The 57,671-nt window shown below is 48.7% G+C and carries 52 protein-coding genes (2 of these 52 cut by a window edge); 27 read left to right on the forward strand and 25 right to left on the reverse strand.

Going from position 1 to position 57,671, the window contains the following annotated elements; all coding sequences use genetic code 11:
• Positions 1 to 6: the 5' end (the start) of a co-chaperone GroES gene (gene groES, locus SU32_RS02050; RefSeq protein WP_053997664.1), read on the reverse strand. The gene continues 291 nt to the left of window position 1, outside the view; only the first 6 of its 297 coding nucleotides appear in the window; the start codon lies at positions 4 to 6; the stop codon falls past the left edge of the window.
• A 201-nt stretch (positions 7 to 207) separates the two neighbouring features.
• A complete protein-coding gene (locus SU32_RS02055) occupies positions 208 to 2,154 on the reverse strand; it encodes a TadE/TadG family type IV pilus assembly protein (protein WP_053997665.1) in 1,947 nt (648 codons plus the stop codon).
• A 154-nt stretch (positions 2,155 to 2,308) separates the two neighbouring features.
• Between SU32_RS02055 and SU32_RS02060 the strand changes: the two genes are divergently transcribed.
• The 8 genes from SU32_RS02060 to SU32_RS02095 all read left to right on the forward strand — a co-directional run bounded on the left by SU32_RS02060 (position 2,309) and on the right by SU32_RS02095 (position 10,971).
• On the forward strand, positions 2,309 to 2,803 hold the full coding sequence (locus tag SU32_RS02060) for a TadE/TadG family type IV pilus assembly protein (protein ID WP_053997666.1): 495 nt from the start codon (positions 2,309 to 2,311) through the stop codon (positions 2,801 to 2,803).
• A 1-nt stretch (position 2,804) separates the two neighbouring features.
• A complete protein-coding gene (locus tag SU32_RS02065; protein ID WP_053997667.1) occupies positions 2,805 to 3,554 on the forward strand; it encodes a TadE/TadG family type IV pilus assembly protein in 750 nt (249 codons plus the stop codon).
• A 153-nt stretch (positions 3,555 to 3,707) separates the two neighbouring features.
• Positions 3,708 to 4,562, forward strand: coding sequence for a TIGR01459 family HAD-type hydrolase (locus tag SU32_RS02070; RefSeq protein WP_053997668.1), 855 nt, complete (start codon positions 3,708 to 3,710; stop codon positions 4,560 to 4,562).
• 6 nt (positions 4,563 to 4,568) lie between these two features.
• Positions 4,569 to 5,564 carry a bifunctional riboflavin kinase/FAD synthetase gene (locus SU32_RS02075; protein WP_053997669.1) on the forward strand — a complete coding sequence of 332 codons (996 nt, stop codon included), beginning with the start codon at positions 4,569 to 4,571 and terminating at the stop codon, positions 5,562 to 5,564.
• Positions 5,564 to 6,271 carry an SDR family NAD(P)-dependent oxidoreductase gene (locus SU32_RS02080; protein ID WP_053997670.1) on the forward strand — a complete coding sequence of 236 codons (708 nt, stop codon included), beginning with the start codon at positions 5,564 to 5,566 and terminating at the stop codon, positions 6,269 to 6,271. The genes SU32_RS02075 and SU32_RS02080 overlap by 1 nt, the downstream gene beginning before the upstream one ends.
• A complete protein-coding gene (locus tag SU32_RS02085) occupies positions 6,268 to 6,960 on the forward strand; it encodes an SDR family NAD(P)-dependent oxidoreductase (protein ID WP_053997671.1) in 693 nt (230 codons plus the stop codon). Before SU32_RS02080 ends, SU32_RS02085 begins: the two co-directional genes overlap by 4 nt.
• 261 nt (positions 6,961 to 7,221) lie before the next feature.
• Positions 7,222 to 10,272: an isoleucine--tRNA ligase gene (gene ileS, locus SU32_RS02090; protein ID WP_053997672.1), complete on the forward strand. Its 3,051-nt coding sequence runs from the start codon at positions 7,222 to 7,224 to the stop codon at positions 10,270 to 10,272.
• Positions 10,273 to 10,407: 135 nt separating this feature from the next.
• Positions 10,408 to 10,971: a hypothetical protein gene (locus SU32_RS02095; protein WP_053997673.1), complete on the forward strand. Its 564-nt coding sequence runs from the start codon at positions 10,408 to 10,410 to the stop codon at positions 10,969 to 10,971.
• An 8-nt stretch (positions 10,972 to 10,979) separates the two neighbouring features.
• On the opposite strand, the gene SU32_RS02100 is transcribed toward SU32_RS02095, so the two are convergent.
• Positions 10,980 to 11,438, reverse strand: a complete 459-nt coding sequence (locus SU32_RS02100) for a nucleoside deaminase (protein WP_053997674.1) — start codon at positions 11,436 to 11,438, stop codon at positions 10,980 to 10,982.
• 68 nt (positions 11,439 to 11,506) lie between these two features.
• Between SU32_RS02100 and SU32_RS02105 the strand changes: the two genes are divergently transcribed.
• Genes SU32_RS02105 through SU32_RS02115 form a run of 3 tightly spaced genes read left to right on the forward strand, consistent with a single transcriptional unit; the run spans position 11,507 to position 14,407 of the window.
• Positions 11,507 to 12,937: a pseudouridine synthase gene (locus SU32_RS02105; protein ID WP_053997675.1), complete on the forward strand. Its 1,431-nt coding sequence runs from the start codon at positions 11,507 to 11,509 to the stop codon at positions 12,935 to 12,937.
• A 9-nt stretch (positions 12,938 to 12,946) separates the two neighbouring features.
• Positions 12,947 to 13,516 (forward strand): 16S rRNA (guanine(966)-N(2))-methyltransferase RsmD, encoded by a 570-nt coding sequence (gene rsmD, locus SU32_RS02110; RefSeq protein WP_053997676.1) that lies wholly within the window; start codon positions 12,947 to 12,949, stop codon positions 13,514 to 13,516.
• 3 nt (positions 13,517 to 13,519) lie between these two features.
• Positions 13,520 to 14,407: a patatin-like phospholipase family protein gene (locus tag SU32_RS02115; RefSeq protein ID WP_053997677.1), complete on the forward strand. Its 888-nt coding sequence runs from the start codon at positions 13,520 to 13,522 to the stop codon at positions 14,405 to 14,407.
• A 170-nt stretch (positions 14,408 to 14,577) separates the two neighbouring features.
• Here the strand turns inward: SU32_RS02115 and SU32_RS02120 are convergent, their stop codons facing one another.
• Together SU32_RS02120 and SU32_RS02125 are read right to left on the reverse strand one after the other, a co-directional pair.
• A complete protein-coding gene (locus SU32_RS02120) occupies positions 14,578 to 15,009 on the reverse strand; it encodes a VOC family protein (RefSeq protein ID WP_053997678.1) in 432 nt (143 codons plus the stop codon).
• Positions 15,006 to 16,829, reverse strand: a complete 1,824-nt coding sequence (locus SU32_RS02125) for a monovalent cation:proton antiporter-2 (CPA2) family protein (protein ID WP_053997679.1) — start codon at positions 16,827 to 16,829, stop codon at positions 15,006 to 15,008. Before SU32_RS02125 ends, SU32_RS02120 begins: the two co-directional genes overlap by 4 nt.
• Before the next feature lie 173 nt (positions 16,830 to 17,002).
• Here SU32_RS02125 and SU32_RS02130 point away from each other — a divergent pair, with 173 nt between their 5' ends.
• From SU32_RS02130 to lpxK, 5 genes are all read left to right on the forward strand, one after another.
• Positions 17,003 to 18,340 carry a TldD/PmbA family protein gene (locus SU32_RS02130; RefSeq protein ID WP_053997680.1) on the forward strand — a complete coding sequence of 446 codons (1,338 nt, stop codon included), beginning with the start codon at positions 17,003 to 17,005 and terminating at the stop codon, positions 18,338 to 18,340.
• Between the two features lie 2 nt (positions 18,341 to 18,342).
• A complete protein-coding gene (locus tag SU32_RS02135; RefSeq protein ID WP_053997681.1) occupies positions 18,343 to 19,179 on the forward strand; it encodes a 3'(2'),5'-bisphosphate nucleotidase CysQ in 837 nt (278 codons plus the stop codon).
• A gap of 34 nt (positions 19,180 to 19,213) precedes the next feature.
• Positions 19,214 to 19,453 (forward strand): DUF4170 domain-containing protein, encoded by a 240-nt coding sequence (locus SU32_RS02140; RefSeq protein WP_053997682.1) that lies wholly within the window; start codon positions 19,214 to 19,216, stop codon positions 19,451 to 19,453.
• A 187-nt stretch (positions 19,454 to 19,640) separates the two neighbouring features.
• Complete coding sequence (gene waaA / locus SU32_RS02145; protein ID WP_053997683.1) at positions 19,641 to 21,014, forward strand: lipid IV(A) 3-deoxy-D-manno-octulosonic acid transferase; 1,374 nt, start codon at positions 19,641 to 19,643, stop codon at positions 21,012 to 21,014.
• Positions 21,001 to 22,041, forward strand: a complete 1,041-nt coding sequence (gene lpxK, locus SU32_RS02150; RefSeq protein ID WP_053997684.1) for a tetraacyldisaccharide 4'-kinase — start codon at positions 21,001 to 21,003, stop codon at positions 22,039 to 22,041. The genes waaA and lpxK overlap by 14 nt, the downstream gene beginning before the upstream one ends.
• Here the strand turns inward: lpxK and SU32_RS02155 are convergent.
• Together SU32_RS02155 and mutL are read right to left on the reverse strand one after the other, a co-directional pair.
• Positions 22,034 to 22,249 carry a DUF2093 domain-containing protein gene (locus SU32_RS02155; RefSeq protein WP_053997685.1) on the reverse strand — a complete coding sequence of 72 codons (216 nt, stop codon included), beginning with the start codon at positions 22,247 to 22,249 and terminating at the stop codon, positions 22,034 to 22,036. The genes lpxK and SU32_RS02155 overlap by 8 nt on opposite strands.
• Positions 22,250 to 22,354: 105 nt before the next feature.
• Complete coding sequence (gene mutL / locus SU32_RS02160) at positions 22,355 to 24,205, reverse strand: DNA mismatch repair endonuclease MutL (protein WP_053997686.1); 1,851 nt, start codon at positions 24,203 to 24,205, stop codon at positions 22,355 to 22,357.
• A gap of 128 nt (positions 24,206 to 24,333) precedes the next feature.
• Here mutL and SU32_RS02165 point away from each other — a divergent pair, with 128 nt between their 5' ends.
• Entirely contained in the window at positions 24,334 to 24,681 is a 348-nt protein-coding gene (locus SU32_RS02165) for a protein tyrosine phosphatase family protein (protein ID WP_053997820.1), read from the forward strand.
• 28 nt (positions 24,682 to 24,709) lie between these two features.
• Here SU32_RS02165 and SU32_RS02170 read toward each other — a convergent pair whose 3' ends face one another.
• From SU32_RS02170 to msrP, 7 genes are all read right to left on the reverse strand, one after another.
• Positions 24,710 to 25,672, reverse strand: a complete 963-nt coding sequence (locus tag SU32_RS02170; protein WP_053997687.1) for a PCC domain-containing protein — start codon at positions 25,670 to 25,672, stop codon at positions 24,710 to 24,712.
• Positions 25,672 to 27,261, reverse strand: a complete 1,590-nt coding sequence (locus SU32_RS02175) for an acyl-CoA synthetase (RefSeq protein WP_053997688.1) — start codon at positions 27,259 to 27,261, stop codon at positions 25,672 to 25,674. Before SU32_RS02175 ends, SU32_RS02170 begins: the two co-directional genes overlap by 1 nt.
• Complete coding sequence (locus SU32_RS02180) at positions 27,258 to 28,427, reverse strand: acetyl-CoA acetyltransferase (RefSeq protein WP_144421006.1); 1,170 nt, start codon at positions 28,425 to 28,427, stop codon at positions 27,258 to 27,260. Before SU32_RS02180 ends, SU32_RS02175 begins: the two co-directional genes overlap by 4 nt.
• A gap of 57 nt (positions 28,428 to 28,484) precedes the next feature.
• On the reverse strand, positions 28,485 to 29,966 hold the full coding sequence (locus SU32_RS02185; RefSeq protein ID WP_053997690.1) for a protein adenylyltransferase SelO: 1,482 nt from the start codon (positions 29,964 to 29,966) through the stop codon (positions 28,485 to 28,487).
• Between the two features lie 26 nt (positions 29,967 to 29,992).
• A complete protein-coding gene (locus SU32_RS02190) occupies positions 29,993 to 30,394 on the reverse strand; it encodes a Fur family transcriptional regulator (protein WP_053997691.1) in 402 nt (133 codons plus the stop codon).
• A gap of 148 nt (positions 30,395 to 30,542) precedes the next feature.
• Positions 30,543 to 31,178: a protein-methionine-sulfoxide reductase heme-binding subunit MsrQ gene (msrQ, locus tag SU32_RS02195; protein ID WP_053997692.1), complete on the reverse strand. Its 636-nt coding sequence runs from the start codon at positions 31,176 to 31,178 to the stop codon at positions 30,543 to 30,545.
• Positions 31,179 to 31,180: 2 nt separating this feature from the next.
• A complete protein-coding gene (msrP, locus tag SU32_RS02200; protein ID WP_053997693.1) occupies positions 31,181 to 32,143 on the reverse strand; it encodes a protein-methionine-sulfoxide reductase catalytic subunit MsrP in 963 nt (320 codons plus the stop codon).
• Between the two features lie 146 nt (positions 32,144 to 32,289).
• Between msrP and SU32_RS02205 the strand changes: the two genes are divergently transcribed.
• The 3 genes from SU32_RS02205 to SU32_RS02215 are packed head-to-tail and all read left to right on the forward strand — an operon-like array spanning position 32,290 to position 33,668.
• Positions 32,290 to 32,724, forward strand: coding sequence for a YqaA family protein (locus SU32_RS02205; protein ID WP_053997694.1), 435 nt, complete (start codon positions 32,290 to 32,292; stop codon positions 32,722 to 32,724).
• A gap of 55 nt (positions 32,725 to 32,779) precedes the next feature.
• On the forward strand, positions 32,780 to 33,454 hold the full coding sequence (locus SU32_RS02210) for a DUF2161 domain-containing phosphodiesterase (protein WP_053997695.1): 675 nt from the start codon (positions 32,780 to 32,782) through the stop codon (positions 33,452 to 33,454).
• Positions 33,447 to 33,668, forward strand: a complete 222-nt coding sequence (locus tag SU32_RS02215) for a hypothetical protein (protein ID WP_053997696.1) — start codon at positions 33,447 to 33,449, stop codon at positions 33,666 to 33,668. Before SU32_RS02210 ends, SU32_RS02215 begins: the two co-directional genes overlap by 8 nt.
• Before the next feature lie 109 nt (positions 33,669 to 33,777).
• Here SU32_RS02215 and SU32_RS02220 read toward each other — a convergent pair whose 3' ends face one another.
• Entirely contained in the window at positions 33,778 to 34,275 is a 498-nt protein-coding gene (locus tag SU32_RS02220; protein ID WP_053997821.1) for a copper chaperone PCu(A)C, read from the reverse strand.
• 63 nt (positions 34,276 to 34,338) lie between these two features.
• A complete protein-coding gene (locus SU32_RS02225) occupies positions 34,339 to 34,722 on the reverse strand; it encodes a hypothetical protein (RefSeq protein WP_144421007.1) in 384 nt (127 codons plus the stop codon).
• 278 nt (positions 34,723 to 35,000) lie between these two features.
• Here SU32_RS02225 and SU32_RS02230 point away from each other — a divergent pair, with 278 nt between their 5' ends.
• Both SU32_RS02230 and gndA read left to right on the forward strand, forming a co-directional pair.
• Positions 35,001 to 36,209: an ATP-binding protein gene (locus tag SU32_RS02230; RefSeq protein ID WP_053997698.1), complete on the forward strand. Its 1,209-nt coding sequence runs from the start codon at positions 35,001 to 35,003 to the stop codon at positions 36,207 to 36,209.
• Between the two features lie 180 nt (positions 36,210 to 36,389).
• Complete coding sequence (gndA, locus tag SU32_RS02235; RefSeq protein ID WP_053997699.1) at positions 36,390 to 37,808, forward strand: NADP-dependent phosphogluconate dehydrogenase; 1,419 nt, start codon at positions 36,390 to 36,392, stop codon at positions 37,806 to 37,808.
• Between the two features lie 26 nt (positions 37,809 to 37,834).
• Here the strand turns inward: gndA and SU32_RS02240 are convergent, their stop codons facing one another.
• The 3 genes from SU32_RS02240 to SU32_RS02250 all read right to left on the reverse strand — a co-directional run bounded on the left by SU32_RS02240 (position 37,835) and on the right by SU32_RS02250 (position 42,075).
• Positions 37,835 to 38,650 carry an alpha/beta hydrolase gene (locus tag SU32_RS02240; RefSeq protein ID WP_053997700.1) on the reverse strand — a complete coding sequence of 272 codons (816 nt, stop codon included), beginning with the start codon at positions 38,648 to 38,650 and terminating at the stop codon, positions 37,835 to 37,837.
• Positions 38,651 to 38,732: 82 nt separating this feature from the next.
• Positions 38,733 to 41,153, reverse strand: a complete 2,421-nt coding sequence (locus SU32_RS02245; protein ID WP_053997701.1) for a putative bifunctional diguanylate cyclase/phosphodiesterase — start codon at positions 41,151 to 41,153, stop codon at positions 38,733 to 38,735.
• A 466-nt stretch (positions 41,154 to 41,619) separates the two neighbouring features.
• Positions 41,620 to 42,075 (reverse strand): Lrp/AsnC family transcriptional regulator, encoded by a 456-nt coding sequence (locus SU32_RS02250; protein ID WP_053997822.1) that lies wholly within the window; start codon positions 42,073 to 42,075, stop codon positions 41,620 to 41,622.
• Positions 42,076 to 42,204: 129 nt separating this feature from the next.
• Between SU32_RS02250 and putA the strand changes: the two genes are divergently transcribed.
• Positions 42,205 to 45,678 (forward strand): bifunctional proline dehydrogenase/L-glutamate gamma-semialdehyde dehydrogenase PutA, encoded by a 3,474-nt coding sequence (gene putA / locus SU32_RS02255; RefSeq protein WP_053997702.1) that lies wholly within the window; start codon positions 42,205 to 42,207, stop codon positions 45,676 to 45,678.
• A 36-nt stretch (positions 45,679 to 45,714) separates the two neighbouring features.
• Here putA and SU32_RS02260 read toward each other — a convergent pair whose 3' ends face one another.
• The 4 genes from SU32_RS02260 to SU32_RS02275 are packed head-to-tail and all read right to left on the reverse strand — an operon-like array spanning position 45,715 to position 50,512.
• Positions 45,715 to 47,163 (reverse strand): mannitol dehydrogenase family protein, encoded by a 1,449-nt coding sequence (locus SU32_RS02260; RefSeq protein WP_053997703.1) that lies wholly within the window; start codon positions 47,161 to 47,163, stop codon positions 45,715 to 45,717.
• The gene (gene uxuA, locus SU32_RS02265) at positions 47,160 to 48,389 is read right to left on the reverse strand and encodes a mannonate dehydratase (protein WP_053997704.1); all 1,230 of its coding nucleotides are present in this window, start codon (positions 48,387 to 48,389) and stop codon (positions 47,160 to 47,162) included. Before uxuA ends, SU32_RS02260 begins: the two co-directional genes overlap by 4 nt.
• Before the next feature lie 34 nt (positions 48,390 to 48,423).
• Positions 48,424 to 49,824, reverse strand: a complete 1,401-nt coding sequence (uxaC, locus tag SU32_RS02270) for a glucuronate isomerase (RefSeq protein ID WP_053997705.1) — start codon at positions 49,822 to 49,824, stop codon at positions 48,424 to 48,426.
• Positions 49,814 to 50,512, reverse strand: a complete 699-nt coding sequence (locus SU32_RS02275) for a GntR family transcriptional regulator (RefSeq protein WP_053997706.1) — start codon at positions 50,510 to 50,512, stop codon at positions 49,814 to 49,816. Before SU32_RS02275 ends, uxaC begins: the two co-directional genes overlap by 11 nt.
• Positions 50,513 to 50,721: 209 nt before the next feature.
• Between SU32_RS02275 and chrA the strand changes: the two genes are divergently transcribed.
• Positions 50,722 to 52,014, forward strand: coding sequence for a chromate efflux transporter (gene chrA / locus SU32_RS02280; protein WP_053997707.1), 1,293 nt, complete (start codon positions 50,722 to 50,724; stop codon positions 52,012 to 52,014).
• Between the two features lie 9 nt (positions 52,015 to 52,023).
• Here chrA and SU32_RS02285 read toward each other — a convergent pair whose 3' ends face one another.
• Together SU32_RS02285 and SU32_RS02290 are read right to left on the reverse strand one after the other, a co-directional pair.
• Positions 52,024 to 52,806, reverse strand: a complete 783-nt coding sequence (locus SU32_RS02285) for a beta-keto acid cleavage family enzyme (protein ID WP_245625474.1) — start codon at positions 52,804 to 52,806, stop codon at positions 52,024 to 52,026.
• Position 52,807: 1 nt separating this feature from the next.
• Positions 52,808 to 54,130: an aspartate aminotransferase family protein gene (locus tag SU32_RS02290; RefSeq protein ID WP_053997824.1), complete on the reverse strand. Its 1,323-nt coding sequence runs from the start codon at positions 54,128 to 54,130 to the stop codon at positions 52,808 to 52,810.
• Between the two features lie 105 nt (positions 54,131 to 54,235).
• Between SU32_RS02290 and SU32_RS02295 the strand changes: the two genes are divergently transcribed.
• From SU32_RS02295 to SU32_RS02305, 3 genes are all read left to right on the forward strand, one after another.
• Positions 54,236 to 55,102 (forward strand): MurR/RpiR family transcriptional regulator, encoded by an 867-nt coding sequence (locus tag SU32_RS02295; protein ID WP_053997708.1) that lies wholly within the window; start codon positions 54,236 to 54,238, stop codon positions 55,100 to 55,102.
• Positions 55,103 to 55,132: 30 nt separating this feature from the next.
• On the forward strand, positions 55,133 to 56,104 hold the full coding sequence (locus tag SU32_RS02300) for a TAXI family TRAP transporter solute-binding subunit (protein WP_425394255.1): 972 nt from the start codon (positions 55,133 to 55,135) through the stop codon (positions 56,102 to 56,104).
• Positions 56,105 to 56,188: 84 nt separating this feature from the next.
• Positions 56,189 to 57,671: the 5' portion of a TRAP transporter permease gene (locus tag SU32_RS02305; protein ID WP_053997710.1), read on the forward strand. 1,127 nt of this gene lie beyond the right edge of the window; the window shows 1,483 of its 2,610 coding nt (coding positions 1-1,483); its start codon is at positions 56,189 to 56,191; its stop codon lies beyond the right edge, outside the window.

Raw genomic sequence — 57,671 nt, forward strand, 5'->3', positions numbered from 1 at the left:
AGCCATGATTTTACCCTTAAAATTAGTTGATCAATTAACACAATTTTGCGTTAGCACTCGCCTTTAGTGAGTGCTAGCCGGAGATAGTGATTAGTGAATTCAGAGTCAATATGCCGCTATATGAAATGCGTCAAAATTAGCGGGCGATAAGAAAAAAATGCGGCTGAATTTCCTCAACCGCACCCTTATTATACACTGGTATTGTGCTCAATCGCTGTAATTGGTCAGGCGCAAGCGCCCGATATCGCCGCCGATTTTTTCAAACGCTTTTTCTAAATCAATATCGGTTTTTGCCCAAATCGCATTTTGAGGCGATGAGGCGCAATGACTCATCAGTTTGCCCGCACGTGTGCTGTATTTAGTGGCGCCAAAATAAATGAAGTAAATTCTAACACCCATAGATTTTATATTGGTGCACATTCCCTTCGCAACATCATCCAGCATGCCGTTTGCTGCATCTGAGCTCGGGGGGCCGTAAAGTCCCCAGCCTTTATCATAAGGATCGTCGATGGCGTAACCATGCGGTGAGTGACCATATGCGTATTCATTTGGAAAATTGATTGTGTTGTCGCCGTCGGTCATAAGAACGAGAATTTTCTGTGTATCCTTGAAATCTCCGGCACCTCTCATTGGCTCCCAAGGCGTCAGAGTGTTCATTGCCCATGAAAGTCCTATTGACAGATCAGTAGCACCATTTGGTGTCATGTCCTTAATTGCTTTGGCAAGTTCACCATCGCTCTTGTTGTTGTTGATGCCGTCGACGTCATCGCTCAAACCTAGCATCGGAGGAACGATACAATCCATATCTGGCCCTACACGTTCCCGACCATAGCTACCCCACAGCGTCGTATTACGTGTATAGGTTTTACTCCCAACATACTTTGGTGTGTTGAAAGTACGAGCCCGATAAATGTCGTCGTTCGTGAATTTGTAATGCTTCTGTCGTGTAGACAGATGATCGCCATCGCTTGAGTCAGAGCTTTCAAGCGTCGTATAGCCAAAGCCGTATCTGTGGGGTTCAAAGTCACTTTCTGCGTTCACATCATCGATGTAATTAATACGCCAGTATCTATATCCGTCCCAGCCGTCAAAATCATATTCATCGGGCGCAAAGTGCGGCAAATACAGCGAGTTGCCGATTTGCGGGTTTGGCGCATCAAAGGTTTCTCTAAATTCACCTGCGCGGTGATCAAAGCAGCCCTTCCAAGATGCGTTGTGAAACCGGTTAAACACGTCTTTGCGTGTGACGATTCCGATACCTGGCTGGTTTTTTAGTGTTACAAGGTCAACACCCTGACCATTTGGCGTTAGCGGCAAAACGTCTTTTAATTTGTTCGGGTCATAATATACCCACTCATCGCTTTTTGCTTCCGGCCAGTCAGACTGTCGGCGTGGCATTTCGTAGTACATGTCGCCTTTGCTGCTTCCGGACGCTTTGTAAGGCGCCAGATAGCGGAAATGATCGACAGATTTGCCTTCCCAATCAATCCACCATGCATCTTGCGAATTGCCGGATCCTAGATATTTATTAGGAACCCGCACGTGATGGTTCCAGGGAACCAGCGAGAATTTGATTTCCGCACTTTGCAAATCGGCGATGGAGTCAGTGGCGGTTTTAATTAATGTCCGGGCACCCGACTTGGCAGAATCCATACGGGATTTAAACGGTAGGCCGATACCTGCGGCATTAATATTCATAGAGCCGGAATTATCGATAGCAATAGCCACCTCAATGCTTTGTCGGCCGAAGCGGGATTCAGTTTGCACTTTGGCTGCTAGGTTCTCGTGGCCGAACAAATGCATGAAATAAGTTTTGACTTGCGTTTTCGCGACAATTTGCACTTTACCTGAAGTAACATCGACAGCAAATTTATCGTAAGTCACTGGTTCGTCTACAAGTTCTTCAAGGATCTTCTTGCCTTCTTCCTCAAAATCTCCCGGACTTCCATTCGGATTTAGTGCCACGCGCTTGGCAAGGTGCAAGGCAACAGTTTCTGTTGCGGTTTCAAGATCTGTCTTTATGCGGTCGTGGTTGGTATAATCGACAGCAAGCGCCATCATGCCAAACATAGGTACAATCGCCAAAGCAGCGAGCACATAAGCCGAGCCGCTTTTGTCATCGCGGAACCTGCGCAGAATGTTGGTTTTAGCCATACTTGTATCCACCAAAATGAATTGTGATGGGCACAACTTAATCTAAAGCCGTTAATAGGCCGTTTTTACGATTGGTAAATTGTGGATTACTGCACTTACTAATTAGAAATCTTTTTGAAGTAGCTTTTCAAAAAAGGTGGATGACAAGTTAGTAATGATGAAAATATTACGGAAATTTGCAGGAAAGAAAGACGGCGTAGCAGCAATTGAGTTTGCTATTTTAGCGCCTGCTTTTTTCGCGCTTATGGCTGCGATTTTCGAAATTTCATTCTTTATTTACGTCAATTCTTCAGCCCAGCGGGCATTGGAAGATGTGATTTACGATATGCGTACCGGCCACATCTATGAGAGGTTTGCAGCTGCCGGAAATCCTCCACCCGAGCAATATATCAAAAAAGAAATTTGCAAAAAAGCCAGCATCCCCAACTGCTTGGATACAATCAAGCTGGAGATGGAAAAGTATGACGAAGACTACAAAAGCTATGCCAACTCAGAGGATTCCGGAGAATTCGATGGTGGGGCTTCAGGTATTTTAATGCGCCTTGAAGCTCAAATCCAAGTTCCAAGTGTTGCTTTTGGAGAAGCGATTTTTGGTGAAGACAATATGAAAGTGACCGCTGGCCTGACTTTCATGACGGAGCCTTATTAAAATGCAAAAGTATAGGGGAATTTTCCAGAATATTCGTAACGCACTTAAACGCAAAATTATCCGTTTCGGGCGGCACGACAAGGGTTCTATCGCTGTTGAAATGGCATTTATTTTGCCGATTTTCGCCTCAATGGCATTTTTAACATATGATGCTGGCACAGTTTATACGCAGTACAAACGCGGCACGCGTAATTATTACGCGATGGGCGATATACTTGCTTCTCAAACCAAGAATGTCACCTGTTCGCAGCTCGATAAGATAGCCGAGCTTGTGTACACCTCCTATGAGACGGGCAACTGGGCCCGTCGTTTACGTTCAGGTGGTAACGACTTTACACGCAACGGTGCTTTGGACTTCAGATTTGCAATTCGGGTCTTGAGAATTATTGAGGATCCGTTGGATGGCAATAAGATAAAAGGCCGTATCGAATGGTCATACTGGCGCCACGGCCGCGATATGGACCGGAATAACGAGCCTAAGCCGGGCGAATATGTCGAAGTTCCGGATGGTCTTAAAATACCGGGGCTTGAAGTCGTGTTTGTCGATGGCTCATTATACATCGCGCCGGCACTCAACTATCTCGGTGTGTTTGATTTCAACCCTAGCGCAAACAGGACGCATAAGATCATAAAGGTTGACCGTTATTTTCCGCTGCGGTTCATTTCAAATCTTGATCTTGAATTCACACTAACCGATCCATTGACCGAAAAATGTTGGGTGCGGGGCATACCGTATCTTAAGCTGCCGTAACGGCACCGCCTTCATCTGTCGTTGTACAGATAAATATTATCTGTACGACATGTCATAATATCTTTATGGCCAAGAAGGATGACAATCTCAAAGTCTTCGTCTATTGCGAAGAATGCTACGCATGAAATGCTTATGAGATTTTGAGGTCTTCAATTGCCAACACTACGAATTAAACGGCTTGATGAGCTTCTGCCGAACTATGATGTCATCTTATGCGATGTATGGGGCGTGCTTCATAATGGTGTCGATGCATGGACCCAAGCTTATAAAGCGTTGATGCGCGCGCGCGATTCCGGTGTCAAAGTTGTTCTTATAACCAACGCCCCGCGACCCTCACCAAAAGTCATTGAGCAATTGGGTCTGCTTGGCGTCCCGTCAGAGGCATATGATGCGGTTGTCACATCCGGTGATGTGACGCGCACGCTCATCGCCGACAGCTCAAGCAAGGTTTTTCACCTGGGTCCGCAAAGAGATATGGCGATTTATGAAGGTCTTGAGGTTGATCTGGTTGATCAACAAGATGCTGACGTTGTTGTTTGCACCGGTCTTTTTGATGATGATAGCGAAACGCCGGATGATTATACTGATCGCCTGCAGCAGATGAAGGATCGTGATCTGCCTTTTATTTGCGCCAACCCCGATATCGTTGTGGAGAAAGGCGAGCGTCTTATCTTTTGCGCGGGCGCATTGGCGCGCGCTTATGCTGAACTTGGCGGTGAAACCTATATCGCCGGTAAGCCTTATAAGCCGATTTATGAGGAAGCTATTCGCATCGCTGAAAAGCTTTTGAACGCACAGGTGGATCGCAGCCGTGTTCTTGCCATTGGAGACGGCATGCCAACTGATGTCAAAGGTGCGATGGATAACAATCTGGACCTGCTATTTATCTCCGATGGTATTCACAGCCGCGAATATGGTCGGCCGGGCGCACCGGATGAAAATAAACTTAATGCGTACCTTGATGAGCACAACGCAGTTCCGGTTGCTACAATGACAAAGTTGGCATGATTTGAGATGGCGGGCTTTGTACGCATTCAAGACCTGACGGATCTTCCAAAAGGTTTTCACGGTGGTGTTATTGCGATCGGTAATTTCGACGGGTTGCACCGCGGTCATCAGGCTGTCTTGAAAACAGCGCTTGATTTAGCTGCTCAAATGAATGTGCCGGCGCTGGTGTTGACATTTGAACCGCATCCGCGCTCGTTTTTTCAATCGAAGATCAAACTGCCACGCATCACGCCGCCGCGTATGAAAGCCCGGATTGTAGAGTCGATCGGATTTGCTGCCATCATAGAACTGCCGTTTACAAAAGAGTTTTCGGAACAGAGCGCAGACACCTTTATCAATGATATTTTGGTTGCTCGTTTGGGTGCAAAAGCAGTGGTAACGGGGTTCGACTTTCATTTTGGCAAAGACCGTCAGGGCGGGCCTGCCTATTTGATGCAGGCCGGTGAGCAAAACGGCTTTCAGGTGAAGCTTGTTGATGCTCAACGCGATCACACTTCAGAGGTAATTTCGTCCAGCAGAATTCGCCAAGAGCTTGCCGAGGGCGATGTCGATGCAGCCAATGCGCTTCTGGGTTATCGCTATCGGGTTACATCGCCGATTATCGCCGGTGAGCAGTTAGGCCGCACGCTCGGCTATCCTACGGCCAATATGTCACTTCCGGCCGAAACGCCCCTTGCACACGGTATTTATGCTGTGCGTTTTCATCGTGAGGACGGCACGATACTCGATGGCGTAGCAAGCTTTGGCCGCAGGCCAACCGTAACGGATAAAGGGGCGCCGCTTCTTGAAACTTACGTGCTGGATTTCAAAGGTGATCTTTATGATGAAGTCTGTACCGTAAGCATTGTTAAATTCCTGCGCGGCGAAGAAAAATTTCATGGTCTTGATCCGTTGATCGAGCAGATGAAAATTGATGAAAAAAATGCCCGCAATGTCTTGGCAGATATTGAGCCGATTTCTCCTTTGGACGCGCAACTGACTTTCGGCAAAGATGGTGCCTGATGCGCCGCAAGATACTCATCACAGGCGGTTCTTCGGGGATAGGTCTCGCACTCGCCAACAGATTGAGTATTCATCACGATGTTATGGTGACCGGCAGTCGCCCGCAGACGGATATTACAGAGCCGTTTTCTTCTGACCTCATTTATGTGCAGGCATCACAAAGCGAACCTGAAACCGCAGTAAAAACCATTGCAGAAGCATTGCTCAAAGCCGGTTGGGTAAAGCTCGATAACGTTGTTTTAAATGCAGGCACAGGTTTCGCCGTCAAAGATGCAATTGACGATATTGGTCGGCTTCGGGAGACGATGGATATCAATTTGACGGCTACGATATTGCTGTCACGGACACTTTATCCATGGCTGGCCAAGGCTGGCGGTACGCTATCAATCGTGGGCTCTGTCGCGCATAAGGGCCAGGCTCTGTTCCCCGCCTATGCGGCTTCCAAAGGTGCGCTCAATGCTTTTGCACGTGCGTTGAGATCGGAATGGCAAAGCAGGGTTGCAGTGCAAATCTTGCATCTTGGACCTACAAGAACAGATATGCACGCAAAGGCCGGACACGATCCGGGACGGTTACGTTCGATTTTCATGCGCCCGTCATCAATGGCCGCAATGATGGAATTTGCAATGGCCTCTAAGCGTTCGCCTCTAACGTTGTCTTTTCGCCGCTATGCCAGTGCCGGTAGCAGGTTGGGGCGAAATCTATGAGAGCGCTTGTAACAGGTGGAAGCGCCGGGCTTGGTCAAGCGCTATGTGATGCGCTTTTGGCTGACGGTTTTCAGGTTGTAAATCTTGATTGTGATCCTCCAAAAGTAATCAGTGAAGCTGGATATTTATACTGTGATTTATCGAGCCGTGAGGATGTGGACAAAGCGCTGGATGCTTTAACAGCGCAAGCAGGTTTTGATTTGGTCATATTTAATGCCGGTATTTCGGCAACGGGTAAATTCGAAGACATTTCGACAGCTAGTCATGCACGCATTATCGCTGTTAATGCGGAGGCCCCGATGGTCTTATGTGCAGCATTGATGAAGTTTGGAAAAATCAATCACGGCGGCAATATCGGCTTTGTTTCGTCGCTTTCCCATTTTACCGGCTATCCGGGCGCGGCAAGCTATGCGGCTTCGAAAGATGCATTGGCTGTTTATGCAAGAGCAGTCCGCAAAACGTGGCAAAGAAAATTTAACATTAAAGTCACGGCAATCTTTCCCGGTCCGCTTAAGACCGATCATGCAGCGCGCCATTCGCCTGAAGGTGCAGATGCGGAAAAACGCATGACACCGGATGAGGCTGCATTACTGATTTTGCGTGATATTAAAAAGGGCAGGGCGCATTCAATTCTTGGCGGTGCAGCAAAAAAATTGCTTTTCTGGGGCAAATTGCGCCTAAACCGATGACGCTTGCTATGAAAAAGATTATCTATACCAAGCTGGATAAAACAGTCGCTGATTAAAGCTTTTATTTTTAATCAAGCGTTGCTATGGGAAAACCATGTTTATGGAAGCCATCATAATACGAATTATAGGCCCGGCTTACCGCTCGTAGCAGCGATGTAAGGCCGGGATATTGCGCATTCACAATATGCGCCCTTTTTCATTACAACTGCAATGCCGCGCCGATACACCGTAAGTCGCGCCAGAAATGACCGATAAATCACCATGACCGATTCTGCCGATAACAAGATCGACTATTCCAAGACACTCAATTTGCCGCAGACAGATTATCCGATGCGCGCTGGCCTGCCCAAGAAAGAACCTGAAATCATTGAGCGCTGGAATGAGATGAATCTCTACAAGCGCTTGCGTGAAGATGCCAAAGGCCGCGAGAAATTTGTACTTCATGATGGTCCGCCCTATGCCAATGGCAATTTGCACATCGGTCATGCGCTGAACAAAACACTAAAAGACATCATCACACGGTCATTTCAGATGCGCGGATATGATTCCAATTATGTGCCGGGTTGGGATTGTCACGGTCTTCCAATCGAATGGAAAATCGAGGAGCAGTATCGCGGAAAGGGAAAGAACAAAGACGAAGTGCCGATCAACGAATTCCGTAAGGAATGCCGTGATTTTGCCACCCATTGGGTTGGTGTTCAGTCCGAAGAGTTTTTGCGACTGGGCATCACCGGCGACTTTGAGAATCCGTACCTCACAATGAATTTTGACAGCGAGGCAATCATCGCCAACGAGTTGATGAAATTTGCCAAGTCCGGTCAGCTTTACCGCGGTTCAAAGCCGATTATGTGGTCGGTGGTTGAACAGACCGCTTTGGCAGAAGCCGAAATTGAATATGAAATGTATGAGTCTGACGCAATCTGGGTGAAGTTTCCGATTGCTTCTCAAAAAGACAATAGCGGTGCCGAAAAAGAAGAGCTTGTCCGCTTAAGTAAGGCCATTGAAGATACTGACGGCTGGACAGGCGATGGCGAATTGTCGGATGCAAAAGAGAAGTATTTATTGACAGATGCTTCCGTTGTCATCTGGACAACCACACCTTGGACAATTCCGGCCAACCGTGCGGTTTCATATTCCAGCCGTATTAATTATGCGCTTTTTGAAGTGACAGCAGCCGAGCATGATTTCGGTCCGCAGGCCGGTGACAAACTCATCTTTGCAGAAAAGCTGGCGACCGAATGTTTTGAAAAAGCAAAGCTGGAATTCAAAAAACTGCGCGATGTTTCTGCCGATGAACTTGGCTCGCTCACACTCTCCCACCCGCTGCGTGGTCATGGCGGTGGCTATGAATTCGATGTGCCTATGCTTGATGGCGACCATGTAACCGATGATGCGGGTACGGGTTTTGTGCACACGGCACCAAGCCATGGCCGTGATGACTTTGAAATTTGGGTTTCAATGCGCAATGAACTGGAAGCGCGCGGTATCGATGCGTCAATTCCGTTTACCGTGGATGATCAGGGCTTTTACACAGATGATGCGCCGGGTTTTGGTCCGGAAAGTGACGGTGGTGCCGCGCAAGTTATTGATCACAAGGGCAAAAAGGGTGATGCAAACAAACGTGTCATCGCTGCTCTGATTGAAAGAGACAACCTTTTCAGCCGTGGGCGTATCAAACACGAATACCCGCATTCATGGCGTTCTAAAAAGCCGATCATCTTCCGTAATACGCCGCAGTGGTTTGTCTATATGGACAAAGATGGCGTGTGTGAAAAAGGCACGCTGCGTGATACTGCGCTGGCTGCGATTGAAGAGACCCGTTTTGTACCTGCAGTAGGTAAAAACCGTCTGCGTGGCATGATTGCAGGACGTCCTGATTGGGTACTTTCGCGTCAGCGTGCTTGGGGCGTTCCAATTACGGTATTCCGCAATGAGGAAACGGGACAGGTTATCCCTGGTCCTGATTTTGAAAAGTCCGACGAACTGTCAAAGCGCATTGTAGACGCTTTTAAAGCCGACGGTGCGGATGCATGGTACTCAGAAGGTGCAAAAGAGCGCTTTCTGGACGGTCTTGTTGAAGATCAGCAGAATTGGCAAAAAGTCGACGATATTCTTGATGTCTGGTTTGATTCCGGTTCAACCCACGCCTTCTGTCTGGAACAGCGCGAAGACTTGAAATGGCCGGCGGATGTGTATCTCGAAGGTTCCGACCAGCACCGCGGCTGGTTCCACTCCTCCTTGCTGGAAAGTTCTGGAACACGGGGTAGGGCTCCTTATAATGCGGTGATTACGCACGGCTTCACCATGGCAGAAGATGGACGCAAAATGTCCAAATCGCTCGGTAACCAGATGTTCCCGCAGGACATCATCAAAAAGTCAGGCGCAGATATTTTGCGCCTTTGGGTTGCTTCGACTGATTATCAGGAAGATCAGCGTATCGGAGAAGAGATTCTCAAAACCAATATCGATAGCTACCGCAAACTGCGTAACACGCTGCGCTGGATGCTTGGCACCCTTGCCCATGATGAGGGTGAAAAAATCGCTTTTGCCGACATGCCGGAACTGGAGCGGTTGATGCTTCATCGTATCTGGGAGCTCGATAAGCTGGTGAATTCCAATTACAATAATTTCGACTTCAAGCGTATCACGCGCGGTTTGTTGGATTTTATGGTACTCGAGCTATCGGCCTTTTACTTCGATGTACGCAAAGATGCACTTTATTGTGATGGTCCGTCTTCGGTCCGCCGCAAGGCAGCCCTTCAAGTTGTTGGCATTCTGTTTGACCGTCTCGTCACTTGGATGGCACCAATTCTGCCATTTACAATGGAAGAAACATGGTTGAGCCGTTATCCCGATGCGCAGTCTGTGCACCTTGAACAATTCCGCGGATGTTCTGATGAATGGCGCGATGATGCTCTTGCTGCAAAATGGAAAAAAGTACGTCAGGTTCGACGCGTTGTGACCGGTGCCCTAGAGATCGAGCGCCGCGAAAAACGCATTGGCTCTTCTTTGGAAGCTGCGCCTGTTGTTTACATTAATAATCAAGAACTAAGTGCGGCGATCAAAGGCCTTGATATGGAGGAAATCTGTATCACGTCTGATATTATGATCAGCGCCGGTGCTGTGCCTGATGATGCCTTTACACTCGATGATGTTGCTGGCGTAGCTGTTGTCTCGCAAAAGGCGAAAGGTGATAAATGCGCGCGCTCTTGGCGTGTGACGAATGATGTTGGCACTGATCCTGAGTTTCCGGAAGTATCCGCACGCGATGCAAAGGTTCTTCAGGAGTTGAAGCAATTGGGCAAATTATAAGCTCATTGCTTGCAATACAGTGTTTGTGATATGAGCAACCACGAAAAAGTCAGATTTCGCGTCTAACGCGGAATCTGAAGATGAATGCGTGTCGTGCGCAGCTCAATATAATGAGCAAACGGGGTGTTGAGTTTGATGATTAAAAATGTCGTAAAAACGGGTGCGGTCGTTGCTGTTGCAGCTTCTGTGGCTGGCTGTATGGGGCCGACATATGGCACAGGCAAAACATCTGGCGAGCATTTAATGGATGATTTAAGTGGTGCGCTTTCATTGGCACCGGCCGATCATGGAAAAGCAAAAATTCAGTACACACCACGTCCTGATATTGTAAAGCCTGCCGACACGTCATCTCTGCCAGCGCCGCAACAAAACATTGCGGACAGTTCTGCTGAATGGCCGGAATCTCCTGAACAAAAGCGTCAGCGTATTTTGGCTGACATCGAAAACGGCAAGCGCAGTGCTAATTTTGTGACCAACCGTGCAGATGCGGATGCGCTTGGCTCGTCTGCTGGCCCGGGGCGCGGTGCTACCGGCGGTGGCCGTGTGTTCCTTACCGATCCACCTGCCGAGTATACACAGCCTGCATCAACAGCAATCGCTGGCGAGTTGGGTGAAACAGAAGCGAAAAAAGAGCGGGCACGCAAGCGCGCACAGGGCAAAGGTAAAACCGGTCTGAGACGTCTGTTCCCTTGGCTCTAATAGCTGGGCTATCTTCGGTTTAAGAAAAATTCTTTGAGAAGTCGCGCTGACGCATCGCCTGAAATTCCATCATATACTTCTGGTGAATGATGGCATGTTTCGCTTGCAAAGAAACGTGTTCCGGAAATAACAGCGCCTCCCTTTTCATCACGCGCACCGAAATAAAGTCGGCGAATGCGTGCATGGGATATGGCACCGGCGCACATAGAGCATGGCTCCAAAGTGACATACATGTCGCAGCCTTCCAGTCTCTCCCGGCCAAGTTTTTGGGCTGCAAGTCTGATTGCGAGCGTTTCAGCATGAGCTGTCGGGTCATGGTCGGTGCGTGTCCGGTTTCCGCAATGCGCAATGACTTCACCGTTAAGGACGATAACGGCGCCGACTGGCACTTCACCCATCGAACCTGCCAGTTCGGCTTCGGCCAAAGCAATGTCCATAAAGTTTTCTTTTGGCGTAGCAGCGGTCATACTCAAACTTTCTCTCGCAAATTTTGCCCTCTTTTGTTAGGGAGCGGTAACAACCAAGGCAATACCCGATGAACAAGAATGATAATAAGCGCAGCTTTAAGAGTAAGCCGCACCAAACCGACGCGGCTACGCGTCCAACAGAACGCATTGCGAAACGCTTGGCGAGGGCAGGCATTGCATCGCGCCGCGATGCAGAGGCGCTGATTGTGGATGGCCGTATTAAGGTCAATGGAAAAACGCTCACCTCACCGGCTCTAAATGTGAGCGACAGCGATGTAATTCTGATTGATGGAAAACCTATTCCGACGATCGAACGAACACGTCTTTGGCTGTATCACAAGCCGGGCGGATTGGTGACAAGCAACCGAGATACAGAAGGGCGGGCAACTGTTTTTGAAAGCTTGCCGAAAGAACTGCCCCGTGTTGTTTCTGTGGGGCGGCTGGATATTAACACTGAAGGCCTGCTTCTTTTAACCAATGACGGCGGTCTGGCACGTGTTCTGGAATTGCCGCAAACAGGTTGGCTTCGCCGTTATCGCGTGCGCGCCCACGGCAAGGTAACGCAGCAACAGCTTGATCAGCTAAAAGACGGCATTGCTGTCGACGGTATCTTTTATGCTTCAATTGATGCCCGCCTTGAGCGCGAGCAAGGCAGCAATGTCTGGATTGAAGTTGGTTTGCGCGAAGGTAAAAACCGCGAAGTTAAAAACGTTATGGGCGCACTTGGCCTTGATGTTAACCGGCTTATCCGCATCTCATTTGGTCCGTTCCAGCTTGGCGATTTGGGGGAAGGCGAAGTGTTGGAAGTCAAAGGACGCACACTGCGCGAACAGCTTGGTGAACGTTTGATTGAAGAATCCGGTGCAAACTTTGATGCACCCGTGACCAATGCTTTCCCGAATGCGCCGGTACGCAGTAACAAACCTGCCGAAGACAAACGTATCGAAGCTTCCCGTCGTGGTGACTGGGTCTCAGGCACAAAACTTCTGGGTGAAGCGGCTGAAGAGCAGGCACGCAAAGAAGCAAAAAAAGCCGGACGTAAATATGTAAAGCCAGTTGATAAGCGTGAACGTGACCGTGATGGCTGGTCAACGCAGGCACCATCTGAAGATCGTGCAAAAAAAGCGGGAATAGAAAAGCCAAAGCGTGAAGCCCGTCCGAACCGTTCAGCGAATGTGTGGATGGCACCGGGCGCACGCCCGAAAGGCAAGCGCAACGACGATGAAGCCGAAGGGCGTGGTCCACGTCGATCAGGCCCTAAAGGTGACGGCGGCTTGCGTTCGAAAGGAATGTTTGGCGCTAAAAATGAAGACGGCAAAAAGCGCAGCGCCAAAATGTTTGACGCATCAGCTTCTGCAGGCAGCGGCGATAAAAAGCCAAGAGGCGCAAAGCCGGCCGGTAAACCAAATGAGCGCAGCGACAGATGGAAAGCAGGCGAACGTTCTAGATCTGGAAAGCCGCCGGCGAACCGGCGACCTCACCGCGGCAAGAAGGACTAGAAGACGGTTATGCGTATCGTTGGCGGCAAATATAAAGGGCGTGCGATTGCAAGTCCTAAAGCCGGATCAAATGATATAAGGCCGACGACAGATCGTGCGCGTGAAAGCCTGTTTAATATCTTGCAACATGCATATTCCGACAAGCTCAAGGGCGGGCGCGTACTCGATATTTTTGCAGGTACTGGCGCCCTCGGGTTCGAAGCTATGTCGCGGGGCGCATCTTTTGCCCTGTTTGTTGAGATGGGTGCTCAAGGGCGTGGTTTGATACGTGAAACAATGCACACCCTTGGCTTGCAAGGATCAACCAAGTTATTTCGCCGTGATGCAACGAAGCTTGGCCCGGTTGGAACAATGGAGCTGTTTGATCTGGTTTTCATGGACCCGCCTTATAACCGGCAAATGGGTGAAGCAGCACTTGTGTCTCTTAAAGATGGTGGTTGGTTGCGCGAAGACGCTCTTATTATATTGGAAGAAGCCTCAAAGGCACCGTTTAACTTGCCAGATGGTTTTCAGTTGATCGATGAGCGAAGCTCAAATACCAGTATTGTAAGGTTTATTAAGCAGATCGAGAATTTATGAACCATGGCTGAGCTTAAAAAACCGGATGAAGCGGCTGACTTATCCCAAAGCAGCGGGCCGACCATTGCTGTCGCATTTGGCGGCGGCGGTGCGCGGGGCTATGCACACATTCATATTATAGAAATCCTTGATGAGCTGGGTATAAAGCCGGTTGCGATTTCCGGTGCTTCTATCGGTGCTATTATGGGCGCGGCGATGGCCTCCGGTATGTCGGGCAAAGAAATACACGAATATGCGCTCGAACTGGCGGGCAATAGAACTGGCGCTCTGACACGCTATTTCAAAGCAAGGCCGAGCGGTCTCGGCAATATGTTCAACAATGAATTTAGTCTCGGCCAGCTCGACGGTAGAACAATCCTCAAAGCTTTTCTGCCGCCACAGATCAAAGAGACATTTGCCGAACTCCAAATACCTTTATCTGTCAGCGCGACAGACTATTACGGCTTCAAGGAAACGATCTACAATGATGGTAATCTGATTGATGCGATAGCAGCGTCTTCCTCTATTCCGGCGGTATTCCGGCCAGTGCAAATAGATGGACGCTACATGGTTGATGGTGGTTTTTACAATCCCGTGCCATTTGATCATTTGATCGGCCGTGCGGATCTTATTATCGGCATTGATGTTGTCGGTACACCGATTGGTGATGTGACTAAGGCCCCCAAGGCCATCGACAGTATTTACGGTGCAAGCCAGTTAATGATGCAGTCCATCCTGACAAATAAGCTGGCCATAACGCCGCCGGATATTTTCCTGCGCCCGAATGTATCGAAATACAGGGTTCAGGATTTTTTCAAGGCGCAGAATATCCTCGAAGATTCCAAAGATGTGCGTGAAGAACTAAAGCGCTCTCTAGATGATGCTGTAAACGCGTTTCAAAAATCGCAGTGATTGCCTCAGCCGTTTTAGCCAAGATTATCGAACGCCGCATTGGCGATAAATAAAGCGCCGTTAAACAAAAAGCTTATCGCAGCAAATTAACACAGGAAAATTGTAAGTGCGCGAGCCTCGCCGCTTGTGTCAAAAATATCAGCGCTTCGCGCATATCTTGCCTGATGCGGTTATACGGCGAACACTTGCTCCATCGAGCTAAAGCCTTTGAACTCAAGTGCATTTCCGGAGGGGTCACGGATGAAGAGGGTTGCCTGTTCACCGGCTTGACCTTCAAAGCGCAGACTTGGCTTCATGATCCAGTCAGTATGAGCATAGGCCTCAAGTCTGGCAGCAAGCTCTTTCCAGTCGGTCATTGTGAGCACCACGCCAAAATGGGGAATAGGCACAATATCATTGCCCACCGACCCTGCACTATGTGCAGGCTGCATATCTTCTCGAAGATGCGCGGACATTTGATGCCCGAACAAGCTGAAATCCGTCCACGTTTCCGATGATCGCCCGGGCGTGCACCCCAGAACATCATGATAGAAAGCGCGGGTTTCCTCCAAGTCACGAACCGGAAACGCCAGGTGAAAGGGTGTTAGTGATTTATCAGTCAAGCGTTGGCTCCGTTCTTCGAGTGATGTTCTTCAACATTCACAATGCGACCTTCTTGTTTCGGTTTGGTAAGAGGTTCTGGCTTCACAGGTGTGGTATGAATCATATCGCCGCCCGCCGCCAGCCCTTCGCTGGCTTGAATGCGAAGACGTTGTTCATCGCGGCGACGCACATCATTGATGATGTCGCGGGATTGGTCCTCGCTTAAACCCAATGCTTCGAGTGTGCTCGCGCCGAACAAGAGGCCAGATTCAAATGTTTCGCGAAGTTCGTATTCAACTTCTTTTGAGCGCAGGCTCAAGCTGTGAGTGCGGTCATAGGACCGCACATAAAGCTTTTGTTCGGGGTATTCTGCGCGAATAAGATCCACAATGCGGTCGGTCACTGCCATGTTATGCGTACAAACTGCAACGACACGCGCACGGCTGATACCGGCAGCTTCCAGAACCTCCTTGCGCGTTCCATCACCAAAATAGATGCGGAAGCCGAACTTTCCGGCTGATTGAACACGGTCAGCGGAGTTGTCAATGATTGTAACTTCCTTGCCGCCTGCAAGAAGCGCTTGCGATGCAATCTGACCGAAGCGTGAAAAGCCGATCATCAGCACGTCGACACTTTCATCTGCGCCTTCAAAATCCTCCTCCATGTCTGCGGCAGCCTCTTTTCTTTCCAGCCGCGATCCAAGCGCGACAGACAAAGGTGTCAGCGCCATTGATAAAGTCGTTATGGCAATCAGCAACGAAGAAGTGTCTTGATTAAAAATGCTCAGTCCTGCAGCGGCAGAAAAAAGCACAAAGCCAAATTCGCCGCCTTGCGGCAGTACCATCGCAGTGCGTAGAGAGACATTGTAATCATTGCCGAATATGCGGCAGAGCAAAAACACAACAGTTGATTTAGTGATCATGAGAAGTGGTACCGCAATAATGATTGCAAGCCATTCATCCACAATAACGCTGAGATTTAGGCTCATGCCAATCGCAATGAAAAACAGGCCAAGCAATAAGCCTCTGAAAGGTTCTATGTCGGCTTCAAGTTCATGACGGTAAGATGACTCTGCCAGCATAACACCGGCAATAAACGCGCCCATAGCCATGGAGAGGCCGGCCAATTGCATCAAATATGCAGAGCCGAGCACCACCAATAGTGCCGTTGCAAGCATGGCCTCGCGTGCCCCTGTGTTGCCGACTATGCGCAATAAAGGGGTCAACAGATAACGGCCTGCCACAATGAGCAGCAGGATTGCACCAACAGCCTTGCCGAATTCCAACAAGCCATTTGAGTCAGTTTCAGTGGCAAACGGTGCAAGCAGAGGAATGACTGCTAGCATCGGTACGATGGCAAGGTCCTGGAATAGCAAAATTGCAAACGACTTCTGTCCGTGACGCCTGTTCATCTCGCCGCGCTCTTCCAGAACCTGTAGCGCGAAAGCGGTTGATGACAAGGCCAAACCAAAACCGATAACGGTTGATGCGGCGACACCCTTGCCTGTCAGAGCGATCGCCAGAGATGTGAGGACGATACCTGTTAGGAAAACTTGCAGTAATCCGATGCCGAAGATATCCCGCCGCAATGACCATAAACGCGAAGGTTTTAACTCCAGCCCTATGATAAACAGCAGAAAGACAACGCCGAGTTCGGAAACCTGAAGCACCGCCTCCGCGTCTGTAACGAGGCGTAGAACGGGGCCAATCACTACGCCCGCAGCGAGATAACCGAGCACTGTACCAAGGCCAAATTTCTTAAACAGCGGTGCGGCAACTACAGCTGAACCCAAAATCAGGACAGCTTCACTAAACAATGCAGGTGCTTCACCCCCAGCCATATTTCTGTTCCTCTACAAACTGCTGCATTTTTGATCGCTGCGTGAACGAACAATTAGATTGCCTTAAAACTTGATGAATTCACGAGTCATCCATAGATAGATATTGCACGTATCTTGTGCCAGAAGACAAGCATTCAACATGCGCGCGAAGCGCATTATCAATCGGAGATATTATGCCGGAGAACGCACAAAGCTTGATCGATCATGCTGCCGCACTTGTTGAAGCCGCCAAGCGTGCAGGCGCAGACGCAAGCGATGCGGTTGCTGTGCGCCAGAGATCGACATCAATTCAGGTGCGTAATGGCAAGGTTGAAGGCACAGATGCTTCTGAAGCGGATGATATGTCTTTGCGTGTTTTCGTTGGCAAAAAAGTAGCCAGCGTTTCTGCGGCCACATCCAGTAACCCAGATATGCTGGCTGAACGCGCTGTTGCGATGGCGAGAGTTTCTCCCGATGATGCTTTTAACGCTCTGGCCGATGCGAATAAACTGGCGACTGATTTTGCTGATCTTGATCTGTACGACAAAACCGGTGTTACAGCGGAAATGCTGTCTAAAGACGCACTTGAGGCAGAGACGGCGGCGCTGGATGTAGCCGGTGTTTCACGGTCATCAGGCGCGGGTGCATCTGCCGGTGTCGGGGGATTGGTGCTTGTGACGTCCCATGGTTTCCAAGGCAGTTATTTTGGAACCCGCTTTGGCTGTTCTGTATCGGTTGTGGCCGGTGAGGGCACTGCGATGGAGCGCGATTATGATTACTCCAGCCGTATCTACTACAACGATCTTGATAGCCGCTTTGATATTGGAAAATCGGCAGGTGATCGTGCTGTAAAGCGGTTGAACCCGCGTAAAATGCCCACTCAAAGTGTGCCAATCATCTTTGATCCGCGTGTGTCGCGCGGGATTTTGGGGCATTTAAATGGCGCAATTAATGGTGCGTCAGTGGCAAGGAAATCCTCTTTTCTGCAAGAAAAAATGGGTAAGCAGATTGCCAGCGAGAAAATTACGGTGATTGATGATCCGAACATCGTTCGCGGACAGGCTTCAAGGCCATTTGATGGCGAGGGTGTGCGCGGCGAAAAGCTGACAATGGTTGAAAACGGTGTTTTGCAACATTGGTACCTTTCAACATCAATCGGCAATGAACTTGGGCTGCCAACCAATGGTCGGGGCGCACGCGGCGGTACGTCGGTAGGTGCTTCATCAACAAATGTATGGATGCAGCCGGGGGACCAGACGCCGGATGAAATGCTCAAAGCGATTGGTACCGGTTTTTATGTTACCGAAGTTTTTGGTCAGGGCGTGAACATGGTTACGGGAGAATATAGCCGTGGCGCTTCAGGTTTTTGGATTGAGAACGGAGAAATTGCATTTCCGGTTTCTGAAGTTACGATTGCATCGAATCTAAAAGACATGTTTATGACAATGGTACCTGCAAATGATTTGGACAGAAATTATAGCACTTCTGCGCCGACAATTCTGGTTCCCGAAATGACACTGGCTGGCAACTAAGTATGGATGAAAAATTGTCGACTGCTGAAAGCGAATTCAGTTATCAGGAAGACTTGGAGCTCATTGTCAAAATTGCCCAACATGCAGGCAACTTGGCATTGCCATATTTTCATGGCGATAAACAGCTTAATGTTCAGATGAAAGCAGGGGACTCGCCGGTCAGTGCCGCTGATTATGCTGTCAACGCTTACCTTGAAGAACATTTAAAAGCCGCCCGCCCTGATTATGGCTGGCTCTCCGAAGAAACACTGGATGCTGATAAATCTGTTCGGCTAGCTTCAAAACGCACATTCATAGTTGACCCTATAGATGGCACGCGCGGCTTCATTAACGGGTCAAAGGTTTGGTGTGTATCGGTCGGGATTGTTGAAGATGGCCGACCGGTCGTCGGCGTACTTGTCTGCCCGGCATGTGACGAAACCTACACGGCAATTTTAGGCGGCGGCGCAGAGCTGAATGGCAAGACAATCAAGATAGAAGCTGAACTGCCTGAAAAAAGTGCTCTCATTATTGGCGGTGCGCGTGTTTTCATTGATGCAATGGACGCTAAGACCACCGATTTTTATAAACGTCATCCGCATGTGCCTTCACTTGCCTATCGTGTTGCGATGGTGGCGACCGGCAAGATGGCTGCCACATATATCAAGCCAAATGCGCATGATTGGGATATCGCTGCGGCGGATTTGATTTTGCATGAAGCCGGCGGTGTATTGCTGGATGCCAAAGGCGAGCGCTTTGTCTTGAACCAAATTAATCCTAAAAAGCCTGTCATGATTGCTTGCCATCCGAAATTGGCAAAAGACATGCTAAGTATTGTCGCCGAAACACCGTTCGGTTAGAGCACAATCACAATTTTAATGTATGAGGTTTTAAATGAGCGAAGATGCAACAGAAAAGCAGCTTCTTCATCTGGTGATCGGTGGAGAGCTAACATCCCTTGAAGGCAAAACATTCCGTGATCTGGATGCGCTGGATATTGTTGGTGTTTACCCCAACTACGAAACGGCGGTCGCCGCTTGGAAATCCAAAGCTCAGCAAACCGTTGATAATGCCCATATGCGTTACTTTGTTGTCCACCTGCATCGTTTGCTGGATCCGCAAGGCGATAAATAAGCCTTTAATGCGAACATAAGATTGCCGCGATTCTAATTTATGCAGCATTCTTACATCAAGTGCGGGTCCGCCTGCTTGACGGGGCCTGCACCGGCAAATTAAACACGTTCATCGCAAAAATTGAAATTATATCGCGATTTGTAACAATGCGTGTAAAAACGGGATAATATTAGTTTGGCTATTGGTAATGAGTGAGCGGTGGGCGCGTGCTGCACTGCAGACTTACCGTTGGGTGGGGCTCGCTGCATATCCATTTATTGGTGCTTATGTCGCACTGCGTGCTTCACGCGGTAAAGAGCAGCATGCGCGGCGTCATGAGCGCTACGGCAAGCCGTCTTTGCCCAAGCCTGAAGGGCCGTTGGTTTGGATACATGCGGTCAGTGTCGGTGAGACCAATGCTGTTCTCGGCTTGATCGAACGCATGTTGTCTAAAGGCATCAATATTGTGCTCACTACAGGCACAACCACTTCTGCAGCACTTGTACGCGAACGTTTGGGTAACAAAGTCATCCACCAATATGTGCCGCTTGATCTAAAGCCGGCGGTGAGCCGTTTTTTAAATTATTGGAAGCCCGATGCTGCAATCTTCGCCGAGTCCGAAGTGTGGCCAATGACGATCTTGGAACTTGGCGCGCGGCGTATACCGCAAATCTTGATTAACGGTCGCATGTCCGACCGCTCTTTTAACCGCTGGAAAAAACGATCAGCTTTGGCCGATTCTTTGTTTGAGAATTTTCATCATGTCGCAGCCCAGACAGAGCGCGATGCGGAGCGTTTTCGTGAGTTGGGTGCCCGTCCTGTAACCGTTACAGGCAATCTTAAGGCCGATGTGAGAATTCCCGCTGTTGATAGTGAAACCAAATCACAGTTGGAGCAGGCAATTGCAAACCGCCCCGTGTGGGCCGCAGTTTCCACCCATGACGGAGAAGAAAAGGTCGCAGCGCGTGTCCACCGTGCATTAAAAAAGCACTGGCCGGAACTGTTGACGATCATTGTGCCGCGTCATCCCAAACGCAGCGCCGATATTCAAAAAATGCTGGATGAATATGGTTTATCTGTCGCCGTCCGTTCGACCGATAAAATGCCAAACGCAAAGACAGATATTTTTCTTGGCGACACCATTGGTGAAATGGGGCTTTACTTGCGAATGGCAAGTGTCGCTTTCGTTGGTAAGTCGTTGAAAGGTGAAGGCGGCCAAAACCCGCTGGAACCAGCCGTTCTTGATACAGCAATATTATCAGGCCCAAATGTTTCGGCATTTGATGAAGCCTATAAAAAGTTGATTGAAGCACGCGGTGCCCGTTTTGTAGAAGACGAAATTTCACTTGCTAAAGCCGTCTATAAATTGTTGCAGAATGACAAATTGCGAAATGCGATGGCGATGTCCGCGGCGCGTGTCGTTAGCAATATGGAAGGTGCACTTGACGATACATGGGATATGCTTGGCCCCTATATTCAACCGCTCATTGTGAATGCAAAACTTGGTAATGCATATCAAATGATGGATGATGAAGACGGCAACGGAACACAGGTCGGGAAAAAGCGCATTGGCTGGAAATGAAACACCTCCGTTCTGGTATGATGCCCCCGGTGTAAAGTCGCTTTTAGCCAGCCCAGTCAGCCAGCTTTATGCATATATTGCGCGCAGGCGCATGGACAAAGCGCAGCCGAAGCGGGTTCTCGCGCCGGTTCTTTGTATCGGAAATCTAACGGTCGGTGGTACAGGCAAAACACCTACCGCAATTGCAATCGCAAAGGCTGCAATTAAACACAAATACCGTCCGGGTTTTGTTAGCCGAGGCTATGGCGGTATTCATGTTCGTTCGCACTTGGTTGACCCGCAAAACGATACTGCGACAGCCGTCGGCGATGAACCCTTGTTGCTTGCCCGATATGCACCCACGATTGTCGGACATAACAGAGCAACAAGTGCGCAGAACCTGATTGATCAGGGTTGTGATTTCATTATCATGGATGACGGCTTTCAAAGCCGGACACTGCACTATGATTATGCACTGATAACGTTGGATGCGCGGCGCGGCATTGGCAATGGATCGGTCATTCCCGGTGGTCCTCTGCGTGCGCCATTAATTGATCAGATACGATGGGCAACAGCGATCTTGCGCATTGGCGATGGCGATAGGGGCGACCGGGTTATTCGCGCAGCATCGCGCGCTGCAAAGCCGATCATGCATGGCCATCTCGAACCGGCAAATGTGAGAGAGATTTCAGGAAAACAGGTGCTGGCCTTTGCCGGTATCGGAGATCCGACAAAGTTTTATGAAACGCTCAAAAAATATGGCTGTTATCTTGCTGATACGCATTCATTTGCCGATCATCATGTTTACACGCACAATGAGGCACGTCAGTTGCTGGAAAAAGCGAGCTCTGAAGGATTGGAGCTCGTAACAACAGAGAAAGATGCCGTCCGGCTAACGCATATTGAAGGCCCGTTGGCTGAACTAAAAGAACGCACGCATGTGCTTCCTGTTTCGCTCGTTTTCGAAACCAAAACAGATGCCGATAGCATTATCATGGAAACCGCGGAAAAATACCATCAAGCGCGTATCAAGAACGGCTCTATCTGACGCTGGCTGTTTTTTCCGCTTCAAGGGAAGCATTGACATCGATATATGCTTCTTGGCGCGCGACTGACCAATATTTCAGTTCTTCAATAGAAATGGGTTTGCCTGTAATGGCACATTTAACAAATGTACCCGGCTTGATCACACGAAAATCAGCGTCCAGATATTTGATCTTGGCTTCACTCGCGCTGGGTAGATCATGAATGTTCATTGTGTCTTCCTATTTCGACGGCCTGATGCCTGATTATAGTCGTGCGCAAATTGAGCTTTGAAGGGTTCTGCTTTGTCCATTGTAATGGATCAGGCCGGTATGCGTCTAGCGGCGGCCAAACAGTTTTTCCATATCAGCTAACTGCAGTTCGATAAATGTCGGTCTTCCGTGATTGCATGTGCTTGATCCTGGCGTTGCTTCCATCTGCCTTAACAGGGCATTCATCTCTTCATTGCGCATACGCCGTCCGGCCCGTACAGAGCCGTGACAAGCCATAGTTGAGGCAACTTTTTCAATCATGTCTTTGAGCCGCAACGTTCCGTCAGACTGGCCGCTTTCGAGGATATCGCCTGCCAGATCGCGAACAAGATTATGTGTATCCGTGTCGCCAAGAATAGCGGGCGTGCCGCGAACAGCTACCGCACCGGGACCGAAACTTTCCACCAGCAGCCCGAACCGTTCAAGTTCACCGCTCATCGCCAGCAGAGCTTCTGATTCATCTGCATTCAGGTCAATAATATCAGGCACCAGCAACATCTGGCTGGGCATAACGCGCTCCGATAGAGCTTTCTTCAGAGATTCAAATACCAGCCGCTCATGGGCAGCATGCTGATCGACGATGACAACTGATTTTTCGGTTTGGGAAACAATATAAGTATCGTGAATTTGTGCGCGCGCTGCGCCTAAAGGAAATTGTGAACTCACGCGCTGCGCTGCGGCATCCGTACTTCTTGGCGGTGTTTCCGCCAAATCACGCACGATTGGCGGCATGTCCGGCATATGTGATTGCTGGCCTTCGTGAAAGCTGTTTACAAAAGGGGTCGAAGACTCCGTTAAATCCGGCTCAACTGGTTTGTTCCAGCTTTGCTGACTTTCCGGATTATGCGGCGAATGAGGCGGAGCGCTAAAGCCCGGTTTAAAAGCACCGCTCATGGCACTTGCTGCTGACGTGGAAGCGCGCACCCCTTCTTGGGCAAGTGCGTGGCGAATACCGGACACAATAAGACCGCGTACAAGACCCGGATCGCGAAATCTGACATCAGCTTTGGCCGGATGAACATTCACGTCAACCAGCGCTGGGTCGATGTCGATGAACAAGACAACGACCGGAAAGCGATCACGAACCAACATATCGGAATATGCGCCACGCAGCGCACCGAGAATTTGTCGGTCTTTAATGGGGCGCCCGTTCACATAAGCATATTGATGCGCTGCATTGCCGCGATGATAGGACGGCAGTGAAATGAGGCCCGTTATGGAAATACCGTCCCGTTCAACATTGAGCTCAATGCAGTTATCCGTGAATTCCTGACCCAGCACTTGGGCAATACGTTTCTTGCGGCCTGCGGAATCCGCGCTGCATTTTGGAAAATCAAGAATACGGCGTTCGGTACCTGATAGTGAGAAGCTCACCGCAGGCGCTGCCATGGCAATGCGGCGCACGACATCATTGATCGCTGTGCTTTCGGCACGCTCTGATTTCATAAATTTTAAGCGTGCAGGTGTCGCGTAAAACAAATCACGCACTTCAACGCGTGTACCGGGATTGCCTGCAGATGGTTTCGGGCCGGATACTGTACCGCCTTCAACATCAATGCGCGCGCCATCAGTGCCATTATGCTGGCGGGATATCATGGATAGTTTGGCAACGGATCCTATCGAAGGTAGGGCCTCGCCGCGAAAGCCAAGCGATGCAATGGCGTTAAGCCCATTTTCCATTTTGGACGTGCAATGACGGGAGATGGCAAGTTGCAAATCCTCACCTGTCATACCGTGCCCGTTATCGCTCACACTCATATAGGTTTTTCCGCCTGTGGCGGTTGAGATTTCTATACGTGTAGCGCCGGCGTCCAGAGCATTTTCAATAAGCTCTTTGATAACACTTGCAGGCCGCTCGACAACTTCGCCTGCAGCAATTTGATTGACTGTAATTTCATCGAGACGTCGAATATGCATAGCGTCTATATAGGTTAAATTGATAAGCGCTTAAACCGGTGTGTGATGATATCAACTGCTTGCTAAAGACGTTGATTGCACATCCGGAGCGCACTATCATATGGCCACGAACAATGTTGGATTTTATTATGAGTTTGCCTGCTGATTATCGAAAAATTGATGACGAAGTTGCGGTTTCGGGACAGATTTCGCCTGAACAGGTCGCCGACATTAAAGCGGCCGGATATAAATCCATCATCTGCAACCGGCCTGACGGTGAGGCCGTGGACCAACCGAACTATGAATTGATCGAAGCAGCTGCCGTAGAAGCTGGGATTGCTATCCGTTTTATACCGGTCACGAAAATGGGCATGACTCAGGAAAATATTGAAGATACGCGCACTGCGCTTGATGATCTCGAACGGCCTATTTACGCATATTGCCGCTCTGGTACCCGTTCAACCAATTTATATGGCATGGCTATAAATCAGTCCTAAATGTTAGAGCAAACGCGTTCGGATTGCTCTAATAGCTTACATCGCGAACCTGACGCATCGTTGCCAGCACAGCCGGATCTTTGACTTCCATTAAGTAGATCTCGGCTGTGATACATACCGGCGCATGACCTTTGATAAGGTAACCGCAAAATTCTGTGCCAGCTTCATCAACCAGATTGGTCAAGATTGAGGCAGTCGGATGTCCGTTTTCGTTCGTCATAACCTCCCCGTGAAATGAGATTGCTTCTGTTCCCACGCTGGATATTTTTTGAATATCTCCCCGCATACTAAGCGCTGGCGCATTAAGGCTGCCTAGCGAAGCGCTGATAATGGCGTTCTCGATGCCTTGGGACTGGCAAAAATTTTCGAGTGCGTTGGGTAAATCCTCATTGGGGTGCACACGAATAAAATATTCACGCCCATATTCGTCGCTTGTTTGAGGTGGAGCATGTTTATCAATTTCAAAAATTGCATGCAGCGTTTCTTCGCTTGCGCGCTTGGTTATGCTTGCACCAATAAAAACATTCATCTGCGCGCTGATAGGTTCGTCAATTATGCAGTCAGGCGAAAACAAATGGCCACCCATTTCCGTCGGGCTGTCATCGCTTACAAAACGTGCATGGCAGTGAACAAAATGCGGCGCGTCTTCGGCAAAGCCAAATGAACATGTGCCCATCAGAATTTCCTTTTCCGCTACATCGCGAATGAAAGTGTAATTGGCCGATTTTCCCTCGCGGGCAGGGCCGCCGGTGGTAAATCGTGTTCTGGAGAACTTTCCGCCATTGATAGAAGCTGTGCCGCACTCGCCGCCAAGGCTCTTTGCCGCCTTGATAACAGCATTATGCAAACTTTCTCCGGCCGGTAAAATGACGTGATCAGAAATAACTTCGGCTATTTCAACATAATCAATGCGCGTTGGATTGATCGGCCCGGGATGGACCATGTGATACGCTTCAGGCAAATCCGCAAGAACCATTTTCGATGCTGGCATTACTGGATTTCCTTGATCAAGCCGTCGGCTAAAAGGAGCTCGCGAACACGGCGCTTTTCAATCTTTCCATAGCCGGATTTCGGTAATTCATCACGAAAGACGATGAGTTTTGGCCGCTTGTAGCGTGCAATTTTATCATTGAACCAAGAGCGCAGTTCCGTTTCCGTGACGGTTGCACCGTTCGTCAATACAATGACTGCTGCACCGACTTCGCCCCAATCCGCGTCGGGAATGCCAACGATAGCAATTTCTGCGATGGCAGGGTGCTCCAGAAGCTTTTCTTCGATTTCTCTCGGGTAAATATTTGATCCGCCGGAAATATACATGTCTGATTTTCGGCCTGTCAGATACACATAACCGGCATCATCCATATGCCCGATATCACCGGTTAAGAACCATCCGTTTTGAAAGCTCTCATCATTTGCTTTCTGGTTGTTGTAGTATCCGGCAAATACGGCAGGACCGCGCACGCCAATCGCACCGGTTTGTCCTAATGGCAATTCATTTGCCTCTTCATCCAGAATAGCAATCTGCATGCCTGTGCGCGCATATCCGCATGTTCCAACGCGCATTTGCGTATCATCCAAATAATGCTCATTGGCTGGCAATATTGTAATCGCACCTGTGACTTCGCCAAGACCGAAATACTGAACAAGAACCGGCCCAAGTTTTTTCAAAGCTGTTTTTTGATCCTCGCGATACATCGGCGCGCCGGCATAAATCACATGCTTGAGGCTGGAATGGTCAAATGCATCCACGCTTGGGTGTTCAACCAGTCTTTTGGCGATTGTCGGCACGGTGAACATGTTGGTTACTTGATGCTTCTCAACCAACTGCCATAGTTCTTGCGGGTCAAGCCCGTCAAATGCTGTTAAAACCGTCTTCGCGCCGCGCGCAACTTGAACGAAATAGTGCAAACCGGCACCATGCGAGAGTGGCGCGACAACCAATGATGCATCCTGCGGTGACAGACCGGGCATCAGGTCGGCTGCATGATTTGTAAGCACGAATCCGAGCTGGCCATGTGTCAGGGCAGCACATTTAGGCGTGCCTGTCGTGCCGGAAGTAAAGAAGAACCAAGCTGGATCATTATAGTCAACATGCGCCTCGTTGAAGGCACCGTGTTTCATATAGTCAGCAACAAGTGCTTCATAATTTCCACCAATGATGATCGGCTCGCTCTGCATCTGTGACAGGTTGGAAAGCGCGGCAATATGATCGGGAAAATCCTGATTTCCGATGAAGTGTGTCGCGCCTGAAATCTCCGCCATTTGGGCAATCTCGGTTGCGTTGAGACGAAAATTTGTTGGAACCAGCACCGCACCTGTTTTGAACACGGCATACATCGTTTCTGCCATATCGAGGCAATTGTTGGAGTGCAGAAGAACGCGGTCGCCTTTTTTGACACCCATATCAGTGAGCGCGTATGCAATTGCATCAACTCGTGCATTCACCTGCTGCCAGCTACGCACATCCCCGGCGCGAATAAGGGCGGGAGCGTCTTTTAAACGGCGCGCGGCTTGTGTCAAAAAATGCCCGATATTCATGACGGCATTGGTTTGACGCGTAATATTCAAATCCGTGGTCATCGAAAGCGCTCTAAAATACTCGTATAATTGGCCACTGCGGTGCCGCCCATATTAAAGATCGCGGCAAGCTTTGCGTTTTTGACTTTTGCACCTGCGGTTTCGCCCATCAATTGCTTGGTCGCCATGACGTGCATGGACACGCCCGTTGCACCGACAGGGTGCCCTTTGGCTTTCAGGCCTCCTGAAGGATTCACCGGTAGGCGGCCATTGATAGAGGTTTCGCCGGAACGCGCGACATCGCCGCCACGCCCGCGTTTGGCAAGCCCCATCACCTCATACTCGATAAGTTCGGCTATGGTGAAACAATCATGGACTTCCGCAAAGCTTAAATCATCAAGCGTCAGTTGTGCGCTTTCTAAAGCTTTGTTCCATGACAGCTGCGCGCCCAGAAACTCGGTTGGATCTTTCTTTGACAATGCAAGATAATCATTGACCTGTTCAGCAGCGCGAAATGAAATGGCGTAATCCATCGTCTGGGCAGTTTCGTCCTGTGAAATCACCAGCGCCGCTGCTCCATCTGAAATGAGCGAACAATCGGTACGCCGCAGCGGTCCTGCAACATAAGGATTTTTTTCTGAAATCTGATTGCAGAACGCGAAGCCGAAATCTTTTTGCATATGTGCAAGGGGATTGAGTGTGCCGTTGGCATGGTTCTTGGCGGCAATATGTGCAAGCGCGTCACTTTGATCGCCGAATTTCTGATAATAGGCTGATGTTATGCGCCCGAAAATGCCGGCAAAACCGGCATCAATATCGGCTTCCTCCTCAACATAAGAAGCTTTGAGCAATACATCACCAACTTCAGCGGTTGGCAGAGCCGTCATTTTTTCAACGCCAATTACGAGCACATGCCGCGCTTTACCGGCTGCTATTTTGTCCAGCGCACCATGAATGGCAGCACTGCCGGTTGCACAGGCGTTTTCATAGCGGGTTGCAGGCGTGTGCCGCAGTTCTGGAACCGCGATCGATACCAGACTGCCTGCAAAATCCTGACGAACAAGTCCGGCATTGAATGTGCCTAAGCAAACGGCATCAATTTCCTCTGCGGACAAACCTGCTTTCTCAATTGCTTCAATCGCAACGTCGCCAATCAAATCCTCAACAGTTTTGTCTGTTAATTTGCCAAACTGTGTGTGAGCCCATCCGGTAACTACAGCCATGTAAATTCCTCCCGCACTACATTGAATGAGAACAGTGCCTCAATCAATCTCCAAGCTGTTTATTCAAGTGCCGCAGAAGGTATTTGTGATCGCTTCTTCAGGTTTTGGCGGGAGCAGATAACGCTCGAAGCCGGCACGTTCTTCATAAGGGCTAGACAAAACATCCATTAATTTATTTGCAAAAGCCATATTGCCTTTTTGTGCTTCTTCCAGCGCTTCATTCACCAAATGATTACGCGGAATATAGGCGGGGTTTACTGCAAGCATTGCTTCCTGCCGTTCCTCATCGCTCCTGTCTTCGAGCTGAAGCCGCGAGCGGTAAGCGACCATCCACATGTCAAACATGGATGGCCCGCCAAACAAGTCGTGAAAGGCCATGTCTTTCATACTAGGCTGGCTGGATGCTTTTGAAAGAGCGCGGAAAAATTGCGTAAAATCAACCTCATTGCCTGCAAGGTGTTTTGTTAAATCCTGCCATAGCGCGATATCGCCTTCATCAGGTTTTAACAGGCCCAATTTTGAACGGATGAGCTTTTCATAGCTGGCCTCGAAGGCTTGCGGGTAAACATCAAGTGCTTTTTTCGCATACTCAATGGCTTGCTCTTCATTCTCATCAAGAATGGGAAGCATGGCCTGGGCAAGGGCGGACAAATTCCACTGGCCTATGGATGGCTGATTGCCATAGGCATAGCGGCCTCCTTGATCAATCGCACTGTAGACTGTTTTAGGATCAAAGTGGTCCATAAATGCGCACGGGCCATAATCAATCGTTTCGCCAGCAATAGACATATTGTCGGTGTTCATAACGCCGTGGATGAAACCGACCATAAGCCAATTTGCGATGAGATTGGCCTGCTTTTCAACCGCATTTTGCAACAGAGAAAAATATGGATTTTCATGGTCGCGTGCATCGGGATAATGGCGGTCGATAACATGATCTGCAAGCGCTTTAAGGGATGCCGTGTCACTGCGGGCATAAAAGAACTGGAAAGTACCAACGCGAATATGACTGGATGCAACACGTGTTAAAATTGCGCCCGGTAAGACGTCTTCGCGGATTACATCATCACCGGTAACCAATGCTGCCAAAGCCCGTGTGGTTGGAATACCGAGCGCGTGCATTGCCTCTGAAACGATATATTCGCGTAATACAGGCCCGATTGCTGCTTTACCGTCTCCGCCTCGTGAAAAGGGCGTTATGCCACTGCCTTTGAGCTGTATATCGCGGCGTTTTCCATGCGTATCGATAACTTCGCCGATTAGCAGAGCACGACCGTCTCCCAGTTGCGGCACAAAATTGCCGAACTGGTGACCGGCATAAGCGCTTGCAATTGAAGCCGCGCCATCAGGCAGCGCATTGCCGGATAGCATATCGATACCCGCCTTTGATTTTAGCCATTTAGCATCGATGCCAAGTTCCGCGGCTAAACTTTCATTGAGCGCGAGTACTTCCGGAGCACTTGCCTTGGCAGGTTTGACCTTTGTAAAGAAGCCTTCCGGTAATCGGGCGTAGGAGTTGTCGAAGTTGATCGGCGCTGCCGTCATAAAATTTTCCTGTCAGCTTTGAATTGTTATGCCGCCTCTTGGCATGTCGAGCAGATACCGCGTAATTCAACGGTGGTCTTTTGCAGACGAAACGCAGCCTGATCTGCAATGCCGCGCAGTTGGGCGGTAAAATTATCGTCGGAGATTTCCGAAACCTGCCCGCATTTTTCGCAAATAATGAAAGCGACTGAGTTGTGAGATTTACAACTTCCATGGCTGCATGCGACGAAGGCGTTCAGGCTTTCGAGCCTATGAACATGGCCGAACGCAAGCAATGCATCCAGAGCGCGATAAATTTGTAAAGGCGCGCGCAAACCTTCACCGCGAAGCGCGTCCAATATCGTATAGGCACTGAGCGGTTGATCCGACTTGTCCAATACATCCAACACAAGTGATTGGTTTTTGGTCAGTTTTTGCGGGCTAGTCATTGCTCATTCCTTTTGGGCGCAATATCTGAAGCGACAAACAGCTTAAAATGAAGAGAACAAGTAATGCCACAACAATTGCTGCTGTGGTAGGGGCCAAACATCAGTGCACCATAATCTATATACCTATTTAATGGCTTGTAACGCGCATTCAAGCCGTCTGGGTTTTGGATGTTTGAGGGTTTTGGCGCGTTTGTTTCTTACGTTTCGGATAAAACTTCCGGCTGGCAACCAACAAAACAGCTAATGTGAAATAGATAATTGGTTCCAACTGCCACGTCTTTGTAAGTAACATATAGTGCAATGCGCCAAGAATGACGGCGGCATAGACAATCTTATGAAGCTTATTCCATGTGGCGGCACCAAGCTTCCGGATGGAAAAATTGTTCGAAGTTATCGCCAGCGGTACCAGCAAAAGAAAGGCTGACATGCCGATTGTGATGTAAGGGCGTTTCCAGATGTCGCCAATAATTGCATTCAAGTCGAGTTGCCTGTCGAGCAATGTGTAAACCAGCAAATGCAGGACGACGTAAAAGAACGCGATCAAGCCTATTGCGCGCCGGTATTTGACAAGATTGATTTTTGCAAACCGCATCAAAGGGGTGATGGCAAGGCCGAGCAGCAAAAATTGCAGGGCATGTTCACCCAAATTGTTTTCCAGAACCGCAATCGGGTCCGGCCCAAGCGAATTTGTGACAACGCCATATACAAGATAGGCAGCCGGTAAAAACCCGAGGCTGTACACAACCCAAGTAGGAGCTTTAGTCCATAGCTTTGACTGCGCCATAATCAGTAGTTCTTTACAAGGTCCATGCCTTCATAAAGCGAAGCGACCTCTTCCTTGTAGCCGTTGAATTGTTCTGTTTGGCGGCGCGACCCGAAAATTCCGCTGCCAATAATTTTCTCTGATTTCTGACTCCATCGCGGGTGATCAACGCCCGGATTTACATTAGAATAAAACCCGTATTCGCTTGGTGCCTGCAAATTCCAGGTGGTTGGCGGCTGCTGGGCAACAAAATTAATGCCAACGATGGATTTGATAGATTTAAAGCCGTATTTCCAAGGAACAACCAAGCGGATTGGTGCTCCATTCTGGTTTGGCATCTGTTTGCCGTAAACACCAACGGCCAGAATGGTCAGCGGGTGCATTGCTTCGTCCAAACGCAGCCCTTCGACATACGGCCAGTCCAAACCAAAAGCGCTTCTTTGCCCGATCATCTCTTCGGGCCGTACCAAGGTTTCAAATGAGACATACTTTGCATCGCCTTGATAGTCGTACTTTTTGAGAACATTCGCCAATGGAATTCCAACCCATGGAATGACCATCGACCATGCTTCAACACACCGCAGTCGGTAAATGCGCTCTTCCAATTCGGGACTGTTGAGTATGTCGTTTATGTCTATTGTGCTTGGATTGTTTACCAGACCGCCAACCTTGATTGACCAAGGCTCTGTTGTCAGCGCTCCGGCATTGGCTGCCGGATCGCCTTTACCGGTGCCAAACTCGTAAAAGTTATTATAGGTTGTAATGTCCTCAAACGGGTTTGCCGGGTCTTTTGTGGAATAGGGACTGTCTTTGATAGCGACATTCAGCGCTTCGTAATCATCAATGCTCTGTGCGTAGCCGGTAGAAGGTAGGCTTGCACCGGCTGCAAGTACGGTTGCGCCAGCCATAAATTGGCGTCTGTTTAAAAACACTTTCTCCGGCGTGATCTCGGAACCCTTAGGCATTGGATAGCGATATACTGGCATGTTTTTCCCGTTTTGCTGGCTGCTGTTGCATTATTCATAGCAGAACTGCACACACGTGCTAATCAACTTGAGGGACGGTCTCATCACGCTTTGGTGAGTCCCGTTCACAGGAAATTTGTCGATCACGAAGTAAAGCGGCTGTTTTTATGCTCATTGGCGGATATTTAGGGCTGTTTGTTACGAGTTTTCTTGCCGCGACTTTACTACCGGCCGCAAGTGAACTTGGTCTGGCCGCGCTGTACGCGTCGAAAGAGTATAAGATAATTCCGCTCGTCATCATTGCCAGCCTTGGCAATACTCTGGGAAGCATCAGCAACTGGATAATCGGGCGTTTCCTTGAACGGTTTAAAGACCGAAAGTGGTTCCCCGCCAGCCCCGCACAGCTTGAGAGTGCTCAAATTAGGTACAACAAATATGGATATTGGTGCCTACTGTTAAGCTGGATGCCTGTAATTGGAGATCCTATTACGCTTATTGCTGGCGTTTTGCGCGAACCATTTTGGCGGTTTGTATTAATCGTCGGTTTTGCAAAAACAATGCGCTATGTGATTTGGGCGGTTATTGTGACGCGCACCATATAGACCGGCTGTGGCAAGCTATGGGTTGGCGGGGTGTAGTGGTAAAAGTGATGCTGGTATGACGAAAAGAAAAATAGCTGAAACGGAGCTTTACGAGCCGATTAAGGCATTTCTTTCCAAGCAGGGCTATCAGGTGAAAAGCGAGATCGCAGGTGCGGATATTGTCGCGATGCGGGACAATGAGCCGCCGGTCATTGTCGAGTTGAAAACAGGTTTCAGCCTCACGCTTTATCATCAGGCAACCGACCGGCAATCCATGACTGACGATGTTTACATTGCTGTACCGCATGGAACAGGGCGGGCGTTCTTAAGCAGTTTGAAAAATAACAAGCGTTTATGCAGGCGGCTGGGACTTGGCCTTCTTACCGTGCGCATGAAAGACGGGTTTGTTGAGCCGCATCTTGATCCAGCGCCCTATAAGCCACGGCAATCGAAACGAAAATCAGGGCGCTTGTTGCGCGAATTTGCAACAAGGGTGGGCGATCCCAATCAGGGAGGCATTAACAAAAAGACTATTGTAACCGCCTACAGACAGGACGCCATGCTTTGCTTGCATTACTTATCGGACAATGGACCGTCTAAAGCATCTGATGTTGCAAAAGCGATATCAGTATCGCGGGCAAGAGCAATTATGGCGGCCGATTATTATGGCTGGTTTGAAAGAGTGGAGCGTGGAATATACTCTCTCACGCCAAAAGGCGAAGCCGCAAAAAAGGATCATGTAAATGAGTAAGAAGTTCAGTTTTTTCGATTTTGATACACCGTTCTTTTATCCGGTTTGGCGGCGTTTCGCGGTGCTGTTTGTTCTTTTTGCTTGGGGTCTGTTTGAGCTTTATATGGGCGCGACCACTTGGGCGGTAATCTTCATCGGCTTGGGCATCGTTGCAGGCTGGAAGATGTATAATATTGACTGGTCAACGGTCAAAAGCGATGAACCGGAAGCCTGACGATTTGCAGATGATCTAATGCGCGATGCAAGAAACGAGGGCACTTTGCCCTCGTCCTGAAATTTCAATAAATGAGCAGGCTTTATAAGGCTGTCTCACTTTCTTTCACTCAATGGTTTGAATGATCCATATCCATACCGTCGCCGCCGAGAGATTTTTTAATTTCTTCCAGCGTTTCGACGTTTAAAGTCACATCAATTGAGCCTGCTTTTTCAAAAGTCAAAGTCGCGACATATTTCTCACCTTTGGTGAGCTGTTTTTCGAGTTTCATAAACATCAAATGATAGCCGCCGGGCATAAGCTTCACTTCGCTGTTCGCCGCGATTTCCAACCCGTTTTCCAACTCACGCATTTTCATGACATCGCCGGACATGGACATTTCGTGGATTTCTGATTTCCCGGCAAAGCCAACTTCGACTGCGATAAGGCGGTCGGCTTCCGAACCATTGTTTTTGATTGTCATATATCCGCCGGATACAGGGGCGTTAGCAGGTGTTTCGCGCATAACAGGATGATCGATAACAAGGTCGCCAATTTTATAATCATGCGCCATTGCAGCGCCTGTCATGAGTGTTGCAGATGCAAGTGCTAAAAGTAGCTTTTTCATAATATTCTCCATCGCCTGCGCTTCGTTGCGCGGCATTAATTTCATTGTTTGAGCTAAAAATGTTCAAACAGAAGGTGGAGCCTGACTTTGTGATAAAGTTCGATAAAGCGGTCGCCTGAAGCCTATGGCCTTTTCCGGAACCAAAACATCCAGAACAGTTGCAAACAAAACGCCGCTTGACGCCGTGTGTGCACCGGCAAGCAACGCTGTTGCTGCAATTAAGCAAAATTCGCACGGTACAGCTGAATTGTGATGCGAATTGCCGTCGCCGGATTGGTCGCACAATACGGGCAAGGTGCCATCTGGTAAGACAAACTGCGCCGAAAAAGCGCGAATATCATAGCCTGACGGTGCCGTTATCTCGCGCGAATAAGCTGTGTGGGCGAAGGACGCCAAAACGAGCGCTGCAACCAACAGTAATTTCAATGGTAGAAATGTGTTTTTCAAACGGTCACTCTGGTAGCGTCATGTGAAGGCATCTTACGCACCTTCCTTATACCGGGGTTAGGACAAAGCCTATACGTGTTTTTGACGCAGTTGTAAGCCAATCTTCGTTATTAGCCGGATTAGGTACTAATTTTGGCTATTTGCAGCCGATTCAGCTTCAGGCAAGGTCCGGTGCAATATAGTTAACAAATAGTTAACGAGCATAGATACGCATCTGCATTTGAGAAAATCCATACAAGTCAGTTGCTGCCATTAAATTGGATTGCTCTGGGGGTAGTATGGAAACAATTGCTGATACGCGTAAATTTGCCGATATTTTTGCCAATTTACACCTGACATCCGCCAAGCCTGTGAAGGCAGTCCCTAAGGCCAAAACGCTGGATGTGTTGATCATTGACGCGGGAGGTATCGATTTTGAGGTGTTGAAAGAGCAGTTGAGGCTCATACAGCGCTACAACGTAAATCTGTCGCGTGCTTACAGCTTTACGGACGCAGCGAAGGTTTTAGAACATAATCCCGTTGAACTGGTAGTTATTGGTCATAATCATGCAATTTATGCTGATGATGATGCGCTGAACATCTATGCTGAAATAAAGAATGAAATGCCTGTGCTGTTCATGTCCGGAAGCACCTCCGATGACAGCATGGAGGCAGATTCAGTCAACTATATCGATGTTGATACTCTCACACCTTCGTTATTGGAGGTAACCATTCGTGTTGCGCTGCACATATTTACAATCGAGCAAAAGCTTGAACAAACCGTTGTCAGGCTAAACGAAGTCCAACGTGCAAAAGACAATTTCTTTGCACATGTAAGCCATGATCTGAAAACACCGCTGAACGCTATCTTGGGCTATTCAGAAGCGCTTATGCTCGGTGCATTCGGTCCATTGGAAAATGCCAATGTGGCAGATACGCTATCGGTGATTAACCGCGCAGGAACAAATCTTCTTGGTGCAATCAACGAGCTTATTGTTCGCGTTTCAAGTGTTGATTATCTCGAAAAACCTCTTTGGGAAGTCGCCGATATCAACGAAATAATTCGCACTGCCGTTGGTCAGGTTGATGTTTTTGCTAGTTGTCGCAATCAACAAATAAACACCCGCTTTGATGCTGCATTATGTCTGACAGAATGTGAGAGCAATGCTCTGGCGCAGGCGGTAACCAGTGTTCTGACAAATGCGATCAAATATTCACCTGAGCAAAGTCATATAAGTGTCTCTACGCGAAACTGCGGCCGGCATGTCGAGATAGTAATTTGTGATCAGAGTGTAGTATTGGCCGGGCCATCATGGGAAACCGCACCTTCTCAATATGGATGCTTTGAACAATCGGCAGACATAGCCAAACAAGAGACCTGTAAGGGGCTGTCTGTCGTGCGTTCCGTTGTCGACCTCCATCATGGACAGTTAGAGGTTTCAGGTCACGCCGATGGTGGATCAATGATCAAGATCACATTGCCCCGTAGCCGTCCTAGAAACCAGTAATTTGTCTCAAGCGCACCTAAACATTTAAACACATGTTATGTGATGTTTGGGATGATGGCGTGGGATCAACTTCCAGTGAAATGTTAATTTCGCAAGTGCTACTTAAATACTATGCTGCTAGTCTTATCTACGCATAGATGGCACGAGCATGCTCAAAGCAACACTGAAATTGGAAACGAAATGACACGGCAACCAACGGTAGGGTTAATCGGACTTGGCACAATGGGTAGCAACCTTGCGCTCAATATAGCGGAAAACGGTTTTGATATAGCCGTATACAACCGCACAGTGGAACGTACCCATGAATTTGTAGAAAATGCGGGGAAGCTAAAAGAAAAACTAATCGGCACTGATAGCTTGGAGGAATTCGTTGCAGCCCTCAAAAGCCCGCGTAAAATAATTCTGATGGTGCCTGCCGGTAAGGTGGTTGATGATCAGATTGCGGCGCTGCGTCCGCTTATTGCTCCCGAAGATATTATCATTGATGCCGGTAATGCTAACTTTGGCGATAGTAACCGGCGTGCGGCAGAAGCGGTCGACAAGGGTTTTCGCTTTTTAGGCGTTGGTGTTTCTGGCGGTGAGGAGGGCGCACGTTTTGGCCCTTCAATAATGGGCGGTGGCCCGCGCGAAGCATGGGACGAAGTCGCGCCGGTGCTGGAAGCAATTTCGGCGAAATATGATGGCCAAGCCTGTGCCACCTGGATGGGCGAGGGCGGTGCCGGTCACTTTGTCAAAATGGTGCATAATGGCATTGAATATGCCGATATGCAGATGATCGCAGAGGTTTATGGTATTCTGCGTGACGGCATGAATATGTCGGCACCGGATATTGCAGACATTTTTGCAAAGTGGAATGAGGGACCGCTTCAGTCCTATCTTATCGAGATTTCGGCAGAAGTGTCTAAAGTCATTGATGACAAAGCCGGCGTGCCAATTCTGGATATTATCTTGGATAAAGCCGGCCAAAAGGGAACCGGGCGCTGGACAGCGATCGAAGCACAGCACCTCGGTACGCCGGTCACCACAATTGAAGCGGCGGTGGCAGCACGAAATATTTCCGCAAATCTGGATCAGCGCAAGTCAGGTGAAGACTTGTTCGGGGCAGCGCCATCAATGGTTCAGGATGCTTCCATCACAATCGATATGCTGGAGAATGCGCTGCTCGCCGGTAAAATCGCTTGTTACGCGCAAGGCTTTGATATGTTAAGCGCAGCTTCCGAAAAATATGAATGGGGCCTTCCAATGCCGGATGTTGCTGAAGTCTGGCGGGCTGGATGTATCATCCGTTCTGCGATGTTAAATGATATGGCCGAAGCTTTGAAAAAGGCACCGGGGGCGAACCTGATGTTTGCGTCGTTCTTTGCCGAGCGATTGAAGAGCAGTCATGGTGATTTGCGCCGCGTTGTTAGCCAAGGGGCGTTAACAGGCAATTCAACACCCGCTTTGTCTGCCGGTCTTGCTTATTTTGACATGATGCGCACAGGCCGCTCAACAGCCAATATGATTCAAGCGCAGCGCGACTTTTTTGGTGCCCATACATTTGAGCGTATTGATGAAGAAGGCGCGCACAACGGACCGTGGAACGGCACCGATAAATAGCGTAACTCAGTGATAATGGTGCTAGCTTATGCAAGCACCGTTCGCATCAAAGCGGAATCTTTATCAAGCAACCCGTCAATGACATTAAAATGATGTTTGTCGGGTTCCTCAACAGCGTCAGTCAAAATGCCGAGACCGTGCCAGATATTTGCGATCAGTGCGTTCTGGCGCAGGAATTCGTGCCTTTCATTGCCGCCTACCCATGCGGTAAGGCGTATGTGGGGCAGCGGCATTTTAAAAGCCGGACTGTTTTGTTCGGCGCTGTCAATGGTCAGTTTAAGCGCCTCGTTGAGCTTTGTATGGATTAATGGCCGAAGATCGAAAAGACCAGATATAGGAACAATATTAGTAAGACGTGCGGCCGTTTTTTTATCCAATTGGGTTTGTGTCGTTCCAAGCTCGGCAACAATGTGTCCGCCAGCTGAATGACCTGTCAACATGATAGGCCCGTCAATCTTGCTCGCCGCATGATTAACTGCCTGGGCAACCATCTGTGTAATTTGGTCGATAGTCACTTCTGGACAAAGTGTATAGTCAGGAATCAAAGCTGCATAGCCAGCATCGACTGCACCTTTGGCACAATGCGACCAGATTGAGATGTCCGTTGACTGCCAATAACCACCATGAACAAAAACAAAGAGGCCCTTTGACTCGCCTGCCGGTAAGAATAAATCATATTTAGCGCGCTCTTCAGAGCCGTAAGAGATATCAAGTTCACCCTTGGCATTTGCTCTGAAGTTTGCAGCTTCGACAGGCCAACGCGATTTTATCTCTTCGCTGTTGGCAATATTGCCGCCATTTTCATAGGCATCATTCCAATCAGTTTTCTGAAAAGCCACCATGGTTGCTCCGCGCATCAGCCAGTCGTAAATCTTTATAAGTTGTGCAAATACCACTCATTTATTCAGCGGCCTAGACGTGTCATTATTTTGTTGAGACTTTGCGCGCACATTCTTCAAAGTCGAGCAAATTATCTGCGGAGTTTTTCACAAGCATACGCTGGACATCACGCGCGATAAAGCCTCCGATATCAATGACCTGCTGCGGCCTTCCGAAATAGTACCCTTGCAAATATGTGCAGTTGAGCTCCGATATCATTGGTAGCTGTTCTGCCGTTTCGATGCCCTCGATTGTTGTTTCCATTTTCAACTGCGTACCGAGGTGCGCAATTGTTTGCAGAACTTTTTTAGCGCTTTCATCGCGTTCGGCTTGTTGCAAAAATGACCGGTCGATTTTCAATTTATCAAATGGGAACTTGATGAGGTACATCAGGCTGGAAAAACCTGTGCCGAAGTCATCAAGTGAGAAGCTTACGCCAAGACGTTTAATTTTGCTGATTTTTTCATTAATAGCATCAGGATTGTCTGCAAAAACGGCCTCGGTAATTTCAAGCTCCAAACGGTTGGCTTCCATTTGTGTTTCGCGAAGAATGTCTTCCAGCCTATCAATGAAGCACTCTTGCTGGAACTGCGGAACAGACACGTTCACGGCAAGCTTCATATGTGATGGCCAGAATGATGCGATATAGCAGCCTTCACGCAGCGCCCAGTCGCCAAGCTTGTTAATCAAGCCGGTTTGCTCTGCCAGTGGAATAAAGACATCAGGCGGCACAAAGCCAAACTCTTCGTGTTCCCAGCGGGCAAGGGCTTCAAACCCCGCCAGAGAATGATCGGTTGATTTGAAAAATGGTTGAAAAACGAGTTTCAGCGCGCCGTTATCCAAATCCTTATCCAAGGCTTCGCGCATGATATTCATCCGATGTACCTGTTCGTTCATACTCGGATCAAAAACACGGTAGCAGTTTTTGCCTGAATTTTTCGCTTGGTACAGTGCAGTATCTGCGGAGCCGACGACGCTCTGAGTATCGCTGCCATCTTTATCTATGAAAGCAATGCCGATCGATGTGCTCAAACGAAACTCCTGAGCGCAACTTTGAATGGGATTTGCAATGCTTTTTACGATAGCTTCTGCAATCTCTTCGACGCTTTGTTCTGTTTTGTTTTCATCAATCATTGCGGCGAATTCATCGCCGCCCAAGCGCGCAATAATTGCAGCTTCACCAATTGCGGTTTTCAAACGTTTAGAGACTTCGACGAGTACCGCGTCGCCGGCCGCATGGCCCTTCGTATCGTTAATGCGTTTAAAGCCGTCTAAATCAATATACAATATTGCAAATTTGCTGGTGCTGTTATTCGGTTCTCTTGAAAGTGCTTTGTAAACATCGTCCACTTTTGAGAAGAATGATGATCTGTTCAAGAGGCCGGTCATCGCGTCATTATTGGCCAAGAACTCAATATTCTTCTGGTCTTCCACTTCTACAGTGCGGTTTTTCGCAAAACCCCGATATCCGGTGAACGTTCCTTCGGCATCAAACAAAGGTTTTCCGCTTACTTCAATCCAAACCATGGTGTCTTTACTGGTGCCGGCACCAAATGTGATTTCTTGGATGAGGTTCCTTTCGACAAACGCTTTTTGAATAGCGTCCAGATTTTCCAACACGTATAGATTGTTGCTTACAAACGCCTTGTGAACGTCTTCGAATTCGAAACGCCACGAAGATATATCTGTACCTATGGCGCTGGAAAAATGCTCAACCCCGTGCGTCATTTTTCCTTGGGAATCAATTTCCCAAAGCCAGTCACTTGCCCCTTCTGCATACTCGTTCAAAAGTATAGAGATTGTGTCAGCATTTTTCTGCTGCTCGAGGTCTTTACACACTGATTTTGCGAGATTTTTGGCAAATACCATTCCTGCGCGCACGAGAATAAAGCAGTAAATCAGAAACAATATTCCGAGAAGATTGGTATCAACCGTCTGGTGAGTGAAAATGGCTATCGTTGATAGTATTGCAATAGGAACAACGAAGGCCAGCAAGGCAGAGGGAACAAAGCTCAAGGCGACAGCACCGCCGCCCAACATGCCGGCAATTACAGCACTTATGATGAAATCCGGTGCGTCACTTGTCGCAAAAAATAATGTCGCCAGCGCTGCGCCCCACAAAATTGCGGTAATGCTGCAAAATAGGGTTACTTTCTCAACAGCTGAGGTGCCGACATTGTCTGGCACGGGTCGCGATCTGAACCTGTACACACCGTATGCGTTGTATGTCACCAGAGCCAGAACCGGTGTCATAAAGCTTATGGCAAGGAAGTGAAGCTCTGTTCCCCAAAAGTGAATTATCAGAGCAAAAGCATTGGCATAGCAAACCAAGACCATGAGCGGATTGACTGAAATCACACGTTGGAGTTGGGCTTTTCGAAGGGCGCTAGTTGCCAGTTTTGAATGTGCGTGTTTGCCAAGAATTTTTCTCTCGAAATGCAGAACCAAACTTTTCAGCAATGACATTGTAACTCCGCGTTTGAGAGTTTCACCTATCGTGTATGATCAATTCATATCTTGATGATGGGTGAGCATAAATAACTTCTGATGCTTGCTGCGCCTTTGACTTGATCGATAGGAAGTCTTTTAACGTAGGCCCAACAGTCGGCCTTTGCGAAGCACGTGTCTTTCATGACACTGTTTATGATCAGCATGATCTTTCTTGAAATAGATCAGTGCTTTGCTAATTTTGAGTAAATTTAGACGCCAGAAAGCTTGTATTTGCGGTCTTTCGGCACATTTTACATCCCTTCCGTTACGGTACTTTGTCCCGTTTTAAGCCACTTCCCTTTTCATTGAATGCTGGGCCGAAAATTGCTTTTGTATTATTTATGTATGCGTTTAGGGGCAAAATTAGACATATGTTTTGCCTGATTTAAAATGCAAAGATACAAAAATTTACACCATCCAAATTACGCTTTGCGAGCCAGCTTCAAAGGTCGTCTTTAACGGCTTCCATGGAAACATGCGTTGATGTGCTGCTTACATATGGCAGCGATGAGATAACCTCGCCAAGAATTTCCCGATAGGAAACAATATTGGTCGTGCGCACCTTAAGCAGGTAGTCAAAACCGCCGGCAATGAGGTGGCACATTTCAATCTCAGGAATTTTACGAATTGCATCATTAAATGCTTTAAGTGCTTTAGGGGTTGTGTCATTCATCTTGACCTCAATGAATGTCACGTGCCCCAGCCCCATTTTAGTAGGATCCAATACAGCACGGTACCCGGCTATATAGCCTTCATCCTGCAATTTCTTGATACGCATCTGGCATGGTGTTTTGGAAAGGCCGACTTTTTCTGATAGTTGGGTAACGGAAATCCGGCCGTCTGATTGCAAAATACGTAAAATCTTACGGTCAATTTGGTCTAATTCACTGAATTTCATGTTTTTTAAATTCAAATTTCATTTCAACTGCGTAAACAATAGAGAAATAACCTTCAAATAACAATAATTAAGTGAAATCGCCTAAGTTGGCTTTGCTATTGTGCGCCATTGCCATAATGGATTGATGCCATGTTAAAACTCGAAGATCTCCGCACCATAATTCGTCACAATCATATGCGTGATGAATTCGAGATTATAAATGAGCTGCTTGCTAGTGCCGAAATTAGTGATGATTTTCGCCAGCGCACTGAAACACTCGGTGCGAAACTGGTTGAAGAAATTCGCAGCGAGCGCAAGCCGAGCTTGATGGAGGTGTTCCTTGCGGAATACGGTTTGTCCACTGACGAGGGCATTGCACTTATGTGTCTGGCTGAAGCTTTGCTCCGTGTGCCGGACAGCGAGACAATTGACGATCTGATCGAGGATAAAATTGCGCCTTCCGAATGGGGTGCACATTTGGGCAAATCAAGTTCGCCACTTGTCAATGCTTCCACCTGGGCGCTTATGCTCACTGGTAAAGTCTTGCGTGAAGATGAGAATAAAAAAAACAGCATGGCGTCCGTGCTGCGATCAGCGGTTCGCCGCGTGGGCGAACCTGTAATACGCACAGCCGTCTCGCGGGCAATGAAAGAACTTGGCACGCAATTTGTCTTGGGTGAGACAATAGAGACGGCCGTCTCGCGTGGACGTAAAAGGCAAGCCCAAGGCTATACATTTTCTTATGATATGCTTGGCGAAGCTGCGTTAACGGCAGCTGACGCAGAAGATTACTTCGATGCTTATGCAGATGCTATTTCCAAGCTTGCAAAAGAGTGCACATCAGATGATATCCGGCAAAATCCGGGCATATCGATTAAATTATCCGCTTTGTATGAACGCTACGAGGTGGCACAGCGTGACCGTGTGATGACGGACTTGGTGGGACGCACGCTAACTTTGGCAAAACAGGCTCGCGATGCGGGGATGGGTTTGAACATCGATGCCGAAGAAGCTGATCGTCTGGATTTATCTCTTGATGTTATTGAGGCTGTTTTAAGTGATGATGCATTGGCCGGATGGGATGGCTTCGGTGTTGTTGTTCAGGCCTATGGCAAGCGCGCATCTTATGTCCTTGATTGGTTATATGCGCTTGCGGAAAAACTCGATCGCAAAATTATGGTGCGTCTGGTTAAAGGCGCTTACTGGGACACAGAAATCAAACGTGTTCAGGTAGAAGGGTTGGAAGGGTTTCCGGTTTTTACGCAGAAATCGGCAACGGATGTTTGTTACATTTGCTGCGCGCAAAAACTGCTTGGTATGACGGATCGTATCTATCCGCAATTTGCCACGCATAATGCGCACTCGGTTGCGGCAATCATGGAGATGGATGCAGCACCGGACGTTTTTGAATTTCAGCGCCTGCACGGCATGGGCGAGTCCCTGCATGATCTTATCATCAGCAAAAACAAATACCGTTGTAGAATTTATGCGCCTGTCGGCGCGCATGAAGACCTGCTTGCTTATCTCGTTCGCCGTCTTTTAGAGAATGGCGCCAATAGCTCATTCGTCAATCAAATTGTTGATGAAAACGTTCCGGCAAAAACCGTAGCTGCCGATCCGTTTTCAAAGATCAAGCCGGAACTGGAAACGGTTTGCCATCCCGATGACCTTTACGGCGATGAGCGGCGTAATTCGCGCGGCTTTAATGTGCGCAACACAGACGACCTTGAGCTGATTGAAAAAGCACGCGGACCATTTAAAAACCATCAATGGAACTTGAAGCCATTGCTCGTGGCCAAAGAATCCTCTGGTGAAGTTGTCACCGTTAAAAACCCGTCATTGCCGCATGACATCGTTGGGACAGTTCAATTTTGCACGGCCGGAGATGTGGAAAAAGCTATTGCCAACGCGGCCGTTTGGAATGCGTCACCGCAAGAACGTGCCGCGGTTTTAAGTAAGGCATCCGATCTGTATGAAGCGCACTTTGGTGAATTGTTCGCAATGCTCGCGCGTGAAGCGGGCAAGACAGCATTGGACGCGATTGCCGAGCTGCGTGAAGCGGTCGACTTTCTGCGCTATTATGCGGCGCGTGCAATGGAACTTAAAAATCCGCCACGCGGAACAATCACTTGTATTTCGCCCTGGAATTTCCCACTGGCTATTTTTACCGGACAGTTGAGCGCCGCATTGGCCGCAGGAAACGCCGTTTTGGCCAAGCCCGCTGAAGCAACAAGTTTAATCGCGGTAAGAGCAACGCAGCTCTTACATGAAGCAGGTGTCCCAGCATCAGCGCTGCAATTATTGCCGGGAGAAGGCAAGACAATTGGAGCCATGCTGACCGGTAGCGAAAAGATCAATGGCGTGTGCTTTACCGGCTCAACAGCAACGGCTCAATCAATCAATCGCAACATGGCTGAAAAGGTCTCTCCATCAGCACCGCTTATTGCTGAAACAGGCGGTTTGAATGCGATGATTGTTGACAGTACTGCTCTACCGGAACAAGCCATAAGAGATATTGTCGCTTCCGCATTCCAATCCGCAGGGCAGCGTTGCTCGGCATTGCGCGTTCTTTATTTGCAGGATGATATTGCAGATAGCTTCTTGAAAATGCTTTACGGCACCATGGACGCTCAGGTTGTTGGTGATCCTTGGGAGTTCAAAGCCGATCTGGGGCCGGTGATTGATAAAAAAGCCAAGAATACCATCGAAGACCATATTGAAACTGCACGCAGTGAAGGCCGGTTGCTGAAACAAATCACGCGCCCCGATACAGGAACATTTGTCGCGCCAACTGTATTGTCACTTTCATCGATTTTGGATTTAAAGCAGGAGATTTTTGGACCCGTTCTTCATGTCGTGAAGTTTCACGCCAGTGAACTTGACCAGGTGCTTCGCGATATTAATGCGACAGGCTATGGTCTGACGTGCGGCCTGCATAGCCGTATTGATGACCGCGTCGAATATGTGACGCAGCGCCTGAATATTGGAAACATGTATGTAAACCGTAACCAGATTGGTGCTGTGGTCGGAACGCAGCCATTTGGCGGTGAGGGCTTGTCCGGTACAGGTCCAAAAGCTGGTGGCCCTTATTATGTGCCGCGCTTTGCAATGGCGGATGTAATGACATTGTCTGCAGCACAAGGGCAGGCGGTAGATATAAGTAAGGTTCAGGCGCTTCTTGATGGTGCAAAAGTCAATGGTCAAAGCCTGAAATCATTAAATCTGCCGGGGCCGACCGGAGAATCGAATATTCTTTCCGTCTATGGCCGCGGAAAAGTGTTGTGCCTTGGTCCGACACGTGAAGCAGCGCTCATTCAAAAGAAAATTGCTGAAGACAATGGCTGTGCTGCTATCTGCATTGCGCCAGATCTTGATAGCGATGAAGGACTGAATGGAGTTCTAGAAGCCTCAGCACTGGCAGCGCTGAGTGGATTTGATGCTGTGGTAAGCTTTGCAGATGAAAACACTTTGCGGGCTTATCGCAAAGCGCTCGCCGAACGCGACGGTGCAATATTACCGCTGATAAACGAGCAGAACTTTGCTGACCGGATTCATCTGGAGCGCCATATCTGTATCGACACAACAGCGGCCGGAGGCAATGCGAGCCTTCTCGCGTCTGTATAAGCCACGCATAAAACCAGACACGTTAGGGTAGATGTTCTATCCTAACGGGTGCTGCTTTAAAATCGAGGTGAATTGCGTTTCTAATTCTGCGATCCAGACGTCACTTTCTTGTAACTCTGAAGGAAGCAATCTAGGCAAATTGATGAATGCAGAGCAAATATCATTCACGTTGCCATTACCTGATTTGAATGCTGATTGTAGCTCATCCTGTCTTGGATCGCGTAGGTCATAGGTTTTTCCGGTGCCGGTAATGCCGGCGCAATACCGTATCCACGCCGCCGTTGCATATGCAAAGGGCTTGATATCCAGCCCATCTTTCAGGTTTTCAACTGCAGGTTCAAATATGCGCTGCGGCATCTTTTGCGACCCGTCCATCGCAATTTGATAGGTCTCATGGGCAATGTTCGGATTTTCAAACCGTTCAATTAATTGTTTGCCGTATTCCTCAAAAACAATGCCGCTTAATGGTGTGAGCGTCTTGCTTGCAGCGCCGATATGCTTCTCTACCAGATCATATATTTGCGGGTCTGCCATAGCGTCACGCACATATTTATGACCGGCAAGAAATCCAGTATATGCAATCAGTGAGTGAGTGCCATTGAGCATTCTTAATTTCATACGCTCATACGGAGCGACATCGTCGACAAACAGGACGCCCGCGTCTTCCCATTTTGGCCGTCCGTCGCAAAAATTGTCTTCAACAACCCATTGTGAAAACGGTTCGGTTTCAACTGCGGCAGCATCTTTTTGCCCCAGGATTGTCTCAACCTCGCTTAAAAGCTCTGGCGTTACAGATGGTGTAATCCGGTCAACCATTGCGCTTGGAAACGTGCCATGGACTTCGATCCATTCAGCCAGTGCAGGGTCGGTGCGTCGTGCAAAATCAAGAACACCACTTCGCACGATTTCTCCATTCTTAGGCAAATTATCGCAGCATAGAACGGTATAGGGTTTTAAGCCCGCATCTTTGCGTAAAGCGAGACCTTTAACGATCATACCAATGATTCCAATCGGGTTCGAAGGATCTTTTAAATCACGAGCGATACTTGGGTGCGATATATCAACACCGCCTGTGTTGCGATCAACACCATAAGCCTTTTCAGTGACAGTCATTGTAACGATACGGGTTTGCGGGTTTGTCAGAGTCTGGAAAATCTTATCCGTATTACGCACAGCGGCTTCCACCGCAGCAATGCTACCGATCAGGCGCAAAGTTAATTGCTGTTCGTCGCCGTCGCGCACAGCTAGTGAATAGATGCCATCCTGTGCATTCAGCGTATCAGCACCGCGCGTACTTTGAAGGCTGACACCCAGAATACGCCAATTGCCGCCATGTTTTTTGAGAACATCATCGGTGTAGACCGCTTGGTGTGCGCGGTGAAATGCACCCACGCCAAAATGGACAATACCGATGCCATGCTTTTCGCGGTCATAACCGACACTCTGAACAGTCTTAGGCGGCGTAAATGAAGCGTCGATGCTCATAACTGTTTCACCGAAATGTTGCCTGATTTGACAGCTTCTAGAGCCGAAATGACACCGCGGAGCTCGGCTAGCCCCTTAAGCCGTCCAATTGCCGGATAGCCTGGCTGCGCATTACGATTGAGATCATCAAGAATATCTTGGCCGTGATCGGGCCGGAAAGGTATGTTCCAGTCTTTACGCCCAGCCTTTTTACGCCGTTCTTCTTCATTAAGAACGGCATTGATGAGAGCAACCATATCTGTATTGCCTGCCAAATGCTCGCCTTCATAAAACGAGCCGGGCGTCTGCTGCTTATCAAGAACCACATTGCGTAAATGCAGGAAGTGAACGCGGTGGCCAAGACGTTCCATCATGCTTGGCAAATCATTGTTCTTGTTTGCGCCCAGCGACCCGGAGCACAAGGTTATACCGTTTGATGGACTGTCCACCGCCTCTATCAATTGGCGGTAGTCCTCTTCTGTTGACATGATGCGCGGTAGGCCAAGCAAAGAGAACGGCGGATCATCAGGATGGCAGCAAAGCCGTATTCCTAATTGCTCGGCTGTTGGGATAATTTCTTCCAGAAAGGCATAATGATGCTTTTTAAAGCGGGCTTCATCAATCCCGCCATATCCATCCAATAATTGCCGCAGATCGTTGAGGGACAGCTTTTGATTGGCACCTGGAAGACCGGCAACAAGATTGTTGGTAAGTTGGACCTGTGCGGCATCATCCATTTTGGAAAATCGTTCAGCGGCAATTTGGATTACAGCGCTATCGTAGCTTTCTTCGGCACCTTTGCGCGCGAGAATGTGAATATCGAAAGCAGCAAAATCGATATAGTCAAAACGCATACAGCGCGCACCGTTGGGTAACGGCCAACTCAAATCAGTGCGTGTCCAGTCCAATATAGGCATGAAATTATAGCAGACTGTTTCAATGCCTGCTGCCGCGAGGTTTTTCAGGCTTTGCTTGTAATTGTCGATATGGTTTCGCCAATCATTGTCCTGCTTTTTAATATCTTCTGAAATAGGCAGGCTTTCGACAACGTCCCATGTCAAATTGGAGGGTTGGCCATTTTTACGGGTAGCGACCAATTGTTGCCGCTTTTCAATTTCACTGCACGACCACACTTCACCATTATCTATGTGGTGAAGAGCGGTAACAACACCATGCGCTCCTGCCTGCTCTATCTCATCAATGGCAACACTATCGTGTGTGCCAAACCAACGCCATGTCTGCTTCATGTTCAGTCTCTTTTTGTTGCAACGCCAGTCGTTGTCAAAGTTTGTAGGCCTGTTTTGCTAACCGGTAAGTAAGATCAACTGCGATCTCATGTGCTTCTTCTTCTGCCAGCAAATGCTCTGTGACCTGTTTGGCTAAAAAGGCGCAGTCGATCCGCCGCGCAACATCGTGCCGGGCAGGAATGGACGGGAATGCGCGTGTATCATCGTTAAAGCCTGCTGTGTTATAAAAGCCCGCAGTTTCAGTCATCATCTCTCTGTAGCGCATCATACCGGCAGGGCTGTCGTGGAACCACCACGCCGGGCCAAGCTTAAGGCTTGGATAGACACCGGCAAGCGGTGCGAGTTCACGGCTATATGTTGTCTCATCCAACGTAAAAAGAATAAGCGAGAGGCGTTTATCCATGCCGTATTTGTTCAAGAGGGGATGTAAAGCATCGACAAAATTTACAGCTTTGGGAATATCAAAACCTTTGTCACGGCCGAATGTCTCAAATATCGATTGATTGTGATTTCTGACCGAGCCGGGATGCAGTTGCATGACTAACCCGTCTTCGACGCTCATTCCTGCCATTTCTGTTAGCATTTGCGCGCGGAACAATTCCTTCTCGGCTGCATCGGTATCACCTGCCAGAACCTTGGCATAAAGTGCTTCACATTCCGCAGGTGAGAAATCGGCAGTTCTCGCTGAGGGATGTCCATGGTCGGTTGCCGTTGCACCCATGGATTTAAAGTAAGCCCGTCTTTCACGGTGGGCATTTAAATATCCTTGCCACGTCGATACATCTTCATTGGTAAGCGCGCCCATCTTTTCGATGTTGCTCAATAAATCCGGATGGTCCGGATCAATTGCGGCATCGGGGCGATAGGTTGGTACAACCCGTCCTTGCCAATCACTTTCACGAATAGCTTTATGGGCAGCAAGGTCGTCAGTACATGCGTCTGTTGTGGATAGAACCTCAATATTAAAACGGTCAAAAAGCGCGCGTGGTTTAAAAGATTGTTCTGCGAGGCAAGAGCTAATTGTGTCATAAACACTGTCAGCATTTTGCGCAGATAATGGTTCGGTTACGCCGAAAAGAAACTCCAATGTATAATCGAACCAAAGCCGTGATGGCGTGCCGCGAAACAGATAATAGTTCTCAGCAAATAATCGCCAGATTGCTCGTCCGTCAGTTTGCTTAGCGCTGCCGGTATGATCAGGAACGCCAAGACTCTCAAGGCTGATACCCTGCGAGACCAGCATTCTCAACACATAGTGGTCAGGGACAATGAGAAGTTGTGCCGGATCAGCAAAATTTTCATTCTTGGAAAACCACAAAGGTTCGGTGTGACCATGCGGGCAAATAAGCGGTAGCTTTTCCACCTCTGTAAACAAGCGCCTTGCAACGCTCCGCGTGTCAGCGTCGGCGGGGAATAAACGATCCTCATGTAGCATTTTTTACGGCCTCAAAAGCTGAGTTGATATGTTGACTGACAAGTTCTTGCGCAAGCTCGGCATCTTTGAGTTTGAGCGCTTCGATAATTTTAAGATGCTCTTCAAATGCCTTGTTGATCCGCAAAGGTAGGTCTGCCGTCAAACGGATACGCGCCCGGTCCGTATGGGCCTTGACCGATTGTGCCAAGCGCCAGGCAGACGGGATGCCAGCCAGCTTTGCGAGCAATTGATGAAACTCTTCATCATATTTGAAAAAATCGATGTGGTTCTTTTGTGAAACCGCCACCTTCTGAAGTGCAACCAATGGTTCCAAAACGCTTAGGTCATTGTCATTGGCGCAGATTATTTTGACGACTTCACGCTCCAGCGCCCGCCTGATTATGATGCCTTCTGTGACCCGTGCGTCATCAATATCCGAGACAATTGTGCCAACCTTGGAGATGGTCTTGATGAGACCGTCATGCATGAGCTTCTGATAAGCTTCACGCATAGGCGTGCGGCTCACACCTAGGCAACCACAAACGTCTTGCTCGTTTATTGCCAGACCGGGTTTCAAATTATCCAGAATGATATTCAGCCTGACAATGTCATAAATCTGCGAGCCTATAGAGCGCGTACGGTCAATCATACTTGGTGACAGCACACTTGCAATTTCTATTGCCGGTTCGTTTTCTGACGATTTTATCATGACAATTAGTCAACAGGCCTGTTGGGGTCTTGGAGTATATCCTATACTGTATCTTCTAGTATACATGAACACAAGACGGCGTTTGCAGATAGTGCCCAGCTTTTAATGTTTGAATTAGTGCGGGCTTTTTATAGTGTCATTTGTTTTACACAAAGCACCGCGATACACCCTGAAAGACCATTAGCAGTCTTATAAAAAAGGTCCTTCACGTGACAGTCTCAAACGACTTGGAATTTCCACATCCCAGTTTGGCGCAGGCAACGCGCATCTGGTGGAAAATTGGTGTTCTTTCGTTTGGAGGACCGGCAGCCCAAATCGCGCTCATCCATAAAGAGATTGTAGAGGAAAATAACTGGCTGTCAGAGCAGCAGTTTCTCAATGCATTGAGCTTTTGCATGCTTTTGCCAGGCCCAGAAGCGACGCAAATAGCAGCATATGCCGGATGGCGGCTTCATGGCGTGTTGGGTGGATTGATCGCCGGCCTTTTATTTGTTCTGCCCGGAGCCGCAATCATTATGGCGCTGGCGTGGATTTATAGCGTCTACGGTAATGTACCGCTGGTCGCAGCATTGTTCTATGGCATCAAAGCCGCAGTGCTTGTCATCGTCGTGCAGGCTCTATTCAGAGTGGCGAAGAAAGCCCTGTCGCAAAACATACACTGGATTATCGCAGGCTTGGCATTTGTCGGCATTTTCTTCCTGTCGATCCCGTTTCCGTTCATCATATTGGCGGCGGGTTTTACAGGATGGATATTGGGTGTGAAACAAGCATCAGATGTTGCACCGTCGATACCCAATATCTCTGTAAAGCAAACCACAAAGACGGTCTTGTTGTGGTTGGGCATATGGCTTTCGCCGCTGTTTGCTTTGGCCCTGTTGGGCGCGCCTGATCTGCTTATTGATATAGGCCGTTTCTTTACAACGCTTGCGGTTGTGACATTCGGCGGTGCCTATGCTGTTTTGGCGTATATGGCGCAGGATGTCGTCGTTCAGTTTGGCTGGCTGACAGCCGGTGAAATGATCGACGCATTGGGTTTGGCAGAAACGACGCCGGGCCCACTCATTCTTGTTACGCAATTTGTCGGATTTTTAGCTGGTTATAAAGACGCAGGATTAATGATGGCGCTCGCCGCGTCACTGCTCACATTGTGGGTGACTTTTGTACCTTGCTTTCTTTGGATATTTGCTGGAGCCCCTTACATAGAGTGGATTACGGAACAGCCGCGACTGCGCGGCGCGTTGCAGGCGATTACTGCGGCCGTTGTTGGCGTTATTCTAAACCTGTCTATCTGGTTCGCTCTGCATGTGCTTTTCGGCAAGGTAGAAAAGAAGCAGTTGGGTTTTCTAACGCTATGGATACCGGACGTTTCATCAATACAATGGTTGGCGATTGGCTTATTTATGCTGAGCACATATCTCACATTCCGATGGCGTTTTGATATGTTCAAAATTCTGGCAATAACAGCATTATTGGGAGCGGGCGGGAAATTTATTTTGTCCTGATCTGCTCATTCAACGCTCGTCAGGTGTTCCGCGTTCTGTGAGAAATTCTTTGATGCGTGCCGCGTTGTCTTCTGCAATAGAACCGTTTTTATGCCAGATTGAATTCTCAAACCCGATGCGCACTTTACCGCCAAGATTATAGGCGTGGCACGAACAATCGGTTTCGCCTTTACCAAAAGCGCAAACAGCCCAATCAGCTTGCCATTGATTGCCGGATAGCCAACTCATAAATGGCGTCAGGTCTTCTGGCTGGCTTTGCTGGTTTTTTGTGTAACGGCCAAGTACAAAAAGCATTTGCTGATGCTTTTCAGTAAATTCTGTGATGCCGAGCCGGTTATCCATTAAGGCCAGATCATCGGGTCCATAAAGTATATGCTGAACAGCAATATTTTCGTCATGGCACCAGCGGTAAAAATTCAAAGCGTCTTTGACATTTCCATCTAAAAACATTTCTGCGATAGAAACGGAGACCGATTTTGGCCGGACATCCTTCACCAGTTGGCGTTGTTCTTGCGCAGAATATTTGCCTACGGCCTCTGTGGTAATTTGCAACTGCATGGCAGGCACCGCAATTTCGAGTTCGCGCAGGACTTCGCGGTAAATACCAGCGTCGAGAATATGGCCGCCTTTGGCATCGCGGACATGAATATGAATACCATCAGCACCAGCGAGATTGCAGGCGCGCGCTGTTGATACAATTTCACTGATGGTAATGGGAAGCGCTGGATGATCTTCCTTTGTACGGCGTGCGCCATTCGGTGCCACCATTAATTCGGGAAGGGCATTTTGCATCTCAGCTTAGGCCGCGTTCAATCGCTATAGACAATTTGTCCGTGATCTCATCAATGTGGGAATCGTCAAGAATAAATGGCGGTGCCAGCAAGATATGATCGCCATGAACACCGTCGACTGTGCCACCCATCGGATAACAAAATAGACCGGCATCCATGGCGGCGTTCTTGATCTTCTTGTGCACCGCGCGTTCAGGCGAAAAAGGTCTTTTACTTTCCCTGTCTTCGACAATTTCCAGTCCACGAAACAGGCCGCGCCCTCTAATATTGCCTACATGAGGGTGCTGTGAAAATGTCGAACGCAATGCGGTGTTCAATTTCTCACCCATTTGGGCACATCGCTCAACAAGCTGGTGGTCGACAAGCTTGTTAACGACTGTAAGCGAAGCGGCGCATGCGGTGGGATGCCCAATATAGGTGTGACCGTGCTGGAAAAAGCCGGAACCGTTTTCAATAGTGCTGTAAATTTCTGCGGTACAAAGCATGGCTCCAATCGGTTGATACCCGGCGCCAAGTCCTTTCGCGATCGTTACAATGTCGGGGCCGATGCCTTCCTGCTCGCTGGCAAACATTGTTCCTGTGCGGCCCATGCCGCACATCACTTCATCAAGTATCAACAATATTCCGTACTGATCACAAATTTCTCTGATGCGTTTAAAGTAACCTTCGACCGGTGGTACGGCGCCCAGTGTTGCACCAACAACCGGTTCAGCAACAAACGCAATCACGTTTTCAGCACCAAGCCGCAAAATTTCGGTTTCCAGTTCATTGGCAGCGCGCAGCGCATATTCCGAAAGCGTTTCGTCATCTTTGCGTTCCCGATAGTCGAAACAAGGCGCGATATGGCTGGTCTCAATCATCAGGGGAGAGAAGGGCGCACGCCGCCATTCATTACCGCCGGTAGCAAGGGCCGCCAGCGTATTGCCATGATAGCTTTGCCTGCGAGCAATGAAGTATTTTCTCTTGGTTTCACCTTTCTCCCAAAAATATTGCCGCGCCAGTTTCAACGCAGATTCGACGGCTTCCGAGCCACCGGACACGAAGTAGACGCGGTCAATATTAGGCGGAGCAAGACCGATGAGCTTATCGGCTAATTCTTCGGCAGGTTGAGATGTTAAAAAACTGGTGTGCGCATAAGCGGCCGTATCAAGCTGCGCTTTGATTGCATCGATAACGTCGCGATCACCGTGCCCGAGACAGGAGACAGCCGCGCCACCGGAACCATCAAAATACTGCTTGCCGTTTTTATCATACAGATAAACTCCTTCGCCGTGTGAGACGGTAGGTAGATTGGCTTTGGTATGGCGCGGGAAAACGTGGCTCATGATTTTGATTCCGGTCAATCAGAATTGCGCAGCGAATGAAACATATGATTCATTGATTGACAACAACTGATTCAAGTGTACCATTTTCTTGTCGGTTGGGAGGAGATGTTGGTTCAGGCTTTTGAACAGGAATTAGCTAAACGTTATGTCGATCTTAGTGCAAAGCTAAGACAGGCAGCAGATTTCGTTGTTGCTCACCCGTTCGAAGTGGCAACGCGGAGCCTTCGTTCGATTTCCAGTGATATTGAAATTGCCCCTGCTACCTTCACTCGGCTTGCTCAAGCATTGGATTATGCCAGCTACGAAGAATTGCGCGAAGAAATACGCAATTCGATCGGGCGCAACTCCCGAACACTTTCAGACGGTGTTGAACGTATCCAAACACAGCATGCGGGCAGTGGCAGTTCATTTGCCAATGAACATTTGTCAGCGTGCATAAAAAACATTGAAACGCTAAGAGCCGACATAGATGAAGAAAAGGCAGGCCGTGTTGTCACGAAACTTGCTGCGGCCCGTAAAGTGTTTTTGTTTGGTGCGCTGGGCTCGGCAGGTGTGGCTGAGTATATGGCATATGCGGCCGCATTTATTACGGATAACTGGCAACTTGCAAGCCGTACGGGTGCATCATTGGGAGGCGGTCTTTTGGGCCTCAATAGCGATGATGTACTGATCGTGTTCACCAAAGAACCACATGCAAATCAGGCCATCAAAGCCGCTGAAATGGCAGCAGCAAGCGGATGTTTCGTTGTTGTCATAACGGACAGCCACAGATGTCCGGCACTTACTTATGCTTCGGCGCATTTCATTGTGCCGACGCAAAGTCCACATTTTTTCTCTTCCTACGCTGCAACAATCGCATTGGTTGAAACCATAATTGGTTTGCTGGTTGTGAAAATCGGAGCGGCTGCGAAGGATAGAATTCATAATGTGGAAGAATCCAATCGACGGCTGGAATATCTTTCAGACGAATGATTTAAACGCATAACATCAAAAAAGGAGACCATGATGTTGAAAAAAGTAAAACTATTGACGAGCGCTTGTGCATTGTCAGCGATGATGGCAGGCACAGCAGTTGCTGAAGAGTTTATTACTATCGGAACCGGCGGTGTAACCGGCGTTTATTATCCGACCGGTGGCGCGATTTGCCGCTTGGTCAATAAGGGTCGTAAAGATCACGGTATCCGTTGTTCAGTGGAATCAACGGGCGGTTCTGTTTATAACATTAACACCATTCGTGCCGGTGAGCTTGAGTTCGGTGTTGCACAGTCCGACTGGCAGTACCATGCGTATAATGGTTCATCTAAGTTTGAGGCAGATGGCCCGTTTGAAGATTTGCGTGCTGTGTTCTCAGTACACCCTGAACCGTTTACGGTTGTTGCCCGTGCAGATTCAGGCATCAAGAACTTCGACGACATGAAGGGTAAGCGCGTTAATATCGGTAACCCTGGTTCTGGCCAGCGCGGTACAATGGAAGTGCTTTTGGAAGCAAAAGGCATGTCAACGGACGACTTCGAGTTGGCGACTGAACTTAAAGCTGCCGAGCAGTCCGCTGCGCTTTGCGACAATCAGATCGATGCTATGGTCTACACAGTTGGCCACCCGTCAGGCTCAATTCAGGAAGCAACAACAGCGTGTGATTCAGTGCTGGTTACTGTTGATGGCGATGCTGTAACCAAACTGGTTGAAGACAATCCGTTCTACCGTACAGCAACAATCCCAGGCGGTATGTATCGCGGTAACGATGAAGACACGAGCACATTTGGTGTTGGCGCGACATTCGTTACATCTGCAAGCGTTTCAGAAGAAGCTGTCTATGAAGTCGTGAAATCAGTGATGGAAAACTTCGACGACTTCAAAAAGCTGCACCCTGCTTTTGCAAACTTGGAAAAAGAAGAAATGGCAACTGCTGGTCTTTCTGCACCGCTGCATGACGGCGCTATGAAATACTACAAAGAAGCCGGCATTATTGAATGATGCAAAATAGAGGGGGCTTGACGCCCCCTCTTAACTACAGAACTATAAAATATAAATTTGCAGATGCAGTCGGGGGACAAGGTAATGGCGAATACAAGCAATGAGAGCCGTGCTTTAAGCGAGGAAGAGCTTCAGGAACTGGTTGCTGCATCTGATGCCGGTGCAAGAGCGCCGGATGGCGCTGTAGGCACATTGATGGCCGTCATTGCAATTGTGTGGTCAGTCTTCCAAGTGGTTTTGGCATCGCCGATATCCAACTATGTTTTGCCGGGCGATGTCGTCAACAACTCGCGTCAATTGCATCTGGCGTTCGCTATTTTCTTGGCCTTTTTGGCTTATCCGGCCTTCAAGTCCAGCCCTCGACATTACGTACCGATTACTGATTGGATAATGGCGGGTCTTGGCGCATTTATCGCACTATACGGATTTATCTTTTACCAGAAAATCGTGGATTCCGGTGGCTTGGCCGATGACACAGATAAATGGTTTGCGCTTGTTGGACTGGTATTACTGTTTGAAGCTGCCCGCCGCGCTCTTGGACCGGCGATGGCGATCATTGCCACTATTTTCCTTGCTTATGTGTTCTTCGGTTCTTCCGCTTGGGTGCCGGATGTCATACGCTGGAAAGGAGCATCACTGCAAAAAGCGATGAGCCATATGTGGATTACATCCGAAGGCGTGTTTGGTATCGCCTTGGGTGTTTCAACAAAATTTGTTTTCCTGTTTGTGTTGTTTGGCGCGCTTCTCGATAAAGCCGGTGCCGGTAACTATTTCATCAAAATGGCATTTGGTGCGCTTGGACATTTGAAGGGCGGACCGGCTAAAGCGGCTGTGGTTGGTTCGGCGGCAACAGGCCTGATCTCAGGCTCGTCTATCGCCAATGTGGTAACCACCGGTACATTTACTATCCCGCTTATGAAGCGCGTTGGCTTTACCTCTGAAAAAGCCGGGGCTGTTGAGGTTGCCAGCTCGGTGAACGGTCAGATCATGCCGCCTGTTATGGGCGCGGCAGCGTTTCTCATGGTTGAATATGTGGGTATTTCCTATGTTGAAGTCATAACCCACGCATTCTTGCCAGCCGCAATTTCTTATATTGCCCTTGTCTACATTGTTCATTTGGAAGCTGTGAAATCCAATATGCCAACGCTCGGTGACCGTGTGGTCTCAATGGGCCGCACAATCGGCGGTATGGCTGCCTTCTTTGTTGGTTTCGCACTGCTTTGTTATGGTGTCCAATACCCTGTTCGTTGGATTACTTCGCTGTTTCCTGATGGCTCGGAAATTATCCTCGCCTCTCTTGTTTTCGCTGCCTACCTTGCCCTTTTATGGTTTGCAGCGCAGGTGCCGGATCTAGAGCCTGATGACCCGAATGCAGAAGAAGTCGAACTACCGGTTGTTGCTGAAATTTATAAAGCCGGTCTGTATTATTTGCTGCCGATCATCGTACTTGTCTACTTCTTGATGATTGAGCAAAAATCTCCTGGATTATCAGCTTTCTGGGCGACAGCGCTTCTGTTTGTTATTTTGCTGACACAGCGCCCGCTCAAGTCAATTTTCCGCGGCGAGA

This window comes from Ahrensia marina (assembly GCF_001293565.1).
Lineage (GTDB): Bacteria > Pseudomonadota > Alphaproteobacteria > Rhizobiales > Rhizobiaceae > Ahrensia > Ahrensia marina.

Bases quoted from the DNA above. Each gene is read 5' to 3' on its own strand.
- SU32_RS02290 (WP_053997824.1), bottom strand. From the start codon at position 54,130: ATGAGCCACGTTTTCCCGCGCCATACCAAAGCCAATCTACCTACCGTC.
- SU32_RS02190 (WP_053997691.1), bottom strand. From the start codon at position 30,394: ATGACTAGCCCGCAAAAACTGACCAAAAACCAATCACTTGTGTTGGAT.
- mutL (WP_053997686.1), bottom strand. From the start codon at position 24,205: ATGCATATTCGACGTCTCGATGAAATTACAGTCAATCAAATTGCTGCA.
- SU32_RS02175 (WP_053997688.1), bottom strand. From the start codon at position 27,261: ATGACCACGGATTTGAATATTACGCGTCAAACCAATGCCGTCATGAAT.
- SU32_RS02260 (WP_053997703.1), bottom strand. From the start codon at position 47,163: ATGAGCATCGACGCTTCATTTACGCCGCCTAAGACTGTTCAGAGTGTC.
- putA (WP_053997702.1), top strand. From the start codon at position 42,205: ATGTTAAAACTCGAAGATCTCCGCACCATAATTCGTCACAATCATATG.
- SU32_RS02285 (WP_245625474.1), bottom strand. From the start codon at position 52,806: ATGCAAAATGCCCTTCCCGAATTAATGGTGGCACCGAATGGCGCACGC.
- gndA (WP_053997699.1), top strand. From the start codon at position 36,390: ATGACACGGCAACCAACGGTAGGGTTAATCGGACTTGGCACAATGGGT.
- SU32_RS02205 (WP_053997694.1), top strand. From the start codon at position 32,290: ATGCTCATTGGCGGATATTTAGGGCTGTTTGTTACGAGTTTTCTTGCC.
- SU32_RS02105 (WP_053997675.1), top strand. From the start codon at position 11,507: ATGAACAAGAATGATAATAAGCGCAGCTTTAAGAGTAAGCCGCACCAA.
- SU32_RS02055 (WP_053997665.1), bottom strand. From the start codon at position 2,154: ATGGCTAAAACCAACATTCTGCGCAGGTTCCGCGATGACAAAAGCGGC.
- SU32_RS02100 (WP_053997674.1), bottom strand. From the start codon at position 11,438: ATGACCGCTGCTACGCCAAAAGAAAACTTTATGGACATTGCTTTGGCC.
- SU32_RS02165 (WP_053997820.1), top strand. From the start codon at position 24,334: ATGAGTTTGCCTGCTGATTATCGAAAAATTGATGACGAAGTTGCGGTT.
- uxaC (WP_053997705.1), bottom strand. From the start codon at position 49,824: ATGCTACATGAGGATCGTTTATTCCCCGCCGACGCTGACACGCGGAGC.
- SU32_RS02215 (WP_053997696.1), top strand. From the start codon at position 33,447: ATGAGTAAGAAGTTCAGTTTTTTCGATTTTGATACACCGTTCTTTTAT.
- SU32_RS02060 (WP_053997666.1), top strand. From the start codon at position 2,309: ATGATGAAAATATTACGGAAATTTGCAGGAAAGAAAGACGGCGTAGCA.
- SU32_RS02075 (WP_053997669.1), top strand. From the start codon at position 4,569: ATGGCGGGCTTTGTACGCATTCAAGACCTGACGGATCTTCCAAAAGGT.
- SU32_RS02220 (WP_053997821.1), bottom strand. From the start codon at position 34,275: ATGAAAAAGCTACTTTTAGCACTTGCATCTGCAACACTCATGACAGGC.
- SU32_RS02085 (WP_053997671.1), top strand. From the start codon at position 6,268: ATGAGAGCGCTTGTAACAGGTGGAAGCGCCGGGCTTGGTCAAGCGCTA.
- ileS (WP_053997672.1), top strand. From the start codon at position 7,222: ATGACCGATTCTGCCGATAACAAGATCGACTATTCCAAGACACTCAAT.
- SU32_RS02275 (WP_053997706.1), bottom strand. From the start codon at position 50,512: ATGATAAAATCGTCAGAAAACGAACCGGCAATAGAAATTGCAAGTGTG.
- msrP (WP_053997693.1), bottom strand. From the start codon at position 32,143: ATGCCAGTATATCGCTATCCAATGCCTAAGGGTTCCGAGATCACGCCG.
- SU32_RS02095 (WP_053997673.1), top strand. From the start codon at position 10,408: ATGATTAAAAATGTCGTAAAAACGGGTGCGGTCGTTGCTGTTGCAGCT.
- waaA (WP_053997683.1), top strand. From the start codon at position 19,641: ATGAGTGAGCGGTGGGCGCGTGCTGCACTGCAGACTTACCGTTGGGTG.
- SU32_RS02210 (WP_053997695.1), top strand. From the start codon at position 32,780: ATGACGAAAAGAAAAATAGCTGAAACGGAGCTTTACGAGCCGATTAAG.
- SU32_RS02115 (WP_053997677.1), top strand. From the start codon at position 13,520: ATGGCTGAGCTTAAAAAACCGGATGAAGCGGCTGACTTATCCCAAAGC.
- SU32_RS02155 (WP_053997685.1), bottom strand. From the start codon at position 22,249: ATGAACATTCATGATCTACCCAGCGCGAGTGAAGCCAAGATCAAATAT.
- SU32_RS02170 (WP_053997687.1), bottom strand. From the start codon at position 25,672: ATGCCAGCATCGAAAATGGTTCTTGCGGATTTGCCTGAAGCGTATCAC.
- SU32_RS02240 (WP_053997700.1), bottom strand. From the start codon at position 38,650: ATGGTGGCTTTTCAGAAAACTGATTGGAATGATGCCTATGAAAATGGC.
- uxuA (WP_053997704.1), bottom strand. From the start codon at position 48,389: ATGAAGCAGACATGGCGTTGGTTTGGCACACACGATAGTGTTGCCATT.
- SU32_RS02080 (WP_053997670.1), top strand. From the start codon at position 5,564: ATGCGCCGCAAGATACTCATCACAGGCGGTTCTTCGGGGATAGGTCTC.
- rsmD (WP_053997676.1), top strand. From the start codon at position 12,947: ATGCGTATCGTTGGCGGCAAATATAAAGGGCGTGCGATTGCAAGTCCT.
- SU32_RS02130 (WP_053997680.1), top strand. From the start codon at position 17,003: ATGCCGGAGAACGCACAAAGCTTGATCGATCATGCTGCCGCACTTGTT.
- SU32_RS02300 (WP_425394255.1), top strand. From the start codon at position 55,133: ATGATGTTGAAAAAAGTAAAACTATTGACGAGCGCTTGTGCATTGTCA.
- SU32_RS02135 (WP_053997681.1), top strand. From the start codon at position 18,343: ATGGATGAAAAATTGTCGACTGCTGAAAGCGAATTCAGTTATCAGGAA.
- SU32_RS02295 (WP_053997708.1), top strand. From the start codon at position 54,236: ATGTTGGTTCAGGCTTTTGAACAGGAATTAGCTAAACGTTATGTCGAT.
- SU32_RS02245 (WP_053997701.1), bottom strand. From the start codon at position 41,153: ATGTCATTGCTGAAAAGTTTGGTTCTGCATTTCGAGAGAAAAATTCTT.
- msrQ (WP_053997692.1), bottom strand. From the start codon at position 31,178: ATGGCGCAGTCAAAGCTATGGACTAAAGCTCCTACTTGGGTTGTGTAC.
- SU32_RS02125 (WP_053997679.1), bottom strand. From the start codon at position 16,829: ATGGCTGGGGGTGAAGCACCTGCATTGTTTAGTGAAGCTGTCCTGATT.
- SU32_RS02065 (WP_053997667.1), top strand. From the start codon at position 2,805: ATGCAAAAGTATAGGGGAATTTTCCAGAATATTCGTAACGCACTTAAA.
- SU32_RS02185 (WP_053997690.1), bottom strand. From the start codon at position 29,966: ATGACGGCAGCGCCGATCAACTTCGACAACTCCTACGCCCGATTACCG.
- SU32_RS02250 (WP_053997822.1), bottom strand. From the start codon at position 42,075: ATGAAATTCAGTGAATTAGACCAAATTGACCGTAAGATTTTACGTATT.
- SU32_RS02230 (WP_053997698.1), top strand. From the start codon at position 35,001: ATGGAAACAATTGCTGATACGCGTAAATTTGCCGATATTTTTGCCAAT.
- SU32_RS02140 (WP_053997682.1), top strand. From the start codon at position 19,214: ATGAGCGAAGATGCAACAGAAAAGCAGCTTCTTCATCTGGTGATCGGT.